This window comes from Shouchella rhizosphaerae (assembly GCF_900142675.1).
Lineage (GTDB): Bacteria > Bacillota > Bacilli > Bacillales > Bacillaceae_D > Shouchella > Shouchella rhizosphaerae.
The window spans coordinates 1-57,671 of sequence record NZ_FRBS01000002.1; the positions used below are offsets into that span (position 1 = coordinate 1).

Annotated in this window: 56 protein-coding genes and 5 tRNA genes (1 of these 61 running past the window's edge); 50 read left to right on the plus strand and 11 right to left on the minus strand. The window is 44.1% G+C overall.

The window, feature by feature from the left end:
* Positions 1–281: 281 nt before the first annotated feature.
* On the minus strand, positions 282–881 hold the full coding sequence (locus BUC05_RS06080; protein ID WP_073304338.1) for an undecaprenyl-diphosphatase: 600 nt from the start codon (positions 879–881) through the stop codon (positions 282–284).
* Between the two features lie 295 nt (positions 882–1,176).
* Positions 1,177–2,157: an SDR family oxidoreductase gene (locus tag BUC05_RS06085; RefSeq protein ID WP_063608859.1), complete on the minus strand. Its 981-nt coding sequence runs from the start codon at positions 2,155–2,157 to the stop codon at positions 1,177–1,179.
* A 134-nt stretch (positions 2,158–2,291) separates the two neighbouring features.
* Here BUC05_RS06085 and BUC05_RS21445 point away from each other — a divergent pair, with 134 nt between their 5' ends.
* A complete protein-coding gene (locus BUC05_RS21445) occupies positions 2,292–2,453 on the plus strand; it encodes a hypothetical protein (protein ID WP_167369563.1) in 162 nt (53 codons plus the stop codon).
* Between the two features lie 62 nt (positions 2,454–2,515).
* Here the strand turns inward: BUC05_RS21445 and gyrA are convergent, their stop codons facing one another.
* The 7 genes from gyrA to dnaA all read right to left on the minus strand — a co-directional run bounded on the left by gyrA (position 2,516) and on the right by dnaA (position 11,479).
* Positions 2,516–5,008: a DNA gyrase subunit A gene (gene gyrA / locus BUC05_RS06090; protein ID WP_035205668.1), complete on the minus strand. Its 2,493-nt coding sequence runs from the start codon at positions 5,006–5,008 to the stop codon at positions 2,516–2,518.
* 48 nt (positions 5,009–5,056) lie between these two features.
* A complete protein-coding gene (gyrB, locus tag BUC05_RS06095) occupies positions 5,057–6,982 on the minus strand; it encodes a DNA topoisomerase (ATP-hydrolyzing) subunit B (RefSeq protein ID WP_011244870.1) in 1,926 nt (641 codons plus the stop codon).
* 25 nt (positions 6,983–7,007) lie between these two features.
* Positions 7,008–7,304, minus strand: coding sequence for an extracellular matrix regulator RemB (remB, locus tag BUC05_RS06100; RefSeq protein ID WP_011244869.1), 297 nt, complete (start codon positions 7,302–7,304; stop codon positions 7,008–7,010).
* 3 nt (positions 7,305–7,307) lie between these two features.
* The gene (gene recF, locus BUC05_RS06105; protein WP_011244868.1) at positions 7,308–8,426 is read right to left on the minus strand and encodes a DNA replication/repair protein RecF; all 1,119 of its coding nucleotides are present in this window, start codon (positions 8,424–8,426) and stop codon (positions 7,308–7,310) included.
* Positions 8,427–8,428: 2 nt separating this feature from the next.
* Positions 8,429–8,647, minus strand: coding sequence for a S4 domain-containing protein YaaA (gene yaaA / locus BUC05_RS06110; protein WP_011244867.1), 219 nt, complete (start codon positions 8,645–8,647; stop codon positions 8,429–8,431).
* Positions 8,648–8,811: 164 nt separating this feature from the next.
* The gene (gene dnaN, locus BUC05_RS06115; protein WP_011244866.1) at positions 8,812–9,954 is read right to left on the minus strand and encodes a DNA polymerase III subunit beta; all 1,143 of its coding nucleotides are present in this window, start codon (positions 9,952–9,954) and stop codon (positions 8,812–8,814) included.
* 169 nt (positions 9,955–10,123) lie between these two features.
* Complete coding sequence (gene dnaA / locus BUC05_RS06120) at positions 10,124–11,479, minus strand: chromosomal replication initiator protein DnaA (RefSeq protein WP_011244865.1); 1,356 nt, start codon at positions 11,477–11,479, stop codon at positions 10,124–10,126.
* 530 nt (positions 11,480–12,009) lie between these two features.
* On the opposite strand from dnaA, the gene rpmH reads away from it, so the two are divergent.
* From rpmH to BUC05_RS06175, 11 genes are all read left to right on the plus strand, one after another.
* Positions 12,010–12,147 (plus strand): 50S ribosomal protein L34, encoded by a 138-nt coding sequence (gene rpmH, locus BUC05_RS06125; RefSeq protein WP_011248954.1) that lies wholly within the window; start codon positions 12,010–12,012, stop codon positions 12,145–12,147.
* Positions 12,148–12,211: 64 nt separating this feature from the next.
* Positions 12,212–12,580: a ribonuclease P protein component gene (gene rnpA / locus BUC05_RS06130; protein ID WP_011248953.1), complete on the plus strand. Its 369-nt coding sequence runs from the start codon at positions 12,212–12,214 to the stop codon at positions 12,578–12,580.
* A gap of 24 nt (positions 12,581–12,604) precedes the next feature.
* Complete coding sequence (gene yidC / locus BUC05_RS06135; protein WP_073304339.1) at positions 12,605–13,459, plus strand: membrane protein insertase YidC; 855 nt, start codon at positions 12,605–12,607, stop codon at positions 13,457–13,459.
* 15 nt (positions 13,460–13,474) lie between these two features.
* Positions 13,475–14,110, plus strand: coding sequence for an RNA-binding cell elongation regulator Jag/EloR (jag, locus tag BUC05_RS06140; RefSeq protein ID WP_035205672.1), 636 nt, complete (start codon positions 13,475–13,477; stop codon positions 14,108–14,110).
* 234 nt (positions 14,111–14,344) lie between these two features.
* Positions 14,345–15,721 (plus strand): tRNA uridine-5-carboxymethylaminomethyl(34) synthesis GTPase MnmE, encoded by a 1,377-nt coding sequence (gene mnmE / locus BUC05_RS06145; RefSeq protein ID WP_011248950.1) that lies wholly within the window; start codon positions 14,345–14,347, stop codon positions 15,719–15,721.
* 61 nt (positions 15,722–15,782) lie between these two features.
* Positions 15,783–17,672: a tRNA uridine-5-carboxymethylaminomethyl(34) synthesis enzyme MnmG gene (gene mnmG, locus BUC05_RS06150; RefSeq protein WP_035205674.1), complete on the plus strand. Its 1,890-nt coding sequence runs from the start codon at positions 15,783–15,785 to the stop codon at positions 17,670–17,672.
* Between the two features lie 10 nt (positions 17,673–17,682).
* Positions 17,683–18,396, plus strand: coding sequence for a 16S rRNA (guanine(527)-N(7))-methyltransferase RsmG (gene rsmG, locus BUC05_RS06155; RefSeq protein ID WP_035205676.1), 714 nt, complete (start codon positions 17,683–17,685; stop codon positions 18,394–18,396).
* Positions 18,397–18,501: 105 nt separating this feature from the next.
* Positions 18,502–19,353, plus strand: a complete 852-nt coding sequence (noc, locus tag BUC05_RS06160) for a nucleoid occlusion protein (RefSeq protein WP_011248947.1) — start codon at positions 18,502–18,504, stop codon at positions 19,351–19,353.
* A gap of 184 nt (positions 19,354–19,537) precedes the next feature.
* Positions 19,538–20,299, plus strand: coding sequence for a ParA family protein (locus BUC05_RS06165; protein ID WP_011248946.1), 762 nt, complete (start codon positions 19,538–19,540; stop codon positions 20,297–20,299).
* On the plus strand, positions 20,292–21,161 hold the full coding sequence (locus tag BUC05_RS06170) for a ParB/RepB/Spo0J family partition protein (protein ID WP_011248945.1): 870 nt from the start codon (positions 20,292–20,294) through the stop codon (positions 21,159–21,161). The genes BUC05_RS06165 and BUC05_RS06170 overlap by 8 nt, the downstream gene beginning before the upstream one ends.
* Positions 21,162–21,203: 42 nt before the next feature.
* Positions 21,204–22,355 carry an aminotransferase class V-fold PLP-dependent enzyme gene (locus BUC05_RS06175; protein WP_073304341.1) on the plus strand — a complete coding sequence of 384 codons (1,152 nt, stop codon included), beginning with the start codon at positions 21,204–21,206 and terminating at the stop codon, positions 22,353–22,355.
* 45 nt (positions 22,356–22,400) lie between these two features.
* Here BUC05_RS06175 and yyaC read toward each other — a convergent pair whose 3' ends face one another.
* On the minus strand, positions 22,401–23,033 hold the full coding sequence (yyaC, locus tag BUC05_RS06180; RefSeq protein ID WP_011248943.1) for a spore protease YyaC: 633 nt from the start codon (positions 23,031–23,033) through the stop codon (positions 22,401–22,403).
* Positions 23,034–23,118: 85 nt separating this feature from the next.
* Here yyaC and BUC05_RS06185 point away from each other — a divergent pair, with 85 nt between their 5' ends.
* The 26 genes from BUC05_RS06185 (at position 23,119) to BUC05_RS06310 (ending at position 44,476) form a co-directional block, all read left to right on the plus strand.
* Complete coding sequence (locus BUC05_RS06185) at positions 23,119–24,147, plus strand: YkvI family membrane protein (RefSeq protein ID WP_035205682.1); 1,029 nt, start codon at positions 23,119–23,121, stop codon at positions 24,145–24,147.
* Between the two features lie 63 nt (positions 24,148–24,210).
* Entirely contained in the window at positions 24,211–24,405 is a 195-nt protein-coding gene (locus tag BUC05_RS06190) for a DUF951 domain-containing protein (RefSeq protein WP_035205683.1), read from the plus strand.
* Between the two features lie 68 nt (positions 24,406–24,473).
* Positions 24,474–25,574, plus strand: a complete 1,101-nt coding sequence (gene ychF, locus BUC05_RS06195; RefSeq protein ID WP_035205686.1) for a redox-regulated ATPase YchF — start codon at positions 24,474–24,476, stop codon at positions 25,572–25,574.
* 314 nt (positions 25,575–25,888) lie between these two features.
* Positions 25,889–26,176 (plus strand): 30S ribosomal protein S6, encoded by a 288-nt coding sequence (gene rpsF / locus BUC05_RS06200; protein ID WP_011248940.1) that lies wholly within the window; start codon positions 25,889–25,891, stop codon positions 26,174–26,176.
* Positions 26,177–26,246: 70 nt separating this feature from the next.
* Entirely contained in the window at positions 26,247–26,732 is a 486-nt protein-coding gene (ssb, locus tag BUC05_RS06205; protein ID WP_011248939.1) for a single-stranded DNA-binding protein, read from the plus strand.
* Positions 26,733–26,757: 25 nt separating this feature from the next.
* A complete protein-coding gene (gene rpsR / locus BUC05_RS06210) occupies positions 26,758–26,991 on the plus strand; it encodes a 30S ribosomal protein S18 (protein ID WP_011248938.1) in 234 nt (77 codons plus the stop codon).
* A 204-nt stretch (positions 26,992–27,195) separates the two neighbouring features.
* On the plus strand, positions 27,196–28,098 hold the full coding sequence (locus BUC05_RS06215; RefSeq protein WP_011248937.1) for a YybS family protein: 903 nt from the start codon (positions 27,196–27,198) through the stop codon (positions 28,096–28,098).
* Between the two features lie 29 nt (positions 28,099–28,127).
* Complete coding sequence (locus tag BUC05_RS06220; RefSeq protein ID WP_035205689.1) at positions 28,128–30,098, plus strand: DHH family phosphoesterase; 1,971 nt, start codon at positions 28,128–28,130, stop codon at positions 30,096–30,098.
* Complete coding sequence (gene rplI / locus BUC05_RS06225; protein ID WP_011248935.1) at positions 30,095–30,538, plus strand: 50S ribosomal protein L9; 444 nt, start codon at positions 30,095–30,097, stop codon at positions 30,536–30,538. The genes BUC05_RS06220 and rplI overlap by 4 nt, the downstream gene beginning before the upstream one ends.
* A gap of 70 nt (positions 30,539–30,608) precedes the next feature.
* Positions 30,609–31,970 (plus strand): replicative DNA helicase, encoded by a 1,362-nt coding sequence (gene dnaB / locus BUC05_RS06230; RefSeq protein ID WP_011248934.1) that lies wholly within the window; start codon positions 30,609–30,611, stop codon positions 31,968–31,970.
* A gap of 147 nt (positions 31,971–32,117) precedes the next feature.
* Complete coding sequence (locus BUC05_RS06235) at positions 32,118–33,404, plus strand: adenylosuccinate synthase (protein ID WP_011248933.1); 1,287 nt, start codon at positions 32,118–32,120, stop codon at positions 33,402–33,404.
* A gap of 189 nt (positions 33,405–33,593) precedes the next feature.
* Positions 33,594–33,669, plus strand: a tRNA-Lys gene (locus tag BUC05_RS06240).
* 10 nt (positions 33,670–33,679) lie between these two features.
* Positions 33,680–33,751 (plus strand) — tRNA-Glu (locus tag BUC05_RS06245).
* 23 nt (positions 33,752–33,774) lie between these two features.
* A tRNA-Asp gene (locus tag BUC05_RS06250) sits at positions 33,775–33,851 on the plus strand.
* Between the two features lie 36 nt (positions 33,852–33,887).
* A tRNA-Phe gene (locus tag BUC05_RS06255) sits at positions 33,888–33,963 on the plus strand.
* Between the two features lie 3 nt (positions 33,964–33,966).
* Positions 33,967–34,039, plus strand: a tRNA-Thr gene (locus BUC05_RS06260).
* A gap of 169 nt (positions 34,040–34,208) precedes the next feature.
* Positions 34,209–34,919, plus strand: coding sequence for a response regulator YycF (gene yycF, locus BUC05_RS06265; RefSeq protein ID WP_011248932.1), 711 nt, complete (start codon positions 34,209–34,211; stop codon positions 34,917–34,919).
* Positions 34,920–36,758 carry a cell wall metabolism sensor histidine kinase WalK gene (gene walK, locus BUC05_RS06270; RefSeq protein WP_011248931.1) on the plus strand — a complete coding sequence of 613 codons (1,839 nt, stop codon included), beginning with the start codon at positions 34,920–34,922 and terminating at the stop codon, positions 36,756–36,758.
* Positions 36,755–38,086, plus strand: coding sequence for a YycH family regulatory protein (locus BUC05_RS06275; RefSeq protein WP_073304345.1), 1,332 nt, complete (start codon positions 36,755–36,757; stop codon positions 38,084–38,086). Before walK ends, BUC05_RS06275 begins: the two co-directional genes overlap by 4 nt.
* Entirely contained in the window at positions 38,083–38,979 is an 897-nt protein-coding gene (locus tag BUC05_RS06280; protein ID WP_011248929.1) for a two-component system regulatory protein YycI, read from the plus strand. Before BUC05_RS06275 ends, BUC05_RS06280 begins: the two co-directional genes overlap by 4 nt.
* A 25-nt stretch (positions 38,980–39,004) precedes the next feature.
* Positions 39,005–39,799, plus strand: a complete 795-nt coding sequence (locus BUC05_RS06285; RefSeq protein WP_011248928.1) for an MBL fold metallo-hydrolase — start codon at positions 39,005–39,007, stop codon at positions 39,797–39,799.
* A 200-nt stretch (positions 39,800–39,999) separates the two neighbouring features.
* The gene (locus tag BUC05_RS06290) at positions 40,000–41,220 is read left to right on the plus strand and encodes a S1C family serine protease (RefSeq protein WP_011248927.1); all 1,221 of its coding nucleotides are present in this window, start codon (positions 40,000–40,002) and stop codon (positions 41,218–41,220) included.
* 131 nt (positions 41,221–41,351) lie between these two features.
* On the plus strand, positions 41,352–41,504 hold the full coding sequence (locus tag BUC05_RS06295) for a CxxH/CxxC protein (protein WP_073304347.1): 153 nt from the start codon (positions 41,352–41,354) through the stop codon (positions 41,502–41,504).
* 77 nt (positions 41,505–41,581) lie between these two features.
* Positions 41,582–42,061, plus strand: coding sequence for a 23S rRNA (pseudouridine(1915)-N(3))-methyltransferase RlmH (rlmH, locus tag BUC05_RS06300; protein WP_073304349.1), 480 nt, complete (start codon positions 41,582–41,584; stop codon positions 42,059–42,061).
* Between the two features lie 349 nt (positions 42,062–42,410).
* Positions 42,411–42,869, plus strand: coding sequence for a hypothetical protein (locus tag BUC05_RS06305; RefSeq protein WP_073304351.1), 459 nt, complete (start codon positions 42,411–42,413; stop codon positions 42,867–42,869).
* Complete coding sequence (locus BUC05_RS06310) at positions 42,869–44,476, plus strand: restriction endonuclease (RefSeq protein WP_073304353.1); 1,608 nt, start codon at positions 42,869–42,871, stop codon at positions 44,474–44,476. Before BUC05_RS06305 ends, BUC05_RS06310 begins: the two co-directional genes overlap by 1 nt.
* A gap of 26 nt (positions 44,477–44,502) precedes the next feature.
* On the opposite strand, the gene BUC05_RS06315 is transcribed toward BUC05_RS06310, so the two are convergent.
* Positions 44,503–44,925 (minus strand): very short patch repair endonuclease, encoded by a 423-nt coding sequence (locus BUC05_RS06315; RefSeq protein ID WP_073304355.1) that lies wholly within the window; start codon positions 44,923–44,925, stop codon positions 44,503–44,505.
* 1,006 nt (positions 44,926–45,931) lie between these two features.
* On the opposite strand from BUC05_RS06315, the gene BUC05_RS06320 reads away from it, so the two are divergent.
* The 12 genes from BUC05_RS06320 to BUC05_RS06380 all read left to right on the plus strand — a co-directional run.
* Positions 45,932–47,095, plus strand: a complete 1,164-nt coding sequence (locus BUC05_RS06320; RefSeq protein ID WP_073304357.1) for a DNA cytosine methyltransferase — start codon at positions 45,932–45,934, stop codon at positions 47,093–47,095.
* A gap of 1,017 nt (positions 47,096–48,112) precedes the next feature.
* A complete protein-coding gene (locus tag BUC05_RS06325; RefSeq protein WP_073304358.1) occupies positions 48,113–49,450 on the plus strand; it encodes a four-carbon acid sugar kinase family protein in 1,338 nt (445 codons plus the stop codon).
* 21 nt (positions 49,451–49,471) lie between these two features.
* Positions 49,472–50,092, plus strand: a complete 621-nt coding sequence (locus BUC05_RS06330; protein WP_063608881.1) for a GntR family transcriptional regulator — start codon at positions 49,472–49,474, stop codon at positions 50,090–50,092.
* A 30-nt stretch (positions 50,093–50,122) separates the two neighbouring features.
* On the plus strand, positions 50,123–51,157 hold the full coding sequence (locus BUC05_RS06335) for a zinc-dependent alcohol dehydrogenase (RefSeq protein WP_073304359.1): 1,035 nt from the start codon (positions 50,123–50,125) through the stop codon (positions 51,155–51,157).
* Between the two features lie 3 nt (positions 51,158–51,160).
* Positions 51,161–52,150 carry a TRAP transporter substrate-binding protein gene (locus BUC05_RS06340; RefSeq protein WP_011248913.1) on the plus strand — a complete coding sequence of 330 codons (990 nt, stop codon included), beginning with the start codon at positions 51,161–51,163 and terminating at the stop codon, positions 52,148–52,150.
* Between the two features lie 4 nt (positions 52,151–52,154).
* Positions 52,155–52,661 (plus strand): TRAP transporter small permease, encoded by a 507-nt coding sequence (locus tag BUC05_RS06345; protein WP_011248912.1) that lies wholly within the window; start codon positions 52,155–52,157, stop codon positions 52,659–52,661.
* Positions 52,658–53,932, plus strand: coding sequence for a TRAP transporter large permease (locus BUC05_RS06350; protein ID WP_073304360.1), 1,275 nt, complete (start codon positions 52,658–52,660; stop codon positions 53,930–53,932). The genes BUC05_RS06345 and BUC05_RS06350 overlap by 4 nt, the downstream gene beginning before the upstream one ends.
* Before the next feature lie 25 nt (positions 53,933–53,957).
* Positions 53,958–54,614: a class II aldolase/adducin family protein gene (locus BUC05_RS06355; RefSeq protein WP_073304361.1), complete on the plus strand. Its 657-nt coding sequence runs from the start codon at positions 53,958–53,960 to the stop codon at positions 54,612–54,614.
* Positions 54,615–54,790: 176 nt separating this feature from the next.
* A complete protein-coding gene (locus BUC05_RS06360) occupies positions 54,791–55,054 on the plus strand; it encodes a YfzA family protein (RefSeq protein WP_073304362.1) in 264 nt (87 codons plus the stop codon).
* A gap of 122 nt (positions 55,055–55,176) precedes the next feature.
* Entirely contained in the window at positions 55,177–56,025 is an 849-nt protein-coding gene (locus BUC05_RS06365) for an ABC transporter ATP-binding protein (protein ID WP_073304363.1), read from the plus strand.
* Positions 56,022–56,681 (plus strand): ABC-2 transporter permease, encoded by a 660-nt coding sequence (locus BUC05_RS06370; protein ID WP_073304364.1) that lies wholly within the window; start codon positions 56,022–56,024, stop codon positions 56,679–56,681. Before BUC05_RS06365 ends, BUC05_RS06370 begins: the two co-directional genes overlap by 4 nt.
* A gap of 717 nt (positions 56,682–57,398) precedes the next feature.
* Positions 57,399–57,671, plus strand: partial view of a sulfite exporter TauE/SafE family protein gene (locus tag BUC05_RS06380; protein ID WP_011248901.1) — the beginning only. It continues 531 nt past the right edge of the window; 273 of the gene's 804 nt are visible here — the first part of the coding sequence; it begins with the start codon at positions 57,399–57,401; the stop codon falls past the right edge of the window.

The window sequence follows — 57,671 nt, forward strand, 5'->3', positions numbered from 1 at the left end:
TCATTGCACAACCGAAGTTGTGGCTCACTATGATTGACGAGATACCTTGTATCTCTTTTACGCTTGGCTTTTGTTCAGTTTTCAAAGGACTCGTTTTGCCGCCGTTCTCTCTTGGCGACTCAATTAATATATCATGTTTGTTAAATAGCGTCAACTATTTCAGGAAAATAATTTGTGGTTTTTTAAAGTAATGCTTGTAAACTATAAAAGACGGCCCTAGCTGTCCTTAGTTGGAACTGGCCGTCCGTATAGGTACTTCCCCTATCTACTGATATCTTAGCTTATAATTCTTTAGATTTTTCCCTAGTAGGTAAAAACTGTTGTTCCCGTTTTTCATAAAACCATAGTAATTTCCTTACAAATTTAAGACGAGGGACAATAAAAGAAACCATTAAAGCTGAAGCGATACTAATTAGCGCCCCAACTAAGACATCTGCAGGATAGTGCACACCCACCCAAATACGAGAAAGGCCAACAAAAAAAGCAACCGTCATCCATATGTAACTCCATCTTTTTCGATATATGCAGAAAGTTGTACAAAACGCAAAGAATAAAATAGTATGGTCGCTCGGAAACGAATTATCTACTGCTTTCTCTATTAATTGATTTACATTAGACAATTCCGCAAATGGTTGATTATTTGCATGTAATTTCCCAGCAATTTTCCCGATAACCTCGGCTACAATAAAGGCTATAATAGCCGAAATTATCATCATCCTATTTTCCCTTATCCTAGTAAACCAGAACATTAAAACAAATAAAGCAAGAACAAAAACCATATATTCAGCTATGAATATAAAAGTATCGTTTAGATATGCATGTTCTTTACCAAAATCATTAATTAGTCTAAACAAATCAACATTCCTTTGAAATAAATCCATGCTTATACCTCTCCTTGAATTTTATATTGATATAGAAGAAGTATAAGCAATGTGTTGTTAGTTAATAATCGATTTCCCTTACGTAAACCTTACAATGATGCAATGCTACTCTTACAATTATGTAATAAAATTTAAGTTATTTTTTTCTTACACTATTTTGCTTCTTCGTTTAATGACATATCTATCTAAAAAAGAGACCGTTGTTTTCAATATCCTCCAACAGTCCCCATAAAATTTAGTTTAATGTATTCATGCAGCTCGTGCAGTTCCCTAGACCAGACAGGAGGCTTTTGCTTTACGAATTCGTCGATTGCCCGCCATCTACATGGAGAACTTGCCCTGTCACAAACCTGGAATCATCAGATGCCAAATAGACGTAAGTAGGCGCTAATTCAAATGGCTGCCCTACCCGGTTAAAGACATTGTCCCCTGGAAGGGCATTGTCATCAGCGGAGAAACTAGCGGGGATGAGCGGCGTCCATATTTTCCCTGGAGCGACGGCGTTTACGCGGATCCCTTTATCGCCAATTTGTTTGGCAAGGGCACGGGTCCATCCGACAATTGCCCCTTTTGTCGCCGTATAATCTACAAGCTGAGGCTCTCCGACATAGGTAACGACCGATGTCGTTCCAATAATAGAACTGCCTGCCTTTAAATATGGAAGGGCGGCTCGCGTTAAATAAAAATGGGAGTAAAAATTGACTTTAAATGTATGGTCAAATTGTTCATCGGTAATATCGACGATGGAGTGTTGGGGAAATTGGATGCCGACGTTATTGCAAAGAATATCGATTTTCCCAAATGCTTCGATCGTTTTCGCAACAATTGTTTCACACATCTGTTTTTCACTAACATCGCCAGGCAAAAGCAAACAACGTTGCCCCAATTCTTCAATTCGCTTTTTCGTCCGTTGGGCATCTTCATGTTCATCCAAATAGCTAATTACCACATCTGCTTCTTCTTTAGCAAAGGCAATTGCTGCTGCAGCGCCGATGCCACTGTCGCCACCAGTAATGATTGCCGTTTTTCCTGTTAATTTTCCACTTCCTTGTACATTAGGGTTTTCAATAATCGGTTTTGGAACCATTAAGCGTTCAACGCCAGGGTGCTTTAATTGCCTTTGTTCTGGAGCAACTAGTGGAATGTCTTCGTAACGTGTAATTTTTCCATAGTAAGGATATTGGGGATAGGGTTTCGTTTGCTTATGGCGTTCAAACCAGTCTTGTAGCGCTTTTATTTCCTTTTCTTTAAAGTCCCCGTCATTTTTGCTTGCCATTTGCCTCTCCTCCGTCCCTTTTAGCTATTGCCACCGTATGTATAGGCAGGAGCCGTGGTGCCCGTCTTCGCTAAAAAAGGATAGGCTCGTAAATCAATTGCTTGCGTACAGTAAAGAAAAAGGGGTGTTTTCGCTTGTATACTTTTTATCCTGAAGTAACTTTGCTGTTGGAAAAGGACGTCAATCAAAAAGAACGGATGTTTTATTTAAAGGACTCTTGGCTAGTTCCTAAAATCGGGCCTCGCCCCCCTTTTTATGCCTATCCTCGTTATGGGCCTTCCTACCCGATTATTTAACGCGAAACGCACACGAAAAAAACCAGCTAGCTCAATACGATGCTAACTGGTTTTTTGCTTTTTTATTCTGCGTTTTCCTCTGATGTCGGTTGCTCTTGCTCATCATCGTCTTCTAAGTCATCGACTTCGTCGTCGTTAATGTTCACACGGGCGACTGTCGCTACTTCTTCTCCTTCGCTGACACGAATCAACGTCACGCCTTGAGTATTTCGGCCAGTGGTTGAAATGCCGTCTACGTTGGTGCGAATAATAATCCCATTGGCGGTAACAATCATAATGTCGTCTTCGTCGGCCACCATTTTCAAAGAGACAAGAGGACCGTTTTTATCAGTAATGTTACATGTTTTAATCCCTTTTCCGCCGCGGCTTTGGACCCGGTATTCATCAAGTGGCGTCCGTTTGCCGTAGCCTTTCTCGGTAACGACGAGCACGCTTTGGTTTTCATCCACTACGTCCATGCCGACCACACCGTCATTCTCAGATAGGGTAATGCCTTTGACGCCGCCTGCAGTACGTCCCATTAGGCGGACATCTGTTTCTGGAAAACGGATCGCCATTCCTTGTTTCGTCCCGATCATCACTTCACGGTTGCCATCGGTTAAACGCACGCCGTGGAGTGAATCGCCTTCTCTTAAATTGATCGCGAACAAACCACCTTTACGGATATTCGCAAATGCAGACAACTTTGTTCGTTTGGCAATGCCGTGCTCTGTTACGAAAAACAAATACGAATCGTCATCAAAGCATTCAATTGGGATGACTGTACTAATCGTTTCGCCTGGATCAAATGGCAACAGATTAATCGCCGGAATGCCTTTTGCTGTTCGACCTAGTTCAGGGATTTCATACCCTTTTAGGCGGTAGGCTTTCCCTTTGTTTGTGAAGACTAACACGGTATGGTGCGTGTTGGTCGTAAACAAGTGCTGGACAAAGTCGTCATCATTCGTACCCATGCCTTGTACGCCTTTTCCGCCCCGTTTTTGAGCACGGTACGTAGAAATAGGCAAGCGTTTAATGTAGCCGTTATGGGTAATAGTAATAACAATATTTTGCCGTGGGATTAAATCCTCATCTTCCAAATGTTCTTCGCTCGCCGAAATGACCGTCCGCCGTTCGTCATTAAATTTCTCTTTAATGGCAAGGATTTCTTCTTGGATGACGTCAATGACTTTCTCGTCACTAGCCAAAATTGCACGGAGTTCAGCAATTCGCGCCAACACGTCTTTGTATTCTTGTTCAAGCTTATCCCGTTCCAAACCAGTTAACCGTTGCAAGCGCATATCGAGAATCGCTTGTGCTTGGTCATAGCTGAGTTCGAATCGCTCAATTAAGCCGTTTCGAGCGATTTCTGCTGTGTCCGAACCACGGATTAAGGCAATGATTTCATCAATATGGTCAAGGGCAATGCGCAAGCCTTCCAAAATGTGGGCGCGGGCTTCCGCTTTGTTTAGGTCAAACTGAGTGCGCCTGCGGATCACTTCTACTTGGTGAGCCAAATATTGTTCCAGCGTCTGTTTCAAGTTTAAGACTTCAGGCCGGCCATTCACAAGAGCAAGCATATTAATGCCAAAACTTGTTTGTAAGGCAGTCTGTTTAAACAAATTGTTTAAAATGACGTTTGGATTTGCGTCTCTACGCACATCGATGACAATGTTCATGCCATTGCGGTCCGAGGAATCACGCAGTTCGGTAATGCCATCAATTTTCTTGTCACGCACTAGTTCCGCGATTTTTTCAATCAGACGCGCTTTATTGACTTGGTATGGCAGTTCCGTGACGATAATCGACTGTTTGCCTTTGTTTTCGACAATTTCGGTTTTAGCCCGTACGGTAATCGAGCCTCGTCCTGTTGAATAGGCTTTGCGTATGCCAGAGCGGCCGAGGATCTCGCCGCCTGTTGGAAAATCAGGGCCTGGAATATATTCCATGAGCTCAGGAATACTAATGTCAGGATTTTTTGCTAAAGCAAGTACACCGTCAATCACTTCACCTAATTGATGGGGCGGGATATTGGTTGCCATCCCGACTGCAATCCCCGACGTGCCATTGACGAGTAAATTCGGAAAACGGGAAGGCATCACTTTCGGTTCTCGCTCAGTGCCGTCATAGTTATCGATAAAATCAACGGTATCTTTGTTTAAATCCCGGACTAGTTCCATGGAAATCTTGGACATTTTTGATTCTGTATAACGCATTGCCGCGGCAGAGTCGCCATCAATGGAACCGAAGTTGCCATGCCCGTTGACGAGCATATAACGATAACTAAAATCTTGTGCCATCCGTACCATTGCGTCATATACAGAAGTATCGCCGTGTGGGTGGTACTTTCCAAGCACTTCGCCTACGATCCGCGCCGACTTTTTATATGGTTTGTCTGGCGTCATCCCAAGCTCAAACATGGCATACAGAATCCGGCGATGCACGGGCTTCATGCCATCCCTTACGTCTGGCAGCGCCCGGCTGACAATGACGCTCATCGCGTAATCGATGAACGATTCTTTCATTTCCTCGTCTATTTGTCTTTCTCTTAGTCTTGGTACATCTTCTTCAGCCATTCCGTAAACCTCCAGGGCAGCTGGCAATGATTTGCGTCAGCCGTTCTTCTACACATCCAAATTTTTCACGTAATGTGCATTTTCTTGAATAAAATCGCGCCTTGGCTCCACTCGGTCGCCCATGAGAATTTCAAATATCTCATCTGCTTTGATCGCATCAGCGAGAGTCACTTGGAGCATATTGCGAACCTGTGGGTCCATCGTTGTTTCCCACAGTTGGCCAGCGTTCATTTCGCCAAGACCTTTGTAGCGTTGGACGCTCACTTTGCTGCGGTCTGCCACAGTTGCTAAATGCGCATCAAGCTCCCGGTCAGAATAAACATACGTTACATTGTTTTTTCCTTGCTCAATTTTATAAAGCGGCGGTTGCGCAATGTACACATAGCCATTTTCAAGGAGTTCGCGCATATAGCGATAGAAAAACGTTAAAATCAATGTCCGGATATGGGCGCCGTCTACGTCGGCATCGGTCATGATGACGATTTTATGGTAGCGTGCTTTTGAAATATCAAATTCATCGCCAATTCCCGTGCCAATTGCCGTGATGATCATCCGAATTTCATTGTTTGCTAAAATTTTGTCCAGACGGGCTTTTTCTACGTTAAGGATTTTCCCTCGCAAAGGAAGAATCGCTTGGAAATGGGGATCTCGGCCCCCTTTTGCCGAACCGCCGGCAGAATCGCCCTCAACGATAAACAATTCACTAATCGACGCATCTTTTGATGTACAGTCGGTTAGCTTTCCAGGAAGCGAGCTTACTTCTAAGGCGCTTTTCCGCCGTGTCAACTCACGGGCCTTTTTAGCAGCCTCACGGGCACGGGAAGCCATCAACCCTTTATCGACAATCTTGCGGGCAACTCCTGGATTCTCAGACAGGAACCTTGCAAAACTTTCGCTGAATAAAGAGTCAGTAATTGTGCGTGCTTCACTGTTTCCTAGCTTTGTTTTCGTTTGCCCTTCAAACTGGGGCTCAGGAATTTTGACGGAAATGATTGCTGTCAGCCCTTCACGGACATCCTCGCCACTTAAGTTTGGATCGTTTTCTTTAAACAACCCATTTTTGCGGGCGTAATCATTAATAACGCGCGTCAAGCCTGTTTTAAAGCCTGATTCATGCGTGCCCCCTTCATGGGTATTAATGTTATTCGCGAAGGAGTAAATGCTGCTCGTAAATCCGTCATTGTATTGGACGGCTACTTCAACAGAAATGCCGTCTTTTTCGCTTTCCACATAAATCGGCTCTTCATGGAGCGTTTCTTTTGAACGGTTGAGGTGTTTGACAAACGACGAAATTCCACCCTCGTAATGGTAGGTGGCCTTTTTGCCGTCCTCTGTTCGTTTGTCCTCAATTTTGATCGTCAGCCCTTTGTTTAAAAACGCCAACTCGCGAATGCGGGCAGCAAGTGTTTCATAATCAAATTCAACCGTCTCCCGGAAAATTTCTGGGTCTGGCTGGAACGTAATAGTCGTGCCGGTTTTATCGGTTTCACCTATGACGGTCAAATCAGCATCGGGAACACCACGGCTATAAGATTGGCTATGGATTTTCCCGTCTAAATGGACATTGACCGTTAAGTGTGTCGACAGCGCGTTGACGACGGAAGCACCAACTCCGTGAAGGCCGCCTGATACTTTATAGCCGCCACCGCCAAATTTCCCTCCGGCATGAAGGGTAGTCATAATGACCTCGACCGCCGGACGGCCCATTTTTTCTTGGATGCCGACAGGAATGCCACGGCCATTATCCTCAACCGTAAGGGCGTTTCCTTCCTCGATCGTTACTTTAATTTCATCACAGAAACCAGCCATCGCTTCGTCAATGCTGTTGTCGACAATTTCCCATACTAGATGGTGCAGCCCTCTTTGGCTTGTCGACCCGATATACATGCCAGGGCGCTTGCGCACGGCTTCAAGCCCTTCTAAAACTTGAATTTGGCTTTCATCGTATGTTTGATTTTGCTCATTTACCAACATTCTTCACCTTCTCATCAGGGATCGTCTACTCACTATCGCTTAAAAGCGCCTCCCCCAATTCGTCATTTAGCAATTCCAATCCATCAGACATGGACCGGCGTTTTAACGTCTGCGAGGAAACCGGGGAAAAATAGATGCAAGTATCGGTTACAATGACACTTTTCACTGAATCTTCTGATGCAATTTTTTTGCAATCGTGTTTCGTATCCCATTCGTGTAAAAAAACGGCTGTATCTTTTGCCAGTTCGCCTTCGGCATAGGGCAAGATTGCGATAATTTCTATAGCTGGCAAAATGACCTCTCCACCGATGTGAATATACATACTTTACTCCAATCGTTTCACTGTGCCTTGGTCTACAGAAAAGAGGCAAGCCTCAGCCAACACGCTATCATCGAGTCCACTTGTGGAAGTGGTCGTTACAAATGTCTGCACACGGGCTTGGATCGCCTCTAACAGATGCGATTGCCGATAATTGTCTAGTTCAGATAATACATCGTCCAAAAGCAAAATCGGGTAATCGCCAATTTCCGCATAGATTAAATCGATTTCAGCTAGTTTGACAGACAGCGCCGTCGTTCTTTGTTGTCCTTGTGAGCCGTAGGATTGGACATCTAAACCATTGACAGAGAAAGAAACATCATCACGGTGGGGCCCAAACAATGTGGTCCCCCTGCGTACCTCTGTTTCCCTTTTCGTTTCGTACGCTTTATATAAGTCTTCTTTTATTTTCGACATATTCTCTATGTCTGATACCTCAATTGACGGGATATAGGAAAGAGTGAGCATTTCTTTACCGCGGCTAATGGATTGATGGATTGGCGTGGCCCATTCTTCGAGCCGGCTAATAAATTCAGCCCGCTTTTTCATGACAAATGCCGCTTTGTCAATGAGCTGCTCGGTTAAAACATCCACCATTGCATAATTTTGCGAGCGTTTTTGTTGCATATTTTTTAAGAGCACATTCCGTTGCTTTAGTATTTTCCCGTACAAGGAAAGGCTGTTTAAATAAACTGGACTGATCTGGCCAAGCTCCATGTCGATAAAGCGCCGCCTGACTTGCGGGCTGCCTTTCACTAAGTCAAGATCTTCAGGAGCGAACATGACGACATTCAGCGTCCCTACATAGTCGCTGAGGCGGCGCTGTTCAAGGCCGTTAATCTTTCCTTTTTTCCCTTTAGCCGACAAAATGATATCGAGTTCGACCTCGCCTGTACGTTTTTCGGCTTTCGCATGAATGCGTGCGAACGGCTCTTCAAAGCCAATCATTTCTTTGTCTTTTTGGGTGCGATGGGATTTGGCTAGTGCTACCACATAAATCGCTTCCAGCAAGTTTGTCTTTCCTTGGGCATTTTCGCCGACAAAGACATTGATTTTTTCGCCAAAAACGACAGCCGTTTTGCTGTAATTACGGTAAGAGGACAGCTCAAGCGTGTGGATAATCATCGTTATTCCTTTCCAACAATCGTCAATGTGCGCCCGTCGGCCAATTCAATCACATCCCCGTTTCGTAATTTGCGGCCGCGCCGGTTTTCTTCTTCGCTATTCACGCGCGGGGTGTGCTCGCTCAAATACCATTTTGCCATGCCTCCCGTATCAATAGCGCCAATTTCCTTCAAGAGCTGGCCAAGGGTAATATACTCCGTTTCAATTCGTATTTGTTCCAAGGTCTACCTCACAATCGGCTGGACGAAGGAAGACAGCATACTTTGCGAGAATGCTGCCTTTTTCGTTAGCCATATAGGTTTTCTTCCAAATCTCGTTTGTTCATCTTTTCTTATATTGTACTAAACGTTTGCGCTGTTAGCCAACCTTTTTTCGCCCTAGTACTTTAATACGTTCTGACTGGCGAGAATAAATGCAAATAGTGGTCTGAGTCAATTGGGCGAATAACGAAGGGACTCATCGCACCTGTCAAAAAGATTTGGACTTCATCGCTGTCAACCACTTTCAAGGCATCAAGGATATTTTTCCCATTAAACGAAATCCGTATTTCATCCCCTTCAAATTGGTCAGTAGCCATTTTTTCCGTCACTTTTCCTATTTCCTGTGATGTTGACGTAATTTCAATTTGGTTGTCGCCAAGTGTTTTGACGTTTATAACATTGTTTTTTGCTTCCCTAGATAACAACATTGCCCGTTCAAGCGTATGGACCAATTCTTTTGTTTTTACGACAAAGGACGTTTTGAACTGAGTTGGTATCATGCCAGACGTTACTGGATACTTTCCTTCAAGCAGTCTTGAAAAAAACAACAAGTTTCCGAGTTTAAAAAGGATTTGATTCTCGGTTACAACAATTTCAGCCAAATCGCTTGTATCCTCCAAAATTTTGCTCAACTCTTGCAAGCTTTTTCCAGGGATCACGACATTTTTAAATTCGAGTCCCTCATCTTGGCTATCAATCTTTGTTTTCCGCATCGCCAACCGATGGCTATCTGTTGCAGTACAGATGAGCTCCCCGTTTTCCGTCTCAATGTTTACACCTGTCAACACGGGACGTGTTTCCTGAGTGGACACGGCAAATACGGTTTGGCGAATGATGTTGCGCAACATATCTTGCGGCAAGCTAAAAATCAAATCTTCCTTCAGTTGTGGCAGACGAGGATATTCCTCTGGATCAAGGCCATTTAACGTAAAAACAGAAGAACCAGAGCGGATTGTTGCTGCAAATTGGTCATGCACTTGGATTTCAATCGTTTCCCCGGGCAGTTTTTTCACAATCTCAGCAAAGTATTTTGATTGCAACACGATACTTCCTGCTTGTTCGATTTGCACAATTTCACGTTCGTTTTCTTCTTTTGGAATAAACGATTCAATCGATAAGTCTGAGTCGCTCCCGGTAAGGGTTAAGCCATTTGCATCAGCAACCAATTTAATTCCCGTTAAAATGGGAATCGTTGTTCTGGATGAAACGGCTTTTGCAACATGTTGGACATCGTGAACCATCCGATTCCGTTCAATAATGACATGCATAATAAGAAACTCCTTTTCATAAATCTATATATAAGTCTTTTAAATGTCGTAGTAATAGTACTAGGGCTTGTGTATTTGTGGATAAGTAAGCAAAATGCGTAAAGAGACAGCCTATTCACATGTGGGTAGTTTGTGGATAGGCTTGTTTCTGTTATACACATGTTCACATCTATTGACGCAACTGCTCGGTAATAGCTTGCACTTTTTGCTGCAATTCCTGGTCAGTGGCAAGCAGTTTTGAAATCTTTTCATGAGCATGGATGACGGTTGTATGGTCGCGGCCGCCAAATTCACTGCCGATTTTAGGCAATGAAGCGTCCGTCATTTCTCGGGATAAGTACATCGCTATTTGGCGCGGGAAAGCGACTGATTTAGTTCGTTTCTTTGCTTTAAAATCTTCTAGCTTTACTTGGAAGTGTTCGCCAACAAGCTTTTGGATGTCTGTAATTGTTAGCGTTTTAGGCATCGCATTTGGAATGATATCTTTTAATGCTTCAGCCGCCAGATCGGCGTTCATATCTTGATTAATTAAAGAAGAATAGGCAACAACACGGATGAGCGCACCTTCTAGCTCACGAATGTTTGTATCAATCTGATTGGCAATGTAAAGCATCACTTCATTAGGGATATCCAAGTTTTCTGCCTTCGCTTTTTTGCGCAAAATGGCAATGCGCGTTTCCAAATCAGGCGGCGTAATGTCGGTAATCAAGCCCCATTCAAAACGGGAGCGTAATCGGTCTTCCAAAGTCGGTATCTCTTTTGGAGGGCGGTCACTTGAAATGACGATCTGCTTTGATTCCTCATGCAATGCATTGAATGTATGAAAAAATTCTTCCTGTGTTTGGATTTTGCCGGCAATAAATTGGATGTCGTCAATGAGCAGTACATCAACATTGCGGTATTTGTTACGAAAATGGACAGCTTTGTTGTCTCGGATCGCGTTAATAAATTCATTTGTAAATTTTTCAGATGACAAATACACAACTTTCGCATTTGGGTTATGTTCCATTACATAATGGCCAATCGCATGCATTAAATGGGTTTTTCCTAGGCCGACTCCTCCATAGATAAACAGAGGGTTATAGGCTCTCGCAGGAGCTTCCGCAACGGCTAATGAAGCTGCATGGGCAAAGCGATTTCCAGAGCCAATGACAAATGTGTTAAACGTGTATTTATCGTTAAGCATCGTTTGCGACAGTGTCGATTGGCCAGCTACATCTTTTTCTGGCGGGGTCTGAGGTGTTTGTTCAGGTAATGCTTCCTCTTCTTGGTTATGTTGAGGAATAACAAACTTTGGCGTCAATCGCGCACCTGTAAGCTGTTCAATAATGTCGGACGTCAGCCCTGAATAGTGGTCTTCAAGCCAGTCACGTGCAAACTCATTTGGCGCAGTGACAATGATCGTGTCGTTATTTTGGAGCGCATTCGCTTTGGTTGCTCTTAGCCACGTTTCATAGCTAGGTTTGCTTACTTTCTTTTTCATTTCTTCAAGCACTTTGTTCCACAGATCATCAATATTTTCCAAAAAAACCCCTCCCTTATTGCGACATAAATAAGCTGTACAACATTTGTACAACATCTAAAATCAACACGAATAATTATGCGTGCACTGCATAGTTGTGTATAATAATTATTATAGTAGAAAAGCGGAAATCCCCCTTATACAGTGCGTTGTGGATAAGAACGCCAACAGAAATAAAAAACCTGTCCACAACCTTACCCACAGGCTGTGGACAGGTTTTTTGATTAAGTCAATGTCCACGAAGGAAAACAACTTAATCATAGCAAAAATAACTAGATACCGCAATGGTTCTATGTACTTATCCACAAAACCCTGTATCTAGTGTTTTGTAGTTGTCCACAACACTAGATATGTGTAAAGGGTTGTCGATAACTTGTAGACAAGAAAAAATGGAGCTCGGATTTTATCCACAATTGTCGAAAAGAGGGAGAAGCAGTAGCCGATTGAACTATCTCTTGACAGAGGTAGTCTATTGTCTATATAATTTTTTAGAGTGTCTTACAGAGATACAATCCTCGAAGGAGGTGGAATAAATGGGAAAACCAACGTTCCAACCAAATAACCGCAAACGCAAAAAGAATCATGGCTTCCGTGCCCGCATGGCGACAAAAAACGGGCGTAAAGTGCTTGCGCGCCGCCGTCAAAAAGGAAGAAAAGTATTGTCTGCATAGACCACTGGCGCCAGTGGTCTTTTTCAAGTATGAGGAGCATTGCAGGCGAGAGGTCGTGGTCAGATTGAAAAAAGAGCAACGAATTAAAAAGAACCGAGAGTTTTCAGCGGTTTTTAAAAAAGGGAGTTCAATGGCGAATCGCCAGTTTGTTTTATACGTGTTGCCAAAAGAGGGACAAGACCGTTTACGGCTCGGCCTGTCCGTTTCAAAACGTGTCGGGAATGCCGTTTGTCGAAATCGGATCAAGCGCCTTGTCCGCGCCGCTTTTCATGAACTTGAAGGACAGCTTCGGCCAGACTGTGACTATGTAGTGATCGCGCGAAATCCAGCACGCGACCTTTCCTTTAAAGAAGTACGGAGCAGTTTGGAGCACGTTATGAAAAAAGCGAAAGTATTGGCCCCTTTATATGGAAATAGAAAGAAAGATAGCTGATTGGTGGGAGGATGTCCGAGTTTGATGAAAAAAACAGGCTGGCTACTTGTACTGGCGAGCATGCTGTTGTTTTTATCCGGCTGCTTTAGCGTCAATGAGCCCGTTACGGCTGAGAGCGAAGGGATATGGAATTCGTTTTTTGTGTATCCGTTATCACGGCTCATTATCCTAATTGCCGGCTGGGTCAGTAGTTATGGCTGGGCGATTATTGTTGTAACTGTTCTGTTTCGGATCGTGCTTTTGCCGTTAATGGTCAAGCAGACGAAGAGCATGAAAGCAATGCAGCAACTACAGCCCGAAATGCAAAAGCTCCGTCAAAAGTACAGTGCAAAAGATAAGAACACGCAAATGCAGCTAAATACAGAAATGCAGAAGTTGTTTTCTGAACATAAAGTGAACCCATTTGCCGGCTGTTTGCCTTTGCTTGTGCAAATGCCGATTTTCTTGGCGATTTACCACGCAATTATGCGGACGCCTAATTTTCAAGGGGAATCGTTTGCTTGGTTTGTACTAAACAATCCAGATCCTTATTTTATTTTACCTGTTTTGGCATGTATTTTAACGTTTATCCAGCAAAAAATGATGATGGTGCAAGACAATCCACAAATGAAAATTTTGTTGTATGCGATGCCGATTATGATTTTGGTGGTAGGTATTTTCCTTCCTGCAGCCGTCATTTTATACTGGGTTGTCGGAAATATTTTCATGATCATGCAAACATACTTTATTACCGGGCCAAATGCTGGCAAACGGGGCCTCGAAACAACAGTGGAAACAGCCGCTGCTTCAAAAGCAAAAGGAAACCAAGGCAGCCAACGGAAAAATAACAAGAACAAGCCAAACAAGAAAAAGAAAAAGCCGAAGAAAAAACGCAAATAAGAAAGGGGATTAAAAGTGGCGCATACGTTCAAAGGTCGGACGGTGGAAGAAGCAGTTGCCAATGCAGTGCAGCATTTGGGTACTACGGAAGAACAGTTAGTCTATGAAGTCATCGAACAACCACAAAAAGGGTTTTTCGGTTTGTTTGGCGGAAAGCCAGCTGTGATTAAAGCTCATGTGCCGCCAAGATCTACAGACGTTGCCCGCTCCTTTCTTGAAGAAACCATTTCTTTAATGGGGTTAAAAGCTGAACTTTCGGTCGAGCAAGTAGGCAAAGAAGCGTTTTTTTCGTTGCATACAGAAGAAGAAAAAGACCAAGGTCGTTTGATTGGACGCAAAGGGCAGACGCTCGATTCATTAGAGTATTTAACGAATCTGGCTGCTTCCCATTCGCCTAGCACGGATTTCGTCAAAGTCCGGCTCGATGCCGGAGGCTACCGGCACAAACGGGAAGAAACGCTCAAGCAGCTCGCATTGCGGATCAGCCATAAGGCCAAAACGACAAAGGAACCGATTGTCCTTGAGCCAATGCCAGCTCGTGAACGTAAAGTCATTCATACGACGTTGGCAAACGATGCCGGCGTGCAGACCCATTCGCAAGGCGAAGGAGCAAAACGGCATGTTGTCGTTGAGCCGACGCAATTCGACTGAAACACGTTGTCAGACGAGGCGTGCAGGTGAAGGAAGAGGCGAATAGAACGGGTGTTCATGACATATGGCTGAGGCAACCGACGACGTATGCAAGCGATTGTCTACAGTTTGAAAGGGAAGCGCATGCTTCCTTTTTCTTGTTCCTAAAAATGCAGTCAACTTCAGGCGATAGCTTTTCGCGTTTTCCTGTGCTATTCTTATATGTTGAAGATATGCCTTAAGGAGGTGAAAACGATGGAAATGGATACAATTGCAGCAATATCGACGGCACTTGGAGAAGGGGCGATTGGGATTGTCCGGCTGAGCGGAGATCAAGCAATTGCGATTGGCGATAAGTTGTTTAAAGGGACAAAGCGTTTAGAAGATACGCCGAGTCACACAATTGTGTATGGCCATTTAATGGATGATGCTAGCGAGGAAGCGATTGAAGAAGCGATGGTCACGGTTATGAGAGCGCCGAGGACCTATACACGTGAAGACATTGTGGAAATCAATTGCCACGGCGGGCTTGTGTCTGTGAACCGTGTGCTTCAAGCTGTGCTGGCAAAGGGAGCTCGATTGGCTGAGCCGGGAGAATTCACAAAGCGCGCTTTTTTGAATGGCCGTATTGATTTGTCGCAAGCAGAAGGCGTCATCGACTTAATCCGTTCAAAAACGGATCGGGCAATGAATGTCGCATTGCGCCAAGTGGAAGGGCGTTTGTCCAAAAAAATTGGCAAGTTGCGTCAAGCCCTTTTAGAAACAATTGCTTCGATCGAGGTTAACATTGATTATCCAGAGTATGATGCGGAGACAATGACAGCTAAGCTTATAAACGAAAAAATGACCATTGTTTTAGCGGAAATTGAAGCGTTACTCGCGACTGCCAAACAAGGGAAAGTGTTACGGGAAGGGCTCGCCACTGCCATCATTGGCAGGCCAAATGTTGGCAAGTCCAGTTTGATGAACAGCCTCGTCCATGAAGCAAAAGCGATTGTGACCGATATACCTGGAACAACGAGAGATACGCTTGAAGAGTATGTCAATGTCCGCGGCGTTCCTCTTCGCCTTATTGATACAGCCGGTATTCGTGAAACGGAAGACATTGTCGAGCGAATTGGCGTTGAACGGTCTCGCCAAGCGCTCAAAGAAGCCGACTTAATTTTGCTTGTTTTAAACTATGCAGAAAAACTTTCAAAAGAGGATGAAGCTTTGTTCGAAGCGGTTAAAGGACTGGATGTGGTCGTGATCGTCAATAAAATCGACCAAACAGGGCGGATTGATATGGAGCGTGTCCGCCAACTAGCAGGAGAGAATCCAGTCGTGGCGACTTCCTTCCTCCAGGAAGAAGGAGTCGACCAATTAGAAGAAGCAATTAGTCGTTTGTTTTTTGCTGGTGGAGTGGAAGGCGCTGATTTGACGTATGTGTCAAACGCCCGTCATATTGGTTTACTAAACCAAGCAAAAGCCCATGCTGAAGAAGCGATTGCTGCAAGTTTAACCGATGTTCCTGTTGATTTGATTCAAATTGATGTGACACGGACGTGGGAATTATTAGGCGAAATTATTGGAGAAGATGTCCAAGATAGTTTAATTGACCAGTTGTTCTCGCAATTTTGTTTAGGAAAATAAACACATTTTTTTGTGTAGAAAGGAAGGTAGGCTGCTAGGCAATTTAGCAGCCGCAGCCGATATGAGTTACCAAGGTGGAACGTTTGACGTTATTGTCATCGGCGCAGGGCATGCGGGAGTAGAAGCTGGCCTTGCTGCTGCCAGAATGGGCGCCAACACGCTCATGTTGACATTGAATCTAGATGCAGTGGCTTTTATGCCGTGCAACCCTTCTGTTGGAGGGCCGGCTAAAGGCATTGTTGTCCGTGAAATTGATGCCCTTGGCGGAGAAATGGGGCGGAATATTGATAAAACCCATATTCAAATGAGAATGCTTAACACGGGGAAAGGCCCTGCTGTTCGAGCGCTGCGGGCGCAAGCGGATAAATTCCGTTACCAACAAGAGATGAAACGGACGATTGAAGAGCAAGAAAATCTGCTTCTTCGCCAAGGAATGGTGGATCGTTTAATTATCGAAGACGGAGAGTGCCGCGGCGTTATTACGAATACAGGGGCACAATACCGAGCGAAAGCGGTTGTTGTTACCACAGGCACGTATTTGCGTGGGAAAATTATATTAGGAGAACTTTCTTACGAGTCTGGCCCGAACAATATGCAACCAAGCATTAAGTTGTCAGACCACTTGAAAGAGCTCGGTTTCGACCTGGTTCGTTTTAAAACAGGAACGCCTCCCCGTGTCCACGGGAATACGATTGATTACAAGAAAACAGAAATCCAGCCTGGCGATGACAAACCTCGCGCCTTTTCGTACGAGACGACCAAATTCATTACAGACCAGCTGCCGTGCTGGTTAACGTATACGAGCGAAAATACACATCAAATTATTTCTGCTAACCTTGGACGTTCCCCTATGTATTCCGGTATGATAGAAGGGACAGGACCAAGGTACTGCCCTTCGATTGAGGATAAAATTGTTCGTTTTAGCGATAAGCCAAGACATCAGATTTTCTTGGAGCCAGAAGGGCGCGATACAAGTGAAGTCTATGTACAAGGGTTGTCGACAAGTCTGCCAGAAGATGTCCAATTGTCGATGCTTAAAACGATTCCTGGCTTAGAAGAAGTCCGAATGATGCGGCCTGGCTATGCGATTGAATATGACGCGATCGTGCCAACACAACTATGGCCAACATTAGAAACGAAAAAAATTAGCGGTTTGTTTACGGCAGGGCAAATCAATGGAACATCTGGCTATGAAGAAGCAGCCGGGCAAGGGATTATGGCTGGCATTAATGCGGCCCAAAAGGCATTTGGCAAAGAAGGCGTGATCTTAGACCGTTCAGAGGCGTACATTGGCGTATTGATTGATGATCTTGTCACCAAAGGGACGAATGAACCGTACCGCTTGCTGACATCGCGGGCAGAGTTTCGCTTAATTCTTCGCCATGACAATGCTGATTTGCGTTTAACGGAAAAAGGCTACGAGTTGGGATTAATTTCTGAAGAACGCTATTCTCGCTTTAAAGCAAAACAAGAAGCGATTGAACAGGAAAAACAACGAATTTCTGCACTGGTTGTAAAACCGTCAGACGAAGTCAACCAACTACTTGAACGTTTAGGTTCAAGGCCGATGACGGAAGCGTTAAAAGCAACAGCAGTGTTAAAACGACCAGAAATGACTTACGACCATTTCCTGAAAATCATTCCGCGGCCAGACGTGGAGCTTGATGATGAGGTATATGAACAAGTTGAAATTCAAGTCAAATACGAAGGTTATATTGAGAAACAGTGGCAACAAATTGAACGTTTGAAAAAGATGGAACAAAAACGAATTCCTGAGGATCTTGATTATGATGCGATCCAAGGTATTGCGACAGAAGCGCGGCAAAAACTAAAACAAGTACGGCCTCTTTCAGTAGGCCAGGCTTCCCGTGTTTCTGGTGTAAATCCAGCGGATATTTCCATTTTGCTTGTATATCTCGAACAAGGGCGGCTGGCAAAAACATCATCGTAAGGAGGAGCAGATGGGCGAAGAATTTTTCTCCTCGTTATTAGCGGAACAAAAAATCGTCTTATCGTCCACTCAGCACGAGCAGTTCAAGCGCTATTTTGAACTGCTCGTTGAGTGGAACGAAAAGATGAATTTGACTGCTATTACCGAAAAAAAGGATGTATACTTAAAACATTTTTATGATTCAATCACGCCGAGTTTTTACTACCCGTTTACTGACCAAAAAATTGTTGATATCGGCGCTGGGGCTGGATTTCCAAGCTTGCCGCTTAAAATCCTTTATCCCGACTTGCAAATTTCGATTATTGATTCTTTAAATAAGCGGATTGGTTTTTTAACCCATTTGGCTAATGAGCTTGAATTAACAGGCGTTTCCTTTTACCATGACCGGGCGGAATTGGCCGGAAAAAGCAAGCATCACCGCGAAATTTATGATGTTGCAATTGCCAGGGCAGTCGCACGTATGTCCGTTTTAAGTGAACTATGTTTGCCTTTTGTGAAAGTAGGCGGCGATTTTATCGCCTTAAAAGGGGCTGGCAGCAATGAAGAAGTGGCTGAAGGGAAAAAAGCAATTGCTGTTCTAGGCGGGGAACTTTCTGCAAGCCATTCATTCCAATTGCCAATTGAACATAGCGAAAGGCAAATTGTGCAAATAAAAAAGGCGAAAGCAACGCCAAACAAGTATCCTCGTAAGCCTGGGGTGCCCAATAAGCAGCCAATCACGTGAATGTTCCACGTGAAACATATGTGAATTTCCAATGAGAAAAGGAATGCTGCGAATATATGTCGAATCAATTCAAATGGTTAAAAACAAAAGGTGGTGTCCGAGGCGATGAAGCAATCGTTTTCACGCCTATTTGGCTTAAATGATAAAAACGACGATGCTGAATTAACTGCAAACGAAGAGGTACAGCAGCTTGCTATTAAAGATATCGTGCCGAATCGCTTCCAGCCTAGAACTCTATTTGATGAAGACCGGATTGCCGAATTAGCGCAAACGATCAGGACGCATGGAGTCATACAGCCCATTGTCGTCCGTGTTCGCGATGATAAATACGAAATCATTGCAGGAGAGCGTAGGTGGCGTGCTGTTACTTCGTTGCAATGGGAAACGATCCCTGCTATTGTCAAAGAATTTAATGATTCGCAAACAGCTTCGATTGCACTAATTGAAAATTTGCAGCGTGAAGGCTTAACTGCCATTGAAGAAGCTACCGCTTATGCAAAATTAATCGAAATCCATAACTTGACGCAGGAAAGTTTGGCGCAACGCCTTGGCAAAGGCCAATCAACGATTGCAAACAAACTTCGATTGCTTCATTTGCCACAAGCAGTCCAAGACGCTATTTTAAATAGAGACATTTCAGAGCGGCATGCTCGCGCGTTAATTGCTTTAAAAGATGCTGAAGCCCAAGAAGCCGTTTTAAAACAAATCATTGAAGAGCAGTTGAATGTGAAGCAGACGGAAGAACGAGTAAAAGCGTATTTTAAAACAGCGGAAGAAGAAGCGCCAAAAAAGAAAAAGCCGAAACGAAAATCTTATCCAAAAGACATGCGCATTGCCATGAATACGATTCGTCAATCAGTTGATATGGTGATGAAAAGCGGCTTAAAAGTCGATACCGATGAAGAAGACAATGAAGAATTTTACCAATTTACGATCCGCATTCCTAAGAAAAAATGATCTATCAGCTTTGATAGGTCTTTTTTTGTTGTTTTTTCCCTAAAATGGGTCTAATTCAGTTTCACAAACTACAAGAAAAAATGTATAGTAGAGTTAGACTATTAAAATCGCTCATGAAACACGTAAATTGTTTAGCAATAGGATTGTTTGATGTTTTGCAGGAAAGCAGGAAAGAGGTGCCCATGTGTCAAAAATCATCGCTATCGCAAATCAAAAAGGCGGTGTAGGGAAAACGACAACATCAGTCAATTTGGCTGCTTGTTTGGCTCACTTAGGAAAACGTGTGCTGCTCGTAGACATTGACCCGCAAGGCAATGCTACAAGTGGCGTTGGCATTGAAAAAGGCGACGTCGATGAATGTGTCTATGATTTGCTAATAGAGGATTTAGATGCACGCAAAGTTGTTAGGTCAACAGAAGTGAACAATCTTGACGTTATACCGGCTACAATTCAGTTGTCAGGGGCTGAAATCGAACTCGTACCGACCATTTCAAGGGAAGTACGTTTGAAAAAAGCATTGACGCCTTTGAAATCCCATTATGATTACATTTTTATTGATTGCCCTCCTTCACTTGGATTGTTAACCATTAATGCGTTAACGGCTTCAGATTCAGTGGTGATCCCTGTCCAATGTGAATATTATGCACTGGAAGGGCTTAGCCAACTGCTTAATACCGTTCGCCTCGTACAAAAACATTTAAATACGGACTTAGCGATCGAAGGCGTATTGTTGACGATGTTAGATGCGCGAACCAATTTAGGCATTCAAGTGATTGAAGAAGTGAAAAAATATTTTCGTGATAAAGTATTTGATACCATTATTCCGAGAACCATCCGGTTAGGAGAAGCGCCGAGCTATGGAAAACCAATTATCGTGTATGATGCCAAGTCGCGTGGTGCCGAAGTATACATAGACTTAGCGAAGGAAGTGGTTGCGAATGGCTAGAACGGCAGGAAAAAAGGGGTTGGGAAAAGGGCTACAAGCGTTCTTTCCAGAACAAGAAGACAAACAGGAAGAGCAAATTGTACAAGTTGATCTTGCAGACGTTAGGCCAAATCCGTACCAACCTAGAAAAACGTTTTCTGAGGAAGCATTAAAGGAATTGAGCAACTCGATTCGTGAACACGGTATTTTGCAGCCTGTTACTGTACGCAAAGCGATTAAAGGGTATGAAATTGTAATGGGCGAGCGGCGCGTAAAAGCGGCAAAACAAGCAGGATTAACACAAATTCCTGTCATTGTCCAGGAACTGGATGAAAATAAAATGATGGAAATTGCGTTAATCGAAAACTTGCAGCGTGAAGATTTGAATCCAATCGAGGAAGCCATTGCTTACGAGAAATTAATGGAACATACGAATAGCACGCAAGAGCAGTTAGCAAAGCGCCTTGGAAAAAGTAGGCCGCATATTGCCAACCATATGCGTTTGTTGCAATTGCCAAAAGTTGTTCAAGAGTTCATTTCCGTTGGCAAACTGACAATGGGCCATGGACGCGCGCTTTTAGGGCTGCAAGATAAGCAAAAACTTTCACAGCTGTTAGAAAAAGTGCTGCAAGACAAGCTTAGCGTGCGGGAAGTCGAACAACTCGTCCAGAGATTAAATGAACATGTTCCACGTGAAACAAAGCAAGTAAAAGTGAAGCTACCTCCGATTATTAAAGAACAGCAAGAGCGTTTAAGGGACACGCTTGGTACATCTGTACTCATTAAACCTGGAAAGAAAAAAGGCAAAATTGAAATTGACTATTTTTCCGAGGACGACTTGGAACGGATTTTATCGTTATTGGTTCATACAGAAAAGGAATGAAGCTGTCGGCTGCGATAGCTTCTTTTTTAAAGGAGTGGAATAATGCGGTATTTTGATCAAGCAGCAACGTCTTTTCCAATGGCAAAAGCAGTTGCTGACGCTGTTAGCGAAGCGATTCTAGCCTACGGTGCAAATCCAGGAAGAGGAGGCCATAAGTTAGCGAGGCAAGCTGCAGACACGCTTTTTCAGGCAAGAAAACGGTTGGCGGCTTTTTTTGGCGCGCCAGGCCCTGAGCATATTTGGTTTTATCCGAACGCCACATACGCGTTAAATCAAGCCATTCTTGGCTTCCCTTTACAGCAAGGGGATCGGGTAGTAAGCACCGCTTTTGAGCATAATTCGGTTTTGCGGCCGTTGCATATACTTGAAAAAGAAAAGCAGGCGACGATCGTTTATGCAAGCGGAAAAACAGGGGACGAGACAGCAGCAGCAGTCGTGGAGGCAATGACGCCAGGTACGCGCCTTGTTGTGATCAATCATGCTTCAAATGTCACAGGAGAAATCGTGCCTTTAAAACCCATTGCCACAAAAGCAAAAAAAATCGGCGCCGTCCTGCTTGTGGATGCCTCACAAACAGCTGGCAAAATTGCGATTGATATGGAACAAGACGGAATTGATTTGCTGGCATGTCCAGGACATAAAGGCTTATTAGGGCCACAAGGAACAGGCTTATTAGCAGCAGCAAGAGATGTTGGCTTGAAACCGCTCGTACACGGCGGTACGGGGCATTATTCCGAGCATCTAGAGCAGCCGGACAAATGGCCTGAGCGTTATGAAGCTGGCACGGCCAATACACCAGGAATTGCAGGTTTGCTTGCAGGTTTGCAAGAGCTTGAACGTCTAGGAGGAGTGGAAGCTGTGCATGCCCATGAAATGGAAGCAACACGGATCTTTTTAGAGGGAATTAGCAACCATGAGCATGTACATGTAGTCGGCTCTTTATCGCCGCAAGGAAGAGTAGCGGTTGTTTCGTTTGCAATTGACGGTGTGAGCAGCCAAGAAACGGCCATGATTTTAGATGAACATTATGATATGGCTGTACGAGCAGGCCTTCATTGCGCGCCGAAGCTGCACAATTGGTACAAGACTGCTGAAGATGGGCTCGTACGCGCCAGTTTTGGACCTTATACGAAGCAAGAGGATGTTTCTGCTCTTGTGGATGCGATTACAGACATTGCCGATGCGTTCCGCTAGGATGTTAGGCAATTGGCTATTCCGTATGGGCGCTTAACGATGGCGTTAAAGAGGCTCGGTTTTTGTTGGCAAAAAAGAATAGGCTTTTTTCGTTTTGGCAGTTTGCAGTGCGGTTAATTGTTGGTCAGCCGCAGCAACTGCCTTGCTTATTTTTTGAGCCATGCTCATGACCACATGCAGCCTTGTGCTTTGCAGCATATAAAAATCCATCAGCCCTCCGACATTGACAATGCCTGTTAAGCAAATATCGCCAATTTCAGGTAAGTTTTTGCCCATGGCTGCTCCAGGTTTGAGTGGTTCTGCGGACAATGTAATATAGCCAACGTTTGCAGTTTTGCCAAGGCATGCATCCAAGGCGACAACAAACGCGTTAGGGTGTTTTTTATAAATGGAGGCAAGCCGTTTTTCCATGTTGGCGGCATGGATCGGTTCTGCTAACGTCCCATGCACGTGGAATTGGTTTAAGTTTTGCCCTTCTAGTAAGTTTCCAACTAAAGGCCCTAACGAATCGCCAGTCGAACGGTCTGTGCCGATGCAAATAAGCAACAGGTCGCGATTGCCGCGGTGTTTGCAAAATTCAACAAGAGCGTGTGCGAGATCTTCCGTTAATGATGCTTCCTCGGCATGGCAGCGAAAGGTTGTAGGTCTTTTTTTAAAGGGCCATAGGTTTGTACTCATAAATGAAGCTCACCTCCCATAGTAGTAACAGTATAGTAGATTCTGCAAGAATCTATACATGACGGGGAAATTGAAGGTGACGAAAATGTGGGGAAACGGACTAAAATGGATGTTTTTAATTGTCGGGACGGTGATTGGCGCTGGCTATGCTTCTGGACGGGAACTGTGGGAATTTTTCGGGGCAGAAAGCGGACTGGCTATCGTATTGTTTGCGATTCTATTCACCATCAGCTGTGCGGTCATATTAACCATTGCCCAAAAAGAAAAGACAACCCATTATTTGCCGATACTTGAGAAGTTGCTTGGGCGGCGCTTAGCAAAAGCGTATGATTGGATGATTATTCTTTACTTGTTTTCAGTGACGGTTATTATGCTTGCAGGCGCAGGGGCAACACTCGAAGTATATAACATTCCTTTTTGGCTCGGCGTTGTCATTAATGCGGCATTGGTGGTGTTCATGTTTGTAAAGGATATGACAGGAATGACTAAAATCAATGCATGTCTCATTCCAGTGCTCATTATTTGCTTAGTAGCGGTCTTACTAGTCTACCAATCATCAATCGGCTTTTCGTTCACATTTGACATCCATATGCAACATAATTGGCCAGCGGCCATGACCTTTACGTCGCTTAATATTTTGCCGATTGTCGCTGTTTTAAGTGCGGTAGGCAACCAAATCAAACATAAGGGTGAAATTTACATTGCCAGCATTGGCAGCGGGCTCTTGCTTGGGACGATTTCCTATTTGTACAATGAGTCATTGCTTTCGGTGGCTCAAGAGATCATTTTTTACGAGATTCCGCTGTTTGTGATCTTAAAACATTATCCGTCGATTATGGTTCTTGCCATCTCCTTATTATTGTGGCTAGCCATCTATACAACGGCAGCTTCAGGGGTTTTTGGGCTGATAGCGAGATTACGAACAAACGTACAAGGCGAGGCTTGGCTGATTGCATTGTTGCTTGTGGCTTGCATGGCGCCTATGACGATGTTTGGCTTCTCGACACTAATTTCGATATTGTACCCATTGTACGGCATTTTAAATTTGTTTATTCTTGCTTCACTCGTTCTTTACCCAATTGTCAAACATCCAGCAACGAAAAGCAAACAGTGACACTACAAACTCCTGCTTGGTTCATGTATAATACAAGCAGACGAGCTTGAGGAGGACGAAACGGTGGCAGCAGAAAAGGAATTTGCGTTAGGCGATGTGGTGGAAATGAAGAAACCACATCCTTGTGGGGAAAATCGATGGAAAATTATCCGCATGGGCATGGATGTCCGGATAAAATGCCTGGGTTGCCAACACAGCGTGATGCTACCACGCCGGGACTTTTCAAAAAAACTAAAAAAAGTATTAGGTTCCGAATAACAAGGGAGGGTTTGTACTCTACCTTGTTTTTGTGCGGGCCTGTACAAATAAAAAGGACGTGACAGGAAGTGGCTTTAACAACTGGAATAGTAGGGTTGCCAAACGTGGGAAAATCAACGCTGTTCAATGCGATTACCCAAGCGGGTGCAGAATCGGCCAATTACCCGTTTTGCACAATTGACCCAAATGTAGGGATTGTCGAAGTGCCTGACGTACGGTTGGAAAAATTAACCGAACTGGTCAAACCGAAAAAAACGGTGCCGACTGCGTTTGAATTTACAGATATAGCCGGAATTGTCGAAGGCGCCAGCAAAGGCGAGGGGCTTGGCAACCAGTTTTTGTCTCATATTCGTCAAGTAGATGCGATTTCCCATGTTGTCCGCTGCTTTGCTGATGAAAACATTACCCATGTTTCCGGTGGCGTCAATCCGTTGCGTGACATTGAAGTGATTAACTTGGAGTTGATTTTGGCGGATTTGGAATCAGTTGACAAACGGATTGGCCGTGTCGCGAAGCTGGCGAAAGCAAAAGACAAAGCGGCTGTTGCAGAATTGCCTGTACTAGAAGCATTAAAAGAGGCGTTTGAAAATGAAAAGCCAGCACGAAGCATCGATTTTGATGACGACCAACTGAAAATTGTCAAACAGCTACATTTGCTGACAAGCAAACCTGTCCTGTATGTAGCCAATGTCGCTGAAGACGATTTGCTTGCTGGCGAAGACAATGACTACGTCAAACAAGTGAAAGCATTTGCGGAAGCGGAAAACAGCAATGTGATTGTCGTTTGCGCCAAAATTGAATCGGAAATTGCTGAGCTGGAAGGCGATGAAAAAGCGCTGTTTTTAGAAGAGCTCGGCATTCAAGAATCAGGGCTTGACCAATTAATCCGCGCGGCTTATTCTTTGCTAGGCTTGGAAACGTATTTTACAGCAGGAGAGCAGGAAGTCAGGGCTTGGACATACCGCCGGGGCACGAAAGCGCCACAAGCAGCTGGGATTATCCATACTGACTTTGAGCGCGGCTTTATCCGTGCTGAAGTTGTCGCCTATGACGATTTAATTGACGCTGGCGGCATGGTTGCTGCAAAAGAGCGGGGCAAAGTTCGCCTTGAAGGAAAAGAATACGTCGTCCAAGACGGAGATGTCATCCATTTTCGGTTTAATGTGTAAAAAGGAGGGGCTGCAGCCAACGTTGCAGCCTCTTGCTTTGTAGATTCATTTTGTCGAAAAAAAATGCAAGAAAAAACAAGGAATTTTAGTTGAGATAGCGTATATAGTTGGTAACCCCTTTGAAAGCCCCCTCATTTGCTCTTACATCCTTGATTCCCAATTATCGCGACAATTTGAACAAAAGGCAGGTGGTTGCTTCGATACTTCTTGAATAACGACTACTTTAATGGTATACTCGTTCAATGTGAGTGAATTGACTTTTGCTCCTTGCTCTGTGTAAACGGAGCCGCTTAGACCAAAAGGAGGTGACTGGAATGCGTAAGTATGAAATTATGTACATTATCGCTCCAAACCTAGAAGAATCAGCAAACAAGGAAATCATTGAGCGTTACAACAAAGTGCTCACTGACAACGGTGCTGAAATTCTAAAGGTGGACGAGATCGGTAAAAAACGCCTAGCTTATGAAATCAACGATTTCAAAGATGGTTTCTATGTATTGCTAAGTGTACAAGCAAATACGGAAGCGATTAACGAGTTTAACCGTTTGATTAAAATCAACGACAACGTTATCCGCGTTCTCGTAACAAAAGACGAACAGTAAGTCGAAATAGACGTATTTTAACGGGCCCAGGACGAATAAGGGACCATTTAAAAGGCTGGGAGGGATCGCATTGTTAAACCGTGTTGTTCTTGTCGGACGCTTAACGCGTGACCCTGAATTGCGATTCACGCCAAACGGTGTAGCTGTAGCCAATTTTACGCTTGCAGTCAACCGTCCGTTTTCAAACCAGCAAGGAGAACGAGAAGCTGACTTCATTAACTGTGTTGTCTGGCGCAAACCGGCTGAGAACGTCGCCAATTTCCTTAAAAAAGGGAGCCTTGCAGGAGTCGACGGCCGTGTGCAAACGCGAAGCTATGACAATAATGAAGGCAGGCGCGTTTTTGTAACGGAAATCGTTGCTGAAAGCGTCCAATTTCTCGAACCTCGCAACAGTCAAAACCAATCCTCTGGGAATAATCCTGGTTTTGATCAGTACGGCGCTGGCAACCAAGGTTCTGGCAACCAAACTGGTGGCAGCCGTTCTAATGGATATGATAACGACCCGTTCTCGAATGACGGTTCGATTGATATTTCCGACGATGATCTTCCATTTTAATGTTTAAAGGAAAGGAGTGAAACATATGGCACGTCGTGGTCGTCCTAAACGGAGAAAAGTATGCTTTTTTACTGCCAATAAAATTACCCATATTGACTACAAAGATGTTGATTTGCTGAAACGTTTCATTTCCGAACGTGGAAAAATTCTTCCGCGCCGCGTAACTGGAACTTCTGCAAAGTACCAACGTAAGCTGACTGTAGCGATTAAACGCGCTCGCCAAGTAGCATTGCTACCTTACGTCAATGATGTAAACTAAAGATGGGATAAAGAGGGCGGACCGGGCCAAGCTAAGAAAAAGCTGGCTTGGTTGCCCTCTTTTCTTCTACTTACTGGCGAATCGAGAGGCTCGCCTTTTACTTTAAAGGTAATTACGCTAAAATAGATGGGAACTGTGTGTGAATGAGACGCGCTCGTTGAGCGTGTTAAATGAGGTGAGAATTTGGAACACAGGAACCAGCTGATGAAGGGCTTACTATGCGGTGTGATTTACATTGCATTGTTCATGATCTTTGCATTTAACATTCCGCTATTAAACATGGTTGCACTTGTCGCCATGCCGTTGCCAATTGTTTATTTTACGGCCATTTTTGGGCCAAGGCCGGGAATGGTGTTAACAGCGGCTGTTGGTTTGCTCGGAACAATAGCGACGTTAAACCCTTTGGCAGCATTTGCTTTTGCCGTCATTGGCTATGTGCTCGGCTATGCGCAGCATAAGCGCAGAAAAGGGGCTGAATTGTTGCTGGCAACGATTGTCGCGTCGTTTGTCTTTCTTTCGACTGCCTACATACTCCTTACAGCCGTCACGGATCTATCCGTGCTGCAATTTGTCCGGGAGTCCCTCCAAGAGACGCAACAGCTTTTGTCTGAATTAGGGATGGAATCCTACGATAAAGCATTTATAGAGGAATACGTTCAACTCATTGAATCGCTGATGACCTTTTTGTTGCTACTGATGGCTGCCGCGTATGCGTTTATGGTCTATGGAGCGGCTACCATGCTCTTTAAACGTGTGGACCTACCATATCATAAGCTGCCGAAGTTTCGCGAATGGGCCTTTCCACGTTTTTTCCTTTGGTTTTATTTTTCCCTATTGCTCCTGTCATTTTTGCCGTTTGAGCCTGGTTCCTATATGGCGGCAGTCACGCAAACTGGCATAAATTTGGTCAGTGTATTGCTTATCATCCAAGGGGTGTCGCTTCTGTTTGTGTATTTGCAGGCAAAGCGGCTTGCAAAAGGGGTCTCTGTTTTCATTATCATCATGGTTGTCATCAGTCTTTTACTCGTGCCATTTTTGTTGTGGGCCATGAAAATGATTGGCGTACTGGATATGGTTTTAAGAATTCGCGACCGTATGAAACTGTAATTTTTGGATGACAGGTAGGAGATGACAATATGCCAAATTGGAAAAAGCAGTGGTGGCAACAGCTTCATGTCATCGCACTCTTTGTTATTGCCGTTGTATCCATTGCTGTTCTCGCTTACTATCGCTTAGAAGCCGGTGCCGTTGCTGGCATTGCTCTCATCGTATGGATCGGTTTATTTCACCAATCCCACAAGCGCAATGAACGGCAGTTGCACAAATATATTTCGACTTTATCATACCGTGTGAACAAGGCAGGGGAAGAAGCTGTTACCAAGCTGCCTGTAGGCATTGTCCTCTATAATGAGGATGAAGTGATCGAGTGGGTAAACCCGTTTGTTGATGAACGGTTTGGGACTGGGCTTATCGGCGAGCCCATTACCTGCATCCATGAAGAGCTTGGCGAATATGTAAGCAATGACGTTGCCAATGAAACGTTCCAAATGGAGTCCTCTTACTATTACATGACGTTTGAACGTGACGAGCGACTTATTTATATTGTGGATGTAACCGAGAAAGAACAAACGCAAAAAAAGTACCAACATATGCTGCCGGTCATCGCGCATATTTACTTAGACAACTACGATGAAGTCACACAAAGCATGGAAGATCAAGTTCGCAGCCGGCTGCTCGCCAAAGTGACCACAGCGTTGAACAACTGGGCGAGCGATTATGATATCTTTTTAAGAAGGACGTCCTCTGATCGGTTTTTGGCAGTGATGAACCATAAGACGCTATTGCTCTTAGAAGAGAACCGGTTTGAATTGCTTGATGATATCCGTGAACGGACAGCAAGGGAGAAAGTGCCCATTACGCTCAGCATTGGGGTCGGCACGGAAGAAACGTCATTAAAACAACTGGGCGCCTTGGCCCAGTCAAGCTTAGATCTAGCGCTTGGGCGCGGCGGCGACCAAGTGGCGATCAAAAAGAAAAATGGCCGCGTCCGCTTTTATGGCGGCAAGACCAACGCGATGGAAAAACGGACACGGGTACGCGCTCGCGTTATCTCCCATGCTTTGCGCGATTTTGTAAAAGAAAGCGAACGAGTGATTGTCATGGGTCACCAGCGTCCAGATATGGACGCGATTGGGGCAGCGATTGGCGTATTGAAAATTGCTGACTTAAATGACCGTGAAGGCTTTATTGTGCTCGATGTGGACGATATTAATCCGGATGTCCAGCGGTTATTGGAAGAAACGGAGAAACACGACCATTTGTGGAGCCAGTTTGTTTCGCCTGAAGAAGCATTGGATTTAGCTGATAAAGAGACGTTGCTCGTCATCGTCGATACACACAAGCCATCGATGGTCATTGAGCCGCGGCTATTGGAAATGATTGACCGCATCATTGTCATTGACCACCATCGCCGCAGCGAAGACTTTGTTGAAGATCCGGTGCTCGTTTATATGGAGCCGTATGCGTCATCTACGGCCGAGCTTGTGACCGAGTTGCTCGAGTACCAGCCGATGCAGTTTAAAATGGACCGGCTTGAAGCGACGGCGCTTCTCGCTGGCATCATTGTCGATACAAGAAGTTTTGCTGTCCGCACGGGGGCGAGGACATTCGATGCAGCCTCATTTTTGCGGGCCAACGGCGCCGATACGGCGCTCGTGCAAAAGCTATTAAAGGAAGACTTGGCGTCTTACGTAAAGCGTGCTAAGCTTGTAGAAAACGCCTATCTTTACCGAGAGGGCTATGCCATTGCTGTGGCTCCAGACGACCATGTTTACGATCAGCTCGTGATCGCCCAGGCTGCTGATACGTTGCTGACAATGAGCGGCGTGCTTGCCTCTTTTGTCGTTTGTCAGCTTGCTGATGGACGAATCGGCATTAGCGCTCGTTCACTTGGCGACGTAAATGTCCAAGTCATCATGGAAAAGCTCGGCGGTGGCGGCCATCTCTCAAATGCAGCGACGCAATTGCCTGACTTGACGCTGGAGGAAGGGAAACTCCAGCTCGAGAAGGCCATTGATGAAGTACGAGAAGGAGGAAGCGGAGCATGAAAGTCATTTTCACTGAAGATGTAAAAGGGAAAGGCAAAAAAGGCGAATTGAAAGACGTGTCAGAAGGCTATGCCCGCAACTATTTAATCCCTAAAAATTTAGCTGTGGCAGCTACGTCTGGAAATATAAAAGACCTTGAGGCACAAGAAAAAAGCAAGCAAAAAAAGGCGGAAGCGGAACTTCAAAAAGCGAAAGCAATGAAAGAAGAGCTTGAAGCGCTCAAGATCGAGATTCCTGCTAAAGCTGGCGAAGGCGGCCGCCTGTTTGGGGCCGTATCGACAAAGCAAATTGCCGAGGCGCTTGGGAAACAAGGCAAGAAAGTCGATAAACGCAAAATCCAATTGGACGAACCGATTCGTTCTCTCGGCTATACGAAAGTACCGATTAAAATCCACCCAGAAGTGGTGGCAACGGCTACTGTCCACGTTGTAGAAGCATAGAAACAAAAGGAAGCTGGCTCTCGCTTTGGCCAGCTTCCTTTTAAGTCAGTTGTAAGGGGGGGAGAAATGGATGAGTGACCTTTTGACAGAGCGGACGCCGCCACAAAACATTGAAGCAGAGCAGGCCGTGTTAGGTGCGATTTTTCTCGCTGACCATGCGTTAACGACGGCGAGTGAGCGCCTCATGCCTGAAGATTTTTACCGAGCTAGCCACCAGCGGATTTACGAAGTGATGCTGGACCTCGGTGAAAAGGGGGAGCCTGTTGATTTAGTCACCGTCACCTCAGAGCTGCAAAACAGAGGGTGGCTGGATGATATTGGCGGCGTCGCTTATTTGGCCGATGTCGCCGAGTCTGTCCCTACTGCCGCCAATGTTGAGTATTACAGCCGCATCGTCGAAGAAAAATCGCTTTTACGGCGCCTCATCCGTGTGGCCACCAACATTGCAAAAGAAGGCTATGCGAGCGAGGATGAAGTCGATGCGATCCTCGACCAAGCAGAGAAAACGATTCTCGAAGTCGCACAGCGGAAAAATACAAGCAGCTTTGTCTCGATTAAAGATGTGCTGCTTGAAACGTATGACCAAATCGAAATGTTGCAGCAAACTCGTGGGGAAATTACGGGCATTGCGACTGGTTTTACGGAGCTAGATACAATGACTGCTGGATTCCAGCGCAACGATCTTATTATCGTCGCAGCCCGTCCGTCAGTAGGGAAAACCGCATTTGCCCTCAACATTGCCCAAAACGTTGCCACAAAAACCGATGAAACGGTTGCGATTTTCTCGCTGGAAATGGGAGCGAGCCAGCTCGTCACGCGGATGCTATGTGCAGAAGGGAACATCGATGCCCAGCGGATGCGGACTGGCGCCTTGGAGGAAGAGGATTGGCATAAACTATCGATGGCGATGGGGTCTTTGTCGAAAGCAGGCATTTACATCGATGACACCCCTGGCGTGAAAGTCGGCGAAATTCGTGCCAAATGCCGGCGCCTTAAGCAAGAAAAAGGGCTTGGCATGATTTTGATTGACTACTTGCAGCTCATTCAAGGGAACGGCCGCAGCGGTGAAAACCGCCAGCAAGAAGTATCGGAAATTTCGCGGACACTTAAAGCGATCGCCCGTGAACTAGAAGTGCCGGTTATTGCCCTGTCGCAATTGTCACGGGGCGTCGAATCAAGGCAGGACAAACGCCCAATGATGTCAGACATCCGGGAATCAGGCAGTATTGAACAAGATGCCGACATTGTCGCTTTTCTCTATCGGGATGACTACTATGATAAAGAAACCGAGAATAAAAATATTATCGAAATTATTATTGCCAAGCAGCGAAACGGCCCCGTTGGGACGGTAGAGCTAGCATTTGTAAAAGAATACAATAAGTTCGTTAATTTGGACCGGCGCCATGACGAGAACGACATGCCGCCAGGTTAACGGATAAAGCTCTCTAAAAGGAGAGCTTTTTCGTTTTTATACGAATGTTGGGGATTTTTAGTATGGAAATGTTCGTGTCTAATTGACGCCCCGTAGGCTGACCTGCTATACTTACAATGGTTTTTATAGAGAGCGGAGGTGCAAGCAATGTCTTCAGTCGTTGTTGTTGGAACACAGTGGGGCGATGAAGGAAAAGGAAAAATCACGGACTACTTATCAGAAAAAGCAGAAGTGGTTGCCCGCTACCAAGGTGGAAACAATGCTGGCCATACGATTGTGTTTGACGGTAAAAAATACAAACTTCATTTAATTCCTTCAGGGATTTTTTACAAAGACAAAATTTGTGTCATTGGCAACGGCATGGTAATTGATCCTAAGGCGCTTGTCGAAGAGCTTGCGTATTTGCATGACCACGGCGTCGATACGAGCAATTTGCGGATTTCAAACCGCGCCCATGTGATCTTGCCTTATCATATAAAACTTGATATTGTCGAAGAAGACCGAAAAGGCGCCAATAAAATTGGCACAACGAGGAAAGGCATCGGTCCTGCCTATATGGACAAAGCAGCGCGGATTGGCATTCGAATTGCCGATTTGCTTGAAAAAGACACGTTTGCTGCAAAAGTGGCAGCTGTTCTTGAAGAGAAAAACCGCCTGTTTGAAAAATACTATGAAACAGATGGCTTTTCAGCTGAAGAAATTGTTGAAGAGTATTTCCATTATGGCGAACAAATCGCGAAATATGTTGCCGATACATCCGTCGTTTTAAATGACGCTTTGGACGATGGCCGCCGTGTTTTATTTGAAGGCGCCCAAGGCGTGATGCTTGATATTGACCAAGGCACGTATCCATTCGTAACGTCTTCCAATCCGATCGCCGGAGGAGTGACAATCGGTTCTGGTGTCGGCCCATCAAAAATCCACCACGTTGTTGGTGTGTCAAAAGCATACACGACTCGCGTTGGCGATGGCCCGTTTCCGACCGAATTGGATGATGAAATTGGCGACCGTATCCGCAAAGTCGGAAATGAGTATGGAACGACAACAGGGCGCCCACGCCGCGTTGGCTGGTTTGATAGTGTCGTCGTCCGCCACGCTCGCCGAGTAAGTGGCATTACTGATTTATCCCTGAACTCGATTGATGTGCTTACAGGGCTTAAAACGCTAAAAATCTGCACGAGTTACCGCTATAAAGGCGAAGTGCTTGATGAGTTTCCAGCAAGCTTAAATGTTTTGGCAGAATGTGAGCCAATTTATGAAGAGCTTCCAGGCTGGGAAGAAGACATTACAGGCGTAAAAACGTTGCATGAGCTGCCGGAAAATGCCCGTACGTATGTAGAACGGGTTTGCCAACTGACAGGGATTCCATTGACTGTCTTTTCCGTCGGCCCGGACCGTAGCCAAACGAACATGGTGCGCGGCGTTTTTGCCTAAATGGCAAGGGAAAATGCAGGGAAAGCGCCCCTGTATTTTCCCGCTTATCTTCCATTCAATCGCGCTAAAAAAACTTTTTAAAAAGTAGTTGCACACCTAGTTTTTATATGCTATTATAAATCTTGTCGCCAAGGGATTTGGGGACAAGCGGTTTGCTTTTTTTGCACCGCCTGCTCGGCTTTTTTAGAGGAGCCATTAGCTCAGTTGGTAGAGCATCTGACTTTTAATCAGAGGGTCGAAGGTTCGAGTCCTTCATGGCTCACCATGTTTACAGTGGCCCGTTGGTCAAGCGGTTAAGACACCGCCCTTTCACGGCGGTAACACGGGTTCGAATCCCGTACGGGTCACTTTTCATATAGATACATATCTTGGTCCGGTAGTTCAGTTGGTTAGAATGCCTGCCTGTCACGCAGGAGGTCGCGGGTTCGAGTCCCGTCCGGACCGCCATTTACATCTTGATAAAAAGTCGAAAGAAGCGAAAATGGCTCGGTAGCTCAGTTGGTAGAGCAACGGACTGAAAATCCGTGTGTCGGCGGTTCGATTCCGTCCCGAGCCACCATTTGCCGGTCTAGCTCAATTGGTAGAGCAACTGACTTGTAATCAGTAGGTTGGGGGTTCAAGTCCTCTGGCCGGCATAGCGGAAGAACTTTATGTGCGAATGCATATAAGGTTCTTTTTTTGCATTCTTCTTGGCTTGCCCGTTTGTGGTAAACTAAGAGATAGGGCAAAACAATTGCCCGGGAAAGAATGTTGTTATTTCTAAATGAAGGATCTTAGAACGACGACCAATCTAGGAGGATGAGGATGGACAAACATATTCTCGTGGTAGATGATGAAAAGTCGATTGCTGATATATTGAAATTTAACTTGGAGAAGGAAGGCTTTGATGTTACCTGTGCGTATGATGGGAACGAAGCATTAGAGCGCGTCAAGGAACGGAAGCCTGATTTAATGCTCCTTGATATTATGCTCCCTTATAAAGATGGCATGGAAGTTTGCCGTGAAGTAAGGAAGCAATACGATTTGCCGATTATCATGTTAACGGCAAAAGACTCGGAAATTGATAAAGTGCTTGGCCTTGAGCTTGGCGCTGATGACTATGTCATCAAGCCGTTTAGCACGCGGGAACTGTTGGCACGTGTAAAGGCAAACTTGCGGCGCCAACAAGTCGCTGCTGACGATGCGCCAACCACGCAAAAAGAAATTACAATTGGCGAGCTATCGATTCTTCCTGAAGCGTATCAAGTAAAAAAACGGGGCGAGCCAGTTGATTTAACGCACCGGGAATTTGAATTGATCCATTATCTCGGCAAGCATTTAGGCCAAGTAATGACGCGGGAGCATTTGCTGCAAGCGGTGTGGGGCTATGATTATTTTGGCGATGTGCGCACGGTAGACGTAACGGTGCGGCGCTTGCGTGAAAAAGTGGAAGACAACCCAAGCTATCCAAACTGGATTATGACGAGAAGGGGAGTCGGCTACTTCTTGTCGGCGCCAGAGGGCGAGCAACGGTAAATGGAACGCAATGTCGGGTTTTTTAAATCCATTCGCTTTAAACTGATTATTATTTATGTGCTGTTGATTGTATTGGCGATGCAAATTGTCAGTGTGTACTTTTCCCGGGAACTGGAAAGAAGTTTGCTGGAAAACTATGAAACACTGTTAAATGACCGCTTAAATGTGCTGTCTTTAAGTGTCGGCCAAGAATTGCAAGAAGACCCAGAAGAACGGGACCTTGATACGCTTGTACGCAACGCTTTTCCGCAAAACGATGAGAATACACGCAAAGGGAAAGCACAAGTGATTGGCTATAATAGCGTTGTGCTGGCAAGCTCTTCCGACGAAGACGCCAACATCATTGACCAACAGACTGACCAAACGATTGTGAAGCGCGCCTTAACCGGGACGCCGACGTATGAATTCCAAGAGCGGATCAACCAAGAAGACCAAGAGCGCTACATTATTAAAGCACACCCCGTTCGTTCCAATGAAGATGGCACTGGCGAAATTCTCGGTGCTGTTTACATTGAAGCGTCAATTGAAGGGGTCAGCAAGCAAGCACAAGCGATCAACCGCATTTTTATATCGGCGACAGGCATTGCAATGGTGGTAACGTTCTTGGTGATCATACTACTGGCCCGAACGATCACGATGCCGATTCTTGACATGCGTCGGCAAGCGCTCCGCATGAGCCATGGCGATTTTTCGAGGCAAGTCCGTGTCTACAGTACCGATGAGTTAGGCCAACTTGCCACTGCATTTAACGAGCTGACGAACAGGCTCCATGACACGACGTTAATGAGGGACAGGGAGCAGAAGCGTTTGCGTTCGGTGTTGGCCCACATGACGGATGGCGTGATTGCGACAGACCAAAGTGGCTTGATTATATTAATGAACCGGCGAGCTGAAGAACTGTTAGGCATCCCGTTAAAGCATGTGCTGCGCAGGCCGATTATGAACGTGCTGCGCATGGAAGAGGAAGTGAGCATTTTTGAGCTCTACGAAAGGAACGAGCCATTGCTCCTTGACCTGAGCACAGGCGAAGAGCCGATTATGCTTGAAGTGAACTTTTCAGCGATTCAAGAAGATGAAGGCCCCTTTAATGGCTTGATTGCGGTCCTTCACGATGTAACCGAGAAAGAGAAAATTGAAAATGAGCGGCGCGAATTTGTCGCCAATGTGTCACATGAATTGCGGACGCCGCTGACAACGATGAAAAGCTATCTAGAAGCGTTAGCAGACGGGGCGATGCAAGATGAGGACATTGCACCGCGCTTTTTAGAGGTAACGCAAAAGGAAACGGACCGGATGATCCGCCTTGTCAATGATTTGCTCCAGCTGTCCAAAATTGACTCAAACGATTACCGTCTCGACTTGCATTGGGTGGAGCTTGGTGCCTTTTTGCATAGCATTGTCGAACGGTTTGAAATGGTCGTCAAGGACAAAAACATTGATTTTCACCGCCATATTGCGAAACAGCCAACTTATGTCAAAATCGATACCGATAAAATGACTCAAGTGCTGGACAACATCTTATCGAATGCAATTAAATACTCTCCGTCTGGGGGCAATGTGACCATTACCCTCCTCCATCAAGGAAACAAAGCACGGATTAGTATTGCCGATGAAGGGTTAGGCATTCCAGCTGAGTCACAAGATAAGATTTTTGAGCGGTTCTATCGAGTGGACAAAGCTCGGGCGCGGAATGTTGGAGGGACAGGTCTCGGCCTTGCGATTGCGAGCGAGTATGTCCACGCCCATGAAGGCGATATTTGGGTCCATAGTGAATACAATGAAGGCACGACCATTTATATCACGTTGCCTTACTCGACATTCAAAGGAGGAACAATGTGAGGTACGAACAGTTTAAAACTGTCGCGTTAATTGCCTTAATTGGTCTAAGTTTATTTTTCACGTACCAATTGTGGACGTTCCAACCAAATATCGAAGCATTAGAAGATAGCTCCAACGTGCAAACCGAAGAAATGTTTGGCACAGAACGGGACCCAGTTGAGCTGATTGCCCCTGAACAAATCGTGCTGCACAGCTCTGAAGGGACGTATGCACTCGTAAAAAATGGCTCTTCGTATTTTTCTCACGTAGTGGAGCAATTGTTTGCCGAAGGGCAACTGCAATCAATTAACCGCGACTATGAAGACATCTCCGCCGTAAGTGGAATTGAATTGATTTTTCCCGATGCAGTACCGAAAGAATTTGTACTGAAACAATTCGGGATCGAACAAGAAGATTTTCGCTTCAATTTAAATGCCATCGATCGGATGTTTGTCTATGTTAGCCCTTATGACGGCGGGGTCAATATTCAATTTGCCTCATTGGAAAATGAAAGCTTATTTACGGTTGGCTCTGCGATGGATCCTGAGTTCCTTACTGATTTGCTCGAATCGGGAGAGGAAGCAGACATCGAAGAGGCTGTGATCGTGAAGCAGAAGGATGATGACAACAAATTGCTGCAAAACCGGCTGTACGTCAGCACTGAACCGCAAAAAGTAAGAGAAAAGCAGTATGAGCTTGCCCGTCTAGACATAGGGCAAATCAACCAGCGTTTGTTCAGCGGCGCTTCTGATGTCCCCCGGCAAAACCAGCTGGATGGCCAAAATGTCTACACCGATGGGAGCCGGATTGTTACGATTGACCAACGGCTACAGTATTTAAGCTACAGCTATCCGTTTGCAGCAGACGGCATTGATACAAACAACCGCCACATTATTGAGACTGCGGCTGAATTTGTCAATTTAAACGGCGGCTGGACCGATGACTATAAGGCGATCAGTTGGGCGGCCAGGGAAAATAGCGAAACCGTTGATTTCCGGATGATGATTGACGGCATTCCTGTTTTTGGCCGCAGCAACAGCGACAACAAAGACAGGATGAAAATAACCGTCAGCCGCTCAGGCACACAAGTGATCCAATTCGAACGGCCACTCTTTCATTTAGTCGGGGCTCCGCTTCAAGACCCTGAAGTGGAAGTCCCGTCAGGAGAAGCAGCTGTAGAAGCGTTAAAGGCCGCAACGTCGGTCAACTGGGACGATGTCACGGACATCCGGCTTGGCTACAGGGCCGATATGGAGAACAACTCAAATGCCAATTTTGTGCCGACGTGGTATTATGAAAGCCAAAATACGTGGAAAAGAGTCCCGTTTGATGAGGAGTACAAACAATGAATTGGAGTCGGGCCAAATCCATTTTTATTGTCACGTTTTTGCTGTTAAACGTCTTTTTAGGCATACAGTTGCTGGACAAAATTCAACAAGTGCCTGATATTGAGCAATCAAGCGACATCGAAAAGCGGCTTGCCGATAACAACATCTCTCTCCCGTCGAAAGAAATCGACATTGCTGGCGCGAAAGGCGTTGTCCTTGAAGGAAGCTGGACAACCTTTTCAGAAGCAGAGCTAGACGGTCTTACAGGGCAGACGGCGACGTTGTCCCAATCACGGGAACTGATTAAAGCGGCTTTTGACGAACCGATTGACCTATCGGATATTCCTGGAAACGACAACAACAAAGCAGCGGAACAAACCGACTATGCCGCTTTTTTAGCACAGCATATTTTGCATGGGTATGACTATGTGTTTGCAAGGCGAGAAGGATCGTACCTTTATTTTAACCAGCTATATAACCAAAGCGAAACATTCGTTAACGAGGACGCCCCTCTCATTTTAGAACTCGATGAAGACGACAAGGTCATTGGCTACACACAGCGCCATTTCACCTTTGAGGAAAACCCAGATGAACGGAAAATGATTACGTACATGGAAGCAGTCGAAACGCTGCTAAACAACCATTTTATTAAAAGAAACAATAGCATTGTTGAAATTGATTTTGGCTATTATAGCCTAGCGGAACAAACGCCGCGTTTCTTTTCGCCTATGTGGGAAGTGACAGTGAAACGCAACAATGATGAGGAAGACGATGTACGCATTTATTTAGTGAATGCCATTTTAGGCGAACAACATCAGTGGTATCCTGATGAAAACCAAGCGATTGATGGAGAAACGCCTGAATTAGAAGAACCAAGTACAGACGAAATGAACGAAGCGGGCAGCACGCCTTAAAGTGTGGAAATGAGGGGGAAACTAGATGAGTATGCGGTTCAGCGTGCTGGCCAGTGGCAGTACGGGAAACGCGATGTATGTCGAAACGGCATCGCAGCGCCTTTTAATTGATGCCGGACTAACAGGGAAAAAACTGGACGAGCTGTTCCAGAAAATTGACCGCAACCCAAAAGACATTGATGCGCTGCTTGTCACCCATGAACATAGCGACCATATTAAAGGAGTCGGCGTTTTTGCCAGAAAGCATCAAGTGCCGATTTATGCGAACGCAAAAACGTGGAAAGCGATGGAGAAACAGCTCGGGCAGTTGTCTCTTGACCAAAAGTTTGAGTTCGGCCGGGAGACAGTCAAGCAGTTTGGCGACATAGAAGTCGAGTCATTTGGCGTCTCCCACGATGCAGCTGAACCGATGTTTTTTGTCTTCCGCCACGAAGGCAAGAAACTCGTTTTAGCGACCGATATGGGCTATGTGAGCGAACGAATTAAAAAGACCGTTGCAGGCGCCGATACGTACGTGTTTGAGTCCAACCATGATATGAACATGCTCCGTGTCGGCCGCTACCCGTGGAACGTCAAACGCCGGATTTTAAGCGATTTAGGCCATGTGTCCAACGAAGATGCAGCAATGGCGTTGACCGATGTCGTCGAGGACAAACAAGCCAACATCTACTTAGCCCATTTAAGCCTCGACAACAATATGAAAGAATTAGCGCATATGACAGTCAAGCAAGTGTTAGAGCAAGAAGGGCATAAAGTCGGCGAAACGCTGCGTCTATACGATACGGACCCTTATCACCCTACCCCCCTCTCGATCGTTTAAAAAGGGGCGAAAGCGTAAATAAATAGAAAGAACCTACAGTATTCGTTTTTTTATCAAACTTCCGCAACAGTTATCGATAATTGTTAAACGAAGGTCAAAAATCGTTGAAATGCCCGCAAATGCCTAGACCATCAGGCGAACAGGGGTATAATAAAGATACATAGAACGAATACGACTGTTTAGAGGGAAGGGGTATAATCATGGGCTACTATGATGACCAGCAAGAAACGCGCTACCGTGAGCCAAATAAGAGCTCAAAAAAAGTGGCTGGTTTGTCCGCGTTTGGCGGCGCCATCATTGGCGGTGCGCTTGTGTTAATTGCTTCACCCATTATGTCGAGCCTCGGCCTTGGCATAGATGATTCAGCAAGCGAAAACAACAACGCCAACACAGAACCGAATACCGAGCAAAACGCCGAGAATGTTATTAACCTTGACGTCAATTCAGCGGTCACAGACGTTGTAAGCAAAGTATCCGATGCAGTCGTCGGCGTCATTAACATGCAGCAAGCCAATATGTTCGGATCAAATGAAACAGGCGAAACAGGCACAGGATCTGGTGTGGTTTATAAGAAAGAAGGCGACTCGGCATTCATTGTTACCAATAACCATGTCATTGAAGGCGCTTCGGAAATTGAAGTTGCTTTAACCGACGGCACTCGTGTTCCAGCAACACTTGTAGGCCACGATGAACTAACAGACTTAGCTGTCCTCGAAATTGACGGCGAAAACGTCACGACCGTTGCCGAGTTTGGCAATTCCGATGAATTAAGCGTCGGCGAACCAGCCATTGCGATAGGCAACCCACTCGGTCTTGAATTTGCCGGCAGCGTCACACAAGGTATTATTAGCGCGACAGAACGAAGCATCCCCGTCGACTTGAGCGGCAATGGCCAAATTGATTGGAATGCAGAAGTGCTGCAAACAGACGCAGCGATTAATCCCGGGAACAGCGGCGGCGCACTTATTAACATTAACGGCGAAGTTATCGGGATTAACTCGATGAAAATTTCCGGCGGTGCAGAAGGATTAGGCTTTGCGATCCCTTCTTCCATCGTGCAGCCAACCATTAGCGATTTAGAACAATACGGCGAAGTGCGGCGCCCAACACTCGGCATCACATTACGCTCACTCAATGAACTGCCAAGTTCCGCTCTCCAAGGAACGTTGAACTTGCCTGAAGACGTGACAGAGGGAATCGTCGTCGTTGGCGTCCAAAACGGCAGCGCTGCAGCCGATGCAGGCCTGCAAGAACGAGACGTCATCGTCGAAATTGACGGCAAAGCGATTGAAAACCCACAAGACTTGCGCAAACTCTTATACGCTGAACGCTCCATCGGCGACACCATTTCCGTCACACTCTACCGTGACGGCGACAAACAAACAATCGATGTCACCCTTGAAGAACAAAGCGACGTATAAACAAATCCACAGCTCCCGCGAACGACGCGCGGGAGCTGTTTTTTTGCTTTGTGGATTGTGCAAAAGAAGCACTCGCTGTGGATAGCCAAGCCATGCTATAATAGCAAACGACAAAGAAAGGACGGATTCAATTGCTTTACGCCTGCACAGAACATATCGAACTAGTACTAGACGTCGCCGTAGACGAATGGGAAGTCGCACCCAAAATCGAAAAAACTACAGACGACAACGACGCCACATGTAGCTACTGTGGAAACAAAGCCACATACACTGTGGCAAAATAATCAGATATACACACTGTTGATATGTGGATAAGTTATGTGGATAAACTGTTTGCATCTGAAAAAGGAGTTATACACAAGTGAATATCACAATTCTATCCGTCGGCAAACTAAAAGAAAAATACATAAAACAAGGCATCGACGAATACAAAAAACGCCTAAGCGCCTACGCCAAAATCCAAGAAATCGAAGTTCCAGACGAAAAAGCACCCGAACACTTAAGCACCGAAGACATGCGCCTCGTCAAGAAAAAAGAAGGCGAACGCCTCCTCGCCAAAATAAGCGCCGACAGCTACGTCATCGCCCTAGCGATCGAAGGCAACATGAAAACAAGCGAACAGCTCGCAAAAAATATTGAACAGCTCGGCACATATGGAAAAAGCAAAATCGCCTTCGTAATCGGCGGTTCATTAGGATTGTCTAACGACGTGTACGCGCGGGCAGACGAACTGCTATCATTTTCAAAAATGACATTTCCTCACCAACTGATGAAGCTCGTGCTATTTGAGCAACTGTATCGGAGTTTTCGGATTATGAGGGGGGAGCCGTATCATAAGTAGGGGGAAAGGGTGGTCTTTTGTGTCTATTAACTCTTTCGTGAACCCTACAGTTAATCTTTTTTAATCCGTTATCATCGTGGATTTAATTTAACAAGAGCTGAGTTAGTAAGATGTTTGAACTAGGAAATAACAAAAGTAGTTTATTATGTATAGGTTTTATTTCCACAATACTTTTGACGGTCCTTTTACTTTTCCTTTAGTTTTTTTATTATTAAAAACTATATAAATAAATACTACTTACAAAAGAAATTGATAGTGAAAAGCAAGAATGTGATATCATCTTTTAAGGTGATATCGCATTCTTGTTTTCATTTTATTATTTAAATAGCATTACAAATCCAGAAAGGAAGTGATTGTTATAAATAAGAGCCAATTAAAAAAGATTATAAAAAAGGCTCTGATATACCAGGTATTTTCGAATATCGACCAGCTGTTGGAAGAGGCAGATATCAGCCACCGATCGTTAAGTTACGGAACAGGAAGAGCAGAAAACTGGTTTAACGATGCTTACAACAATAATGAAGATATCAGGTTATCTTCATTGACAAAAGTCCTTGCTTATATATCACCTTTTGAAGGCTGCCCGTTAGAGAAGCTCATTTGCAGGAAGTCATTACGGTACGGAGGGCTCCTAAATACGATTTCTGATGAAGAGGAAGAATCAATTACTACATTTCTTCAATCTGACAAGGACCTGCTTCAGGATTTAATTGGTGATTTGGGAGTGATTGAAAGCAAGAAGAAGCTGACAATAGAGGAGTTGCATGTCTTAAAAAACTTAAGAAAAATTAATGAGGTGAATGAATAATGAGCAGTCCAAAGAGAAAAATTTGGTTTATCACCCGTCCCGAACGTGATCCGAAATTCCATATTGATGCCTTAAAAGCTCTTCAAACCGCTACTAATGACTTTAGTGAAATATGGGCGCGCAATCGACAACTTCATAAACGCTATGAAGAGGTTTTGGCTTCTGAGGGGTTAAAGCGTCAGAATGTAAGTGCTGATGGATCCGGAGGGCGCACCTGGGCCGCGATGCTCCGTACTTTTGGGTACGTTTACACTGATGAAATGGGAAGAATGAAACCCGCAAAGGTCGGAGAAGCGCTGTTAGCAGGAAAGAAGATACGTGAAAATGTCTCGAAACAGATATTGACGCTTCAAATTCCCAATGCGTACTTCCTCGAAAGCGGATTTAGACCTAAATTTGAGGACTCATTTAAAATAAGACCCGCCCGCTTCCTGGTCAGACTAACCAATCAAAAAGTACTAGATTATTTTTTAACGAAGGAAGAAATCACTTTTTTTGCACTTCCTGCTCAAAATGACCAAGAGCTTTTCGAAGTGACACGCAAAATCCTTGCTTTTCGCTCTTCATCAGAACAGGAAAAAGCAGATATGAAAAAAGAGATTGCTTTGGAATACGATCATCGAGAGAGATCTGACAAAGGTGCGAGGGATTACGCAGAAGCTCATGGGGATGTAGCACATACTTTTATGATGCTTTGTCACTACACCGGTCTTGTAGATTATATTCGTGGTGACGCTCTGAGAGTGCCAACAGAAAAACAAAAAAATACATCCATAACGCTTGTTGATTTAGAAGCTCGCTATCCCTTTAACAGCCGTTATAAAATTTCTTTAGAGCGGTTTTCGCAAAATGCAGGGCTCGATGTAGACAGTTACAAAGCAAGCCCCTACGGTAACATCTCTCCTGCTACAAATAGTGCAAAAAGCTTACGTAAAGTGCACCAGTTATTGGCGGACTATCCGCTAATCCAAACTATGAATCATAGGGAAATTGCTGCAATCCTAGAGCATCAATTTTCTTCACAAGAAGCTGAGAAGTACGCGAATTTTCTTGTTGAATATGAATATACAACTCTGAACGAGGACTTTGTAGAATCTTACTTGGATGAAAAAGATAACCTGGCTTTTGAAGATAAAAGTGCAGAAGTGTTAAAGGCTATTGGTTTTGAGGTTGTACTTCGTCCGAAGCCACCAAGAGATAATACAAGAACCGAAGTAGAGATTTTGATTCATGTAGATGAAAATAATATATGTTTGATTGATGCGAAAAACTACCGGAAAAAATTTACGCTTTCTGCTTCACTGGCTTCTCACATGGGGTCTGAGTATCTTCCAAATTACGATGGCTTTGACAACAAAAAAGTTCACTCTTTCGGCTATTTAACTGCCAGCAAATGGGGCGGGGAGCGCAACTTAGCCAAAATTACTGAAAAGGCTTCTATCAGCATTCCTGGGAGTGATATTAAAGGTGCCATAATTTCTGCTAATGCTTTGCTTGGCTTTCTTGATTACTGTCTTGAGAATAACATAGGTGTTGAAAAAAGAAAACAGATGTTCATGAAATGTTTTACAAACCGTGGGTACAGCAACGTATCTGAAATGATTTAATTAATTCAAAAAGAACAGGTCCATTGCTATGGACGCTGTTCTTTTGCTTCATCTATAAAAGCAGATAGCTCCTCGGTAACTTTTTCTATATTTTCTTTTACTTCGTGTTCCCAAATCCGCTTAACATGCCAGTCTTTCTCTTTGTAATACTTGTTTACTTTGGTGTCGCGTTCTTTGTTTTTTTGTATTTTATTCCCCCAGTATTCTTTGTTACTTTTAGGCATATTGCCGTGCTGTTCACATCCGTGCCAAAAGCAGGAATCAATAAAAATCACAATCTTATATTTCTTTATGGAAATATCAGGCTTTCCCAAAAGCGTCCGGTCATTTTTGCGGAAACGGTATCCTTCTTTCCATAAACGTTTTGAAACCTTATTTTCTAGTTTTGATTGAGAGCGAATGGCCTTCATATTTTTTCTCCGCTGTTCCTGAGTAAGATTGTCTGCCACGTGATCTCCTCCTTTTAGATTTATCCTATACCCTTTTATTTATAAGAAAATAACTATAATATGGTGCAACACCTAAAAAAAGACAGCTCACTAGAAACCCCGTTTAAGATGTTTGTACTCCTATAAACCATCAAGGAGGCAACATGATTTGCTACTCCACCATCTTACTACATTTGATTACGAACGTATTAAAATCATAATTTATCTTGGGAGTACCTTCGTCAGATAGGTTAGAGTTTGAGGATGTCTCCCTAGAATTTCTCGGAACATTGGACAAAATATGAACGGAAAGATCTTTTTTATTGGAATAATATGGATAAATGGCTCAAGTAAGAATATCGAAACCATGACCTCCTATAGAAAAAATTTGCGGACGATGTTCCTAGTTACGCTTCCTTTTCAGGGCTTAATCTTTGATACATCTATCAGGTAGGGGCTTCAAAAGAGCTGAAAATGAGAAATATTAATCAGTTATAATCGGACCATGGGAAAAGAAAAGGCTTCCTAGCGATCTTGATGACCTCCAAAAGGTTGGGTATTGTACCATCGCCATGCCAGGTTAAACGGCCGCGTTTGTGGAAAAGTCTTCCAAAATCTAGGGACGTCTGTGCCTAATAACTTGATTTAAACAGTCAACGTAGACCCCGTGAAAAAAGCTAGCTTGTTATGTTGTGATTGAAGCAATAAGAGCTTTGCGGATCCTTCTTTATCATGGGAACGAAGCAATAAAAAGATGGAAAGGGTCTCCTGTAAGAGTTACAGCCTGATTAAACTGAGTTTGCTGGTATAGACCAATTGAATTAGTAGGACCGTTCTCTTGAACTATTAGAAAATGTTTATAATGGAGAGCAATACATGAGGCATTTACCCGCGTACTGTTACTCTTAATTAAAAAAAATCCGCATTAAAAGCTGCCCATTTTTCATAAAAAGTGATAGAATTATACTTGCATATAGGTAAGCAAGAACTAATGTTCTTATTAATGAATAAAGGAGAGTGAGACATCGTGATATTTAAAAAAGGTGAGCTGTTTAACGGTCCTGGGGGATTAGGTTTAGCAGCAAAAAACGCTTGTGTTATACATCCGGATACAGGAGAGGAATATCGAATTTCTCATGTTTGGTCTAACGATTTTGATTCAGATGCTTGTGCAACATACCGGCTAAACGTTTGTGAAGATCCTGAGGATCCGTCTGTTCACTGCGGACCAGTTGAACAGCTTCCCATAGGGGACAAATCAGTATTGGGAGATATCGATTGTTTCGCATTTGGGTTTCCCTGCAACGATTACAGCCAGGTAGGCGAAAAGCATGGCTTAAACGGTACATACGGCCCTTTGTATTCTTACGGGGTTAAAGTACTGAAGAATTATCAGCCGAAATTTTTTGTGGCTGAAAATGTCGGCGGCCTTCAGAGTGCCAATGAAGGAAAAGCTTTTATTCAAATCCTTACAGAACTTGAGGATTGTGGCTATAAATTGACGCCTCATTTATATAAGTTCGAACAGTACGGAGTCCCTCAGGCAAGACATAGAATTATTATTGTCGGGATACGAAATGATCATTATAAAGATGGTATTGAATTTAGGGTGCCGGCACCTACTACGCCAGACCACTTTAAAACGTCAAAAGATGCAATAATGAATCCGCCAATTCCTGACTTTGCTCCTAATCACGAGCTCCCTAAGCACACAACAAAAGTAAAGAAGATGCTGTCTCAGATCCCTGAAGGGGAAAATGCCTGGTATCCGGGAATTGATGAGAACCTCAGATTGAATGTGAAAGGAGCAAGGCTGAGCTCTATATATAAGCGTCTTGATTCCAAGCGTCCGGCTTATACCGTTACCGGAAGCGGTGGCGGGGGGACCCATATGTATCACTGGGAAGAAAACCGGGCATTAACAAATAGAGAGCGCGCCCGGTTGCAGACGTTTCCTGATGACTTCAGATTTGAAGGAAGTAAAGAATCTGTTAGAAAACAAATCGGTATGGCCGTTCCGCCGGCTGGTGCAAAGATTGTGTTTGAGGCTATTCTTAAAACTTTTGCAGGTATTGAATACGAATTTGTACAGCCAGCACCAAAACTTCAGTTGGAAAATCTTAGGGGTAAAAAGGAAATTACTATTAATGAGGTAGAAATTCCAACGAAGAAAGCAGCCATTTTAAAATAGCTTAAAAACAATACCTATAGTCAGACTGACCACTATTTTTTTAAGACAGAGATCAACACTTCTTTATACAGCCAATTACCGGTAGTTTACCAGTGATTGGTTGTTTAGTTTTTTTCTAAATACTATGTTGTTATAATAAATGTATTCTTCAACAGTGAGTTACAAGGTGGTCGTCTCTTTAAGGACATGCTCGGTAACGCCTAGATAGCAATTTAATTCAAGAAGTTATCGACAAACTTAAATCTAATCTCATTCTAGTGCTACAGTTAATAATTATGCTAGGAAGATACAGAGACTATTTGACGGAGAATAAGAATTTTAGCTGTCCTTCTCTGTAATCATGACGTTGCTATGCAATCGGCTATCTTTCTTGTGTCATTCAGAGATAGAACAGCTCCTTTTTTGTATTTAAAATTTGGACACTATCTTTTCCGTGACATCCCTTTATAGAATTGTAATTAAACTAAGCGTATATGGCCTAACGGCTCATACACGCTTAATTTTTTTGGGTTATTCAATTAATGTTAACCCAACCTACCTCCTCCCAAACTTGAATACCTCCAAACAAAGCATTGAGAATACGACTGAAGTAAGCACCAAGAAGGAAATAATCGCTCCTATCAAACTTTTTTCCACATACTTTGAAAGAAGATACAAAGTAACACTAGCTACAGCAAAATAGATAACATACCTGAAGTACTTCAATTGTTTATATCCATCCCCTCGTTACTTAAAACCAATTGCGTCTATTGTTTGCTAGGAATTTGAAGGCGACAACACGCTACATTAGCATGCTTTCCTCTCTCTTGTGAATTATATAATATCGCCAAACGAACAGGACCACTTTTTGTACTTGCATTTTTCTTTTTATGATGCCAAATGATTGCCAAGAAGTAACACTAGTAATCTTTCCTCCTCCCTCCCCCCAACTTCCATATTGACAAATCTGTGAACTGTTGTTAAGCTCCAAATAGATTCAACTTAGATCTAAGTTAGATTCATGGTGGTGAAAAAAGAATGAATCGGTTGTTGTTAGGCTTTTATGGAGATGATTTCACGGGTTCGACGGATGCAATGGAAGCGCTTGATCAGTATGGGTTGAAGACGATTCTTTTTTTAAGGATACCGGATCAAGGTATGCTTAAGCGCTTTGATGATGTGGATTGTATTGGTGTGGCGGGAACGGCGCGAGCGAAGGGGAAAGCGGGGATGAAGGAAGAGCTAGAGCCTGTTTTTTCTTTCTTGCATGATCTCAATCCTTCTTTTGTCCATTATAAAGTGTGCTCGACGTTTGATTCTTCGCCTGAAACAGGAAGTATTGGGTTTGCGAGTGATTTGGCGAGACGCTATTTTGAGAAAGGCAGCTATCCTTTGCTAGTGGCGGCACCGAACTTAGGTAGGTATACGGTGTTTGGGCATCATTTTGCCGCGTTTAAAGATGAAGTGTTCCGATTGGATACACATCCGGTCATGGCTAGGCATCCTGTTACGCCAATGGATGAAGCGGATTTGGCGAAGCATTTGCAGAAGCAGACAAAGCAAAAAATTGCAAACGTTACCATTCTTGATTTGGAGGCAAAGTCTGCGTCGGAGATTGTGAAAGATGAGTTGGAAGCGGGTCTTATCGTTTATGATGCGCTCAATCGTGGCCATATGGAAAAGGTTTCTGAAGTGCTATGGGAAAAAAGGGGCGAACGAGCTCAGTTTGTTGTCGGGTCTTCAGGTGTGGAGTATGCGCTTGGTGAGGCGATGAAGCGCGAAAGGCCGATTGAACGGACAGACAGAGTGAAGAAGCCGAGTCAAGCGGAGCGAATTTTTGCCGTTTCTGGCAGCGTGTCAGATGTAACGAAAAGCCAATTGCTTGCTGCTGAAGCTGCAGGGTTCCACGCTATTCAAATTCCTGTGGAGCTGTTTACAGATGAAGCGAAGGCAGAAGCGTTTTTAGCGGACGTTGCAGCGATGATTGCTGCGAAGCAAAAGGTGGTTATTTATACCGCTAAAGGGGCTGATGACCCGGTTATTGTGGAAACAAGGAAGCATTTGAGCGAAAGTGGTGTAGCGAAAGACGAGATCGGCATTTTTATCGGTGAAAAGCTCGGTGCGTGGACGAAATCGATTTTAGATCGTGTCGATGTCCGACGGGTGATTATTTCCGGTGGTGACACTTCTGGTTTTGTTACATCGAATCTCGACATTTATGGGTTGGAAGTATTGGATTCTGTTGCGCCAGGGGCTCCTTTATGTTTAGCATATTCTGAGAGCGAGAAATTTGATGGGCTGGAAATCGCCTTAAAAAGCGGTCAGCTTGGCGGTGAGCATTTTTTTGAAAACGTTTATCGATCTGGCTCTAAATAAACTAAAGGAATGAACGTGGACATGTTATTGAAAGATGTTGCTTATGAAAAAATTAAAGAAAAAATTTTAGAAGAGCATTACGAACCTGGCCAGTTTTTATCGGAGCGAACGTTAATCGATGAGCTCGGCATGAGCAAAACGCCGATTAAAAATGCATTGGTGCGGCTGGAATCGGAAGGGTTTGTGACCGTTTCTTCTAAGCAAGGCATCATCGTTGTCGATATATCGATCGAACGGATCAATGATATTTACAATTTGCGGATTGCGTTAGAGACGTTTAATTGCCAGGAAATTTATAAGCGCATAACAGATGACCAAATTAACGAGTTAGAAGAGAATGTCGAAGCAACGAAAGTGGCTGCGGCTAATAAAGATGTGAAGGCATTTGCCACTTTGGATCATGAGTTTCATTTAGCGATAAGCGAGTTTGCTGGAAACAGTGAGATCACGAAAATTTTATTAAATTATCAGGACCATTTGCGGAGAATTACGCTCCGGCATTTACGGAAAGACCCTGAGCGAGTCAAAAAATTCTATACGGAGCATGTCGACATTTTAAATGCATTGAAAACCAAAAATGACAACTGCTCTGATTTGATGAAAAAGCACTTGTACGAATCAAAGATGATGTATTTTCAATGATTGGTTGGTGCAATAAGGAGAGAAACGACGATGAAAGCTGTTTTTGTAGACGATGCAGAAAAAATTAACATCAAAGAAATCGACATACCGGTCGTGAAGGACAATGACGTGCTCATTAAAGTGGCCGTGGCCGGTATTTGTGGATCGGACATTCATACGTATAAAGGATTGCACCCGTTTCGAAAACCGCCTGTCGTCATTGGTCATGAAGTGGCTGGCGAAGTTGTGAGCGTTGGCAAAGCGGTAAAACGTGTTCAAGTTGGAGACCGGGTAACGGTTGAACCGCAAATTGGCACGGGAGAGAGCGAAGGCGTGATGACAGGCCAGGCGAACTTGTCCGATAAGCGTTTGGCTCCGGGCATGGGCGATTGGCTTGGGACAATGGCTGAATACTTCGTCTCTCCTGAGGCGCAAGTGATTAAGCTGCCCGATACGGTCAGTTATGAAAAAGGGGTGTTAGTTGAGCCGTTGGCGGTTGGTGTCCATGCTGCACGTAAAGGGGATATCCAACCAGGGGACCGTGTCGCGATTTTAGGTGCTGGACCGATTGGCTTGTTGACGCTTATAGCGGTAAAAGCGAAAGGCGCCTCACACGTTGTGGTGACCGATGTGTTAGACTACTCCCTTGATGTTGCCAAACAAATGGGGGCAACGGCCGCGATTAATATAAAGGGCAAGCCGGATTGGATTGAGGAAGCAAAGAGTCAAGTCGGCCGGTCATTCGATAAAGTGCTAATTACCGCTGGCGTGCCAGGCATCGTTAATGATTCATTAAACTTACTAAAAAAAGGGGGACGTGCTGTAACGGTCGCGATGTTTCATGGCCAACAAGATTTTGATGTGGAACAACTACAGCAAAATGAAAAAGAAATTGTTGGCTGCATGACGTACAATCGTCCCGATACGGAAGAAGCGTTGGATATCATCGCCAAAGGTGCGCTTCCAGTTGAAAAAGTGATTTCTCATCAATTGTCTTACGAACAGGCTGGCAAAGGGTTTGAAATGGTCGATAAAAAGCAAGACAACTCTGTAAAAGTGATTGTTTCATTTGAACAGGAGGGCTAAAGGATGACAAGAAAACAGTGGTTATGGCCTGTTGCAGCTATCGCCCTTGTTTTAACTGGCTGCAACGTTGGGCATGCAAATGAAGGCGAGCCGAAAAAGCTACGTCTTGGCCATATTCAAAGTGAGTCGAATGCGTGGCATAAAGGCTCACTCAAATTTGCCGAATTGGTGCATGAAAAAACAGGCGGCTCTGTCAAGGTAGAGGTTTATCCAAGCTCTACTCTTGGCGCCGACCGCGACTTGGTTGAGGGCATGCAAATTGGCTCTGTTGATTTTGCGTTAGTCGCTGGCGTGATGTCTAACTTTTATGAACCCTATTCGATCTTAGAGCTCCCTTATCTATTCGAAGATTTGAATCATTTAGAGGAATTTGTCTATGGAGAAGATGGTAAGCGATTGCAAGAAGAGACGTTAGAAGCAACAGGGGTAAGAGGGCTGGAGTTTTGGCTCCGTGGAGCACGGCAGCTAACAACCAATAAGCTTGTGGAGTCACCTGAAGACCTTCGCGGCGTAAAAATTCGTGTACCAAACATTGAGGCGTCTGTAGAAGGCTGGCAGGCAATGGGGGCAAGCCCGACACCGATGAACTTTGGTGAAGTGTATTCTTCTTTGCAGACAGGTGTGATTGACGCCCAAGAAAATCCAATTGAGTTCACCGCAAGTGCGAGAATTCATGAAGTCCAAGACTATCTTGTGATGACGGACCACGTTTTTGGTTATGTGCAACTATTAATGAGTGACAAAACGTACCAAGAGTTAACAGAGGACGAACAGCAAGCGGTCATGGAAGCGGCTGAAGAAGCGCGTATGTACCAAAATGAAATCGTTTCCGCGGAAGAAGAGAGCGCTTTGCAAATGATGCTCGATGAAGGTGTCGAGCAAATCGAAGTCGATCAAGAGCCGTTTCGTGAGTCTGTTCAACGTGTCAATGAGAGATTAGCTGATAAATACGGGAGAGAACTTTACGACACGATCCAAGGTATGAGGGAGTAACGCTATGAATACGTACATTCGAATCATTGATGGTATTAATAATGGGGTTAAGTCGATTGTATCTGTGATGTTGGCGATTTTAGCAGTGCTTGTTGTTTTACAAGTGATGACACGGTTTGTGATTAATGTGCCCCTTGCATGGACAGAGGAAATTGCTCGTTATTTAATGATTTATATTGTATTTCTAGGGTCCGGGCTAGCGATGCGCCATAATCAGCATATTGCCATCGATTTTTTGTTAGATGTCATTCCCCATAAAAACAAAGCGAGATTGCAAACGATTATTTTATCAATATGCGCTGTATTTTGCCTTGTTTTAGCTTACTACGGAGCCCAGTTAACGCTCATAGTTGTTGACCAGTCCACCCCGACGTTGCAATATTCAATGGCCTGGGCCTATGCAGCAATTCCCCTTGGTGCCCTATTAATGTTATTAAACATTGTCGCCTTGCTTTTGAAACCAAATAAGGTTGAAGACAGTGTAGACAGAATAGTTGGTGAGAACAAATGATCATCGTTTTACTTGTATCGTTACTCGTCCTCTTCTTTATCGGCGTGCCAGTAGCGATTGCGCTCGGTTTATCGACGAGTATGGCCATGATTGTAGCAGGCGATGTTCCTTTATTAACGCTTGCACAACGAGCGTTTGTGTCACTCGATTCGTTTCCGTTGCTAGCGATTCCATTATTTATTTTGGCTGGCGTCATCATGGAATACGGCGGCATCTCGCAACGGCTTATTAACCTCGCCAATGCCCTTACTGGCCATTTAACAGGAGGACTAGCCGTTGTTACGGTTGTGACAACAATGTTTTTTGCCGCTATATCAGGTTCAAGTGTCGCTGCGACTGCCGCTTTAGGGGCAATTTTAGTGCCTGCGATGATTAGCAGAGGGTACGAAAAAGAATTTTCAGGAGGCGTGCAAGCTGTATCAGGGACACTTGGCATTATTATGCCGCCGAGCATCCCATTGATTTTGTATGGCACAGCAGTCGGGGCATCGATTGGCGACTTGTTTATTGCTGGAATGGTCCCTGGCATCCTTATTGGCATTGGTCTAATTGTAACTGTTTATATAATTGCCAAAAAACGGAACTATGCAAAAGAAGACAAGAAAAGTGGAAAAGAAATTGGTACAGCGTTTGTAAAAGCGATTCCGGCACTGATTATGCCTGTAATCATTTTAGGCGGTATTTATACAGGTGTGTTTACGGCAACGGAGGCTGCCGGTGTAGCTGTTGCCTACGCCTTTATTGTAGGGGTGTTTGTCTATAGGGCGATCACGTTTACGAAAATCAAAATGATTTTGTCTCAAGCATCGGTAACAACGGCAACCATTATGCTTATTTTGGCGACAGCGGGCTTGTTTAGTTGGATTTTAACGATTGAGAATGTACCGCAGCAAGTGGCAAGCGTCATTACGTCGATTTCCGAAAATCCATGGGTATTTCTCGGTATCGTTGTTCTATTGCTCCTCCTCGTAGGCATGTTTATGGAAACAAATGCATCGATTATTATTTTGGCGCCGATTCTTGTGCCAGTGGCATCGGAATTAGGGATTGACCCTGTTCACTTCGGCATCGTCATGATTGTCACACTTGCCATCGGCATGGTCACGCCGCCACTTGGGCTCAATCTCTTTGTTGTATCAAAAATCGCCAACTTAAGGATGGATCGGTTAACGATTAGCCTCATTCCCTTTTACATCACTATATTGATCTGTCTATTGATTGTTACGTTTATTCCGTCTCTCACAATGACCGTTGTAGAGTGGATGAAATAATCAAAGTGAAAAAGGAGCGTTATATATGCAAAACGATTCGATTTTGCAAGACTTGCAAAAGACAGGCTTGTTTATGATGGAAAAAAACCTCGCTTGGGGAACAGCAGGGAATATTAGTGCAAAATGTGAAGATGGCTATTTAATTTCCGCTACTGGGACCTATTTAGGCGAATTAGAGGTAGAGGATTTTGCTTATTGCCAAGGAGGAGAGCATCTTGCTGGCAAAAAGCCTTCAAAGGAATATGTAATGCATGAAGGCATTTACGAACAGCGGCCAGAAATCGGGGCGGTTCTCCACTCATCCCCGTTTTATAGCACATTGATCGCCAACAGCGACCTTCATTTGCCATCGAACTACTTTGTCGAGTCGATGTATTACTTAGAGAGAATTGTGCGTATTCCTTACTATCAGCCAGGCAGTAAAGAGCTAGCCCAAGCCGTTAAAGAGAGAGCAAAGGAGGCAAATGTCTTTCTGCTAGAGAACCACGGCATTATCGTCTGCGATGTGAATCTGAAAGAAGCACGCACGGCGTTGCAAACGCTTGAATACACAGCGCGCATGCATATCACAGCATTAGAGAAAGGCATAACCATCAACGGTTTAAGTGACGATACAGTCCATCAGTTTCTTCATCACTCCGGCTATAAACCGGTAAGACAGTGGGGAGAACCCAAACAATAAATGTAAAACAGGTTGCAGGAAGCAGCCTGTTTTTTTGATGAACCGTAGTGTAAGAAGATACAAACCTATTCTTTAGGAACAAATTGAAGATTGAATTGAAATACAATTGACGCATTACATAAAAGCGATTACAATAAAGGGAAAATTATTCTAATATGTTTGAATAAGGGGATTTTATGCATATTTTCAGATCGATCATTGTCTTTATTACTTTTCAAGTTGTCTTTATTGTGGTTGATATTATTGGCTGGGAACCCAATCGTAACAGATTGTATGAACTAGTGATCGGATTTCCACCGATCCGATTTTTTGAAGAAACATTTGCCCCATACAAAATGCTGGAGTTCAATATTATGACAGCAGGATTTCTAATTGCTTTACTAGCAAGTATTATTTCCCAACTATGGTCACGTTCGTCAAAAGAAACTCACAACAAATGAAATCGCATGACAAACTTTAGCAGTACGCTTAAAAGTCTGTGATTTATGAATTAAAAATAAAATCTTGAAATGAGATGGTTTACACCTCTGATAATAGGAATCTATACAAAAGGAGAATCACGATGTCAGTGCTCTTGAAAGTGGAAAACTTGAACAAATCTTATCCTGATTCTGCATTTGAGCTGCAAGACGTGTCTTTTTCGATACCGTATGGCTCGATTGTTGGGTTTATCGGCGACAATGGAGCTGGAAAATCGACAACGATGGGGGCGATCATCGGCAATTTACATCGAAACAGCGGTTCGATAGTGATGGAGGGACTAGAAATTGACGGTGATCATCTTGCTTTAAAAAAAGACGTAGGTGTGGTATTTGACACGATGAAGTTGCCTACTTCATTAACGATTCGTAAGTTAAGCAAAGTCTTGAAGCATATTTATAAGGAATGGGATCAGCGATTATTTAACGAGTACATAACGATGTTTTCATTGCCGGAAAATCAGAAAATCGGAAAGTTTTCAAGAGGGATGTCGATGAAGTTATCGATGGCGGTTGCATTATCCCACAATCCAAAATTATTAATTTTAGATGAAGCGACGGCTGGGTTAGACCCCTCAGGAAGACACGATGTATTGGAGATTCTATCTAAATTCGTTAAAGACAAAACGCGCAGTGTCTTGCTGTCTTCCCACATCACGAGCGATATTGAAAAAATTGCCGATTACCTTATGTTCATTAAAAACGGGGAAATCATTTTAAACGTAAGCAAGGACAAATTACTAAATGACTTTGCCGTTATCGAATGCACGAAGGAAGAATTCGAAAAAGTAGAACCAGTCGCTTTTAGGAAGAAAAATGAGTTGTATGAAGTTTTCATTTCAGATCAGCAAGTAGCTTCATCAACAATGAAGAGGAAGAAGTTTTCAATTGATGATATTACGCTTTTATTGATGAGAGGTGAAAGGAAATGAAAGGCCTGTTGCTTAATCAGTATTTTTCTGTCGAAAAGAGTTTTTGGATGTATCTTTTTGGCAGTATTTTGCTTGTCGGCGCTCTATTTATGGTAGGGAACACGAGAATAGAAAGGGTTGCTACTTTTGTACCGATTGTGTTTATGGTGTCTCCTGCTCTCGAAGTATTAAAACATGAATCAAGTTCAGGGTGGAATAAATTTGCTTTAACGCTTCCCCTTAAAAGAAGGCAAATTGTCCAAAGTCATTATCTCTTTTTTGTCTCATCGGTATTGATCGGACTTGTTATTACTATGCTTCTTTTTAGTCTAGTTGAATTAATGAAAGGGAACGTTCTAACGTCTTCTTCCGTGAATTCCATTATGAATGCGATAGGGATCGGGCTTATAATGGGCGCTGTCGCTTATCCATTAACATACATGCTCGGGACTGAGAAGTCGGATACCGTGTTAATCACAGCCGTTTTTAGCTCAATTGGATTGTTAATATTAGGCGGTTTCATATTCGGTATCCTTCTAGAGACGATTCCGTTAACATTTCTGCAACAAGGCAATCCAGATGTTTTGTTTTCGTTGGGGTATTTAACGATGGGCATTGTGATTTATTTGGTCTCTTATTTTTGGGCCATTAAGATTTATAAACAAAAAGAATATTAGACGGCGTAACGCCTACGGGATTCAAAATCCCGTAGGCGTTAGGTTTGTTTAGACAGAATCGAGAGCCTACCTTAAAAAAAGGCTAAGTGCCACTGTGATTAGTGCTAGGAAGATATAAACAAGTCCTTTGCTTGTGTGATTTTGATGAATTTCTGTTATTCCTTTTATGGCAACTAATACAGCTAATACAACAACTACTGTGGTTATGACAAATGTAAACCCGCCTGTCAAATTGCTAATGATTAGAGCAGGAATAGAAAAAATCGCGAAAACGGCCCATATTATACGTTCTTTCGTCTCCAATTCAACCGCTCCTTTGGGAAGTAAAGATGTGTGCCCTACCTCTCTAATTACCATAGCGTTATTTGCTAAAACTCCTTATCTGCTAACATAAGGCCATAAGTGTATCGGTCCAATCATTCATTCTCGATACAGGCTTATCCTCTTCCCCGTTCACACTAGTAAAATACTCGATTATACGGCTTGTATGGATAGCAGTCATAAAGATCGCCTTATTAGCCATTTTTTAATTAGTAGACTTGATAACCGCTATCTGATGGAATTTCTAAAAAGTTGCTGCAACGGTTATGGATCTACGTTAATCTATTAGTGAGTCATTTCAACAATGGCTGTTCGCCAACGTCATTCCAGGGATTTGGAAGTGGCTTTTTTCTTTTATACTAGTATATAGACTTACTCGTGAAAGTAGGATGCGCAGTGCTTATTTCGGTCGTTCTTTACTCATTAATCGGGATTTTGATTGGCATACTTTCAAGTTTATTTGGCTTTGGGGGAGGGTTTGTCGTTGTCCCTGTCTTGGTTGCGTTCTTGCCTGACTCCATTCCGCCAGATTATTTGATGCATACGGCTGTTGGTACGTCTCTTGCTGTAATGATCATTAACTCGTTCAATTCAACGTTCAACCATGCGAAAAAAGGCAATGTGAAGTGGGTTGTTTTTAAAGGGATGGTTTTCTATATTGCCATCGGT

Coding starts and splice junctions, on each gene's coding strand:
- yycF (WP_011248932.1), top strand. CDS start 34,209: ATGGACAAACATATTCTCGTGGTAGATGATGAAAAGTCGATTGCTGAT.
- rsmG (WP_035205676.1), top strand. CDS start 17,683: ATGGGCGAAGAATTTTTCTCCTCGTTATTAGCGGAACAAAAAATCGTC.
- walK (WP_011248931.1), top strand. CDS start 34,920: ATGGAACGCAATGTCGGGTTTTTTAAATCCATTCGCTTTAAACTGATT.
- BUC05_RS06325 (WP_073304358.1), top strand. CDS start 48,113: ATGAATCGGTTGTTGTTAGGCTTTTATGGAGATGATTTCACGGGTTCG.
- BUC05_RS06185 (WP_035205682.1), top strand. CDS start 23,119: ATGTGGGGAAACGGACTAAAATGGATGTTTTTAATTGTCGGGACGGTG.
- BUC05_RS06335 (WP_073304359.1), top strand. CDS start 50,123: ATGAAAGCTGTTTTTGTAGACGATGCAGAAAAAATTAACATCAAAGAA.
- BUC05_RS06215 (WP_011248937.1), top strand. CDS start 27,196: ATGAAGGGCTTACTATGCGGTGTGATTTACATTGCATTGTTCATGATC.
- BUC05_RS06310 (WP_073304353.1), top strand. CDS start 42,869: ATGAGCAGTCCAAAGAGAAAAATTTGGTTTATCACCCGTCCCGAACGT.
- BUC05_RS06365 (WP_073304363.1), top strand. CDS start 55,177: ATGTCAGTGCTCTTGAAAGTGGAAAACTTGAACAAATCTTATCCTGAT.
- BUC05_RS06280 (WP_011248929.1), top strand. CDS start 38,083: ATGAATTGGAGTCGGGCCAAATCCATTTTTATTGTCACGTTTTTGCTG.
- BUC05_RS06235 (WP_011248933.1), top strand. CDS start 32,118: ATGTCTTCAGTCGTTGTTGTTGGAACACAGTGGGGCGATGAAGGAAAA.
- rpsR (WP_011248938.1), top strand. CDS start 26,758: ATGGCACGTCGTGGTCGTCCTAAACGGAGAAAAGTATGCTTTTTTACT.
- BUC05_RS06355 (WP_073304361.1), top strand. CDS start 53,958: ATGCAAAACGATTCGATTTTGCAAGACTTGCAAAAGACAGGCTTGTTT.
- yidC (WP_073304339.1), top strand. CDS start 12,605: ATGAAAAAAACAGGCTGGCTACTTGTACTGGCGAGCATGCTGTTGTTT.
- mnmG (WP_035205674.1), top strand. CDS start 15,783: ATGAGTTACCAAGGTGGAACGTTTGACGTTATTGTCATCGGCGCAGGG.
- BUC05_RS06175 (WP_073304341.1), top strand. CDS start 21,204: ATGCGGTATTTTGATCAAGCAGCAACGTCTTTTCCAATGGCAAAAGCA.
- BUC05_RS06350 (WP_073304360.1), top strand. CDS start 52,658: ATGATCATCGTTTTACTTGTATCGTTACTCGTCCTCTTCTTTATCGGC.
- recF (WP_011244868.1), bottom strand. CDS start 8,426: ATGATTATCCACACGCTTGAGCTGTCCTCTTACCGTAATTACAGCAAA.
- BUC05_RS06345 (WP_011248912.1), top strand. CDS start 52,155: ATGAATACGTACATTCGAATCATTGATGGTATTAATAATGGGGTTAAG.
- BUC05_RS06340 (WP_011248913.1), top strand. CDS start 51,161: ATGACAAGAAAACAGTGGTTATGGCCTGTTGCAGCTATCGCCCTTGTT.
- mnmE (WP_011248950.1), top strand. CDS start 14,345: ATGGAAATGGATACAATTGCAGCAATATCGACGGCACTTGGAGAAGGG.
- remB (WP_011244869.1), bottom strand. CDS start 7,304: ATGTATATTCACATCGGTGGAGAGGTCATTTTGCCAGCTATAGAAATT.
- gyrB (WP_011244870.1), bottom strand. CDS start 6,982: ATGTTGGTAAATGAGCAAAATCAAACATACGATGAAAGCCAAATTCAA.
- dnaB (WP_011248934.1), top strand. CDS start 30,609: ATGAGTGACCTTTTGACAGAGCGGACGCCGCCACAAAACATTGAAGCA.
- BUC05_RS06290 (WP_011248927.1), top strand. CDS start 40,000: ATGGGCTACTATGATGACCAGCAAGAAACGCGCTACCGTGAGCCAAAT.
- yyaC (WP_011248943.1), bottom strand. CDS start 23,033: ATGAGTACAAACCTATGGCCCTTTAAAAAAAGACCTACAACCTTTCGC.
- BUC05_RS06360 (WP_073304362.1), top strand. CDS start 54,791: ATGCATATTTTCAGATCGATCATTGTCTTTATTACTTTTCAAGTTGTC.
- BUC05_RS06330 (WP_063608881.1), top strand. CDS start 49,472: ATGTTATTGAAAGATGTTGCTTATGAAAAAATTAAAGAAAAAATTTTA.
- BUC05_RS06170 (WP_011248945.1), top strand. CDS start 20,292: ATGGCTAGAACGGCAGGAAAAAAGGGGTTGGGAAAAGGGCTACAAGCG.
- noc (WP_011248947.1), top strand. CDS start 18,502: ATGAAGCAATCGTTTTCACGCCTATTTGGCTTAAATGATAAAAACGAC.
- dnaN (WP_011244866.1), bottom strand. CDS start 9,954: ATGCATGTCATTATTGAACGGAATCGGATGGTTCACGATGTCCAACAT.
- rpsF (WP_011248940.1), top strand. CDS start 25,889: ATGCGTAAGTATGAAATTATGTACATTATCGCTCCAAACCTAGAAGAA.
- rplI (WP_011248935.1), top strand. CDS start 30,095: ATGAAAGTCATTTTCACTGAAGATGTAAAAGGGAAAGGCAAAAAAGGC.
- BUC05_RS06080 (WP_073304338.1), bottom strand. CDS start 881: ATGGATTTATTTCAAAGGAATGTTGATTTGTTTAGACTAATTAATGAT.
- BUC05_RS06085 (WP_063608859.1), bottom strand. CDS start 2,157: ATGGCAAGCAAAAATGACGGGGACTTTAAAGAAAAGGAAATAAAAGCG.
- rpmH (WP_011248954.1), top strand. CDS start 12,010: ATGGGAAAACCAACGTTCCAACCAAATAACCGCAAACGCAAAAAGAAT.
- BUC05_RS06220 (WP_035205689.1), top strand. CDS start 28,128: ATGCCAAATTGGAAAAAGCAGTGGTGGCAACAGCTTCATGTCATCGCA.
- BUC05_RS06370 (WP_073304364.1), top strand. CDS start 56,022: ATGAAAGGCCTGTTGCTTAATCAGTATTTTTCTGTCGAAAAGAGTTTT.
- gyrA (WP_035205668.1), bottom strand. CDS start 5,008: ATGGCTGAAGAAGATGTACCAAGACTAAGAGAAAGACAAATAGACGAG.
- BUC05_RS06285 (WP_011248928.1), top strand. CDS start 39,005: ATGAGTATGCGGTTCAGCGTGCTGGCCAGTGGCAGTACGGGAAACGCG.